At 61.0% G+C, this 55,705-nt stretch carries 59 protein-coding genes, 2 tRNA genes and 1 other RNA gene (2 of these 62 only partly in view); 32 read left to right on the top strand and 30 right to left on the bottom strand.

Going from position 1 to position 55,705, the window contains the following annotated elements; all coding sequences use genetic code 11:
* The 6 genes from ileS to pgaD all read left to right on the top strand — a co-directional run.
* On the top strand, positions 1 to 1,608 hold the 3' portion of the coding sequence (gene ileS, locus L0U79_RS15300; protein ID WP_233843110.1) for an isoleucine--tRNA ligase. It extends 1,251 nt beyond the left edge of the window; the window shows 1,608 of its 2,859 coding nt (coding positions 1,252–2,859); its start codon lies off the left edge, out of view; its stop codon occupies positions 1,606 to 1,608.
* A 176-nt stretch (positions 1,609 to 1,784) separates the two neighbouring features.
* Entirely contained in the window at positions 1,785 to 2,273 is a 489-nt protein-coding gene (gene lspA, locus L0U79_RS15295; protein WP_233843109.1) for a signal peptidase II, read from the top strand.
* Between the two features lie 433 nt (positions 2,274 to 2,706).
* Positions 2,707 to 4,794 (top strand): poly-beta-1,6 N-acetyl-D-glucosamine export porin PgaA, encoded by a 2,088-nt coding sequence (gene pgaA / locus L0U79_RS15290; protein WP_233843108.1) that lies wholly within the window; start codon positions 2,707 to 2,709, stop codon positions 4,792 to 4,794.
* 2 nt (positions 4,795 to 4,796) lie between these two features.
* The gene (gene pgaB / locus L0U79_RS15285) at positions 4,797 to 6,668 is read left to right on the top strand and encodes a poly-beta-1,6-N-acetyl-D-glucosamine N-deacetylase PgaB (protein ID WP_233843107.1); all 1,872 of its coding nucleotides are present in this window, start codon (positions 4,797 to 4,799) and stop codon (positions 6,666 to 6,668) included.
* Positions 6,669 to 6,670: 2 nt separating this feature from the next.
* Complete coding sequence (gene pgaC / locus L0U79_RS15280; RefSeq protein WP_233843106.1) at positions 6,671 to 7,921, top strand: poly-beta-1,6-N-acetyl-D-glucosamine synthase; 1,251 nt, start codon at positions 6,671 to 6,673, stop codon at positions 7,919 to 7,921.
* The gene (gene pgaD / locus L0U79_RS15275; protein ID WP_233843105.1) at positions 7,918 to 8,367 is read left to right on the top strand and encodes a poly-beta-1,6-N-acetyl-D-glucosamine biosynthesis protein PgaD; all 450 of its coding nucleotides are present in this window, start codon (positions 7,918 to 7,920) and stop codon (positions 8,365 to 8,367) included. Before pgaC ends, pgaD begins: the two co-directional genes overlap by 4 nt.
* Positions 8,368 to 8,435: 68 nt before the next feature.
* Here the strand turns inward: pgaD and L0U79_RS15270 are convergent.
* From L0U79_RS15270 to L0U79_RS15170, 21 genes are all read right to left on the bottom strand, one after another.
* A tRNA-Leu gene (locus L0U79_RS15270) sits at positions 8,436 to 8,521 on the bottom strand.
* Positions 8,522 to 8,548: 27 nt separating this feature from the next.
* Positions 8,549 to 9,133: a cysteine dioxygenase family protein gene (locus L0U79_RS15265; protein ID WP_233843104.1), complete on the bottom strand. Its 585-nt coding sequence runs from the start codon at positions 9,131 to 9,133 to the stop codon at positions 8,549 to 8,551.
* Between the two features lie 167 nt (positions 9,134 to 9,300).
* A complete protein-coding gene (locus L0U79_RS15260; RefSeq protein ID WP_233843103.1) occupies positions 9,301 to 10,401 on the bottom strand; it encodes a homoserine O-acetyltransferase in 1,101 nt (366 codons plus the stop codon).
* Between the two features lie 74 nt (positions 10,402 to 10,475).
* Positions 10,476 to 11,525 (bottom strand): tetratricopeptide repeat protein, encoded by a 1,050-nt coding sequence (locus tag L0U79_RS15255; protein ID WP_233843102.1) that lies wholly within the window; start codon positions 11,523 to 11,525, stop codon positions 10,476 to 10,478.
* The gene (locus tag L0U79_RS15250) at positions 11,522 to 11,968 is read right to left on the bottom strand and encodes a cytochrome c-type biogenesis protein (RefSeq protein WP_233843101.1); all 447 of its coding nucleotides are present in this window, start codon (positions 11,966 to 11,968) and stop codon (positions 11,522 to 11,524) included. Before L0U79_RS15250 ends, L0U79_RS15255 begins: the two co-directional genes overlap by 4 nt.
* On the bottom strand, positions 11,965 to 12,507 hold the full coding sequence (locus tag L0U79_RS15245; RefSeq protein WP_233843100.1) for a DsbE family thiol:disulfide interchange protein: 543 nt from the start codon (positions 12,505 to 12,507) through the stop codon (positions 11,965 to 11,967). Before L0U79_RS15245 ends, L0U79_RS15250 begins: the two co-directional genes overlap by 4 nt.
* On the bottom strand, positions 12,504 to 14,477 hold the full coding sequence (locus tag L0U79_RS15240; protein WP_233843099.1) for a heme lyase CcmF/NrfE family subunit: 1,974 nt from the start codon (positions 14,475 to 14,477) through the stop codon (positions 12,504 to 12,506). The genes L0U79_RS15245 and L0U79_RS15240 overlap by 4 nt, the downstream gene beginning before the upstream one ends.
* Entirely contained in the window at positions 14,474 to 14,944 is a 471-nt protein-coding gene (ccmE, locus tag L0U79_RS15235) for a cytochrome c maturation protein CcmE (RefSeq protein ID WP_233843921.1), read from the bottom strand. Before ccmE ends, L0U79_RS15240 begins: the two co-directional genes overlap by 4 nt.
* Before the next feature lie 124 nt (positions 14,945 to 15,068).
* Complete coding sequence (ccmD, locus tag L0U79_RS15230) at positions 15,069 to 15,311, bottom strand: heme exporter protein CcmD (RefSeq protein WP_233843098.1); 243 nt, start codon at positions 15,309 to 15,311, stop codon at positions 15,069 to 15,071.
* On the bottom strand, positions 15,308 to 16,066 hold the full coding sequence (locus L0U79_RS15225) for a heme ABC transporter permease (RefSeq protein ID WP_233843097.1): 759 nt from the start codon (positions 16,064 to 16,066) through the stop codon (positions 15,308 to 15,310). The genes ccmD and L0U79_RS15225 overlap by 4 nt, the downstream gene beginning before the upstream one ends.
* A 1-nt stretch (position 16,067) precedes the next feature.
* Positions 16,068 to 16,763 (bottom strand): heme exporter protein CcmB, encoded by a 696-nt coding sequence (ccmB, locus tag L0U79_RS15220; RefSeq protein ID WP_233843096.1) that lies wholly within the window; start codon positions 16,761 to 16,763, stop codon positions 16,068 to 16,070.
* On the bottom strand, positions 16,756 to 17,391 hold the full coding sequence (gene ccmA / locus L0U79_RS15215) for a cytochrome c biogenesis heme-transporting ATPase CcmA (protein WP_233843095.1): 636 nt from the start codon (positions 17,389 to 17,391) through the stop codon (positions 16,756 to 16,758). The genes ccmB and ccmA overlap by 8 nt, the downstream gene beginning before the upstream one ends.
* Positions 17,392 to 17,412: 21 nt before the next feature.
* Positions 17,413 to 17,850 carry a DUF3293 domain-containing protein gene (locus L0U79_RS15210; protein WP_233843094.1) on the bottom strand — a complete coding sequence of 146 codons (438 nt, stop codon included), beginning with the start codon at positions 17,848 to 17,850 and terminating at the stop codon, positions 17,413 to 17,415.
* Complete coding sequence (locus L0U79_RS15205) at positions 17,843 to 19,213, bottom strand: NAD(P)/FAD-dependent oxidoreductase (RefSeq protein WP_233843093.1); 1,371 nt, start codon at positions 19,211 to 19,213, stop codon at positions 17,843 to 17,845. Before L0U79_RS15205 ends, L0U79_RS15210 begins: the two co-directional genes overlap by 8 nt.
* A gap of 77 nt (positions 19,214 to 19,290) precedes the next feature.
* Complete coding sequence (gene phbB, locus L0U79_RS15200) at positions 19,291 to 20,052, bottom strand: acetoacetyl-CoA reductase (RefSeq protein WP_233843092.1); 762 nt, start codon at positions 20,050 to 20,052, stop codon at positions 19,291 to 19,293.
* Between the two features lie 70 nt (positions 20,053 to 20,122).
* On the bottom strand, positions 20,123 to 20,626 hold the full coding sequence (gene phaR / locus L0U79_RS15195) for a polyhydroxyalkanoate synthesis repressor PhaR (protein ID WP_233843091.1): 504 nt from the start codon (positions 20,624 to 20,626) through the stop codon (positions 20,123 to 20,125).
* A gap of 98 nt (positions 20,627 to 20,724) precedes the next feature.
* Entirely contained in the window at positions 20,725 to 22,281 is a 1,557-nt protein-coding gene (locus L0U79_RS15190; protein ID WP_233843090.1) for a DHA2 family efflux MFS transporter permease subunit, read from the bottom strand.
* 21 nt (positions 22,282 to 22,302) lie between these two features.
* Positions 22,303 to 23,508, bottom strand: a complete 1,206-nt coding sequence (locus L0U79_RS15185; RefSeq protein WP_233843089.1) for an efflux RND transporter periplasmic adaptor subunit — start codon at positions 23,506 to 23,508, stop codon at positions 22,303 to 22,305.
* Between the two features lie 2 nt (positions 23,509 to 23,510).
* Positions 23,511 to 25,046, bottom strand: a complete 1,536-nt coding sequence (locus L0U79_RS15180; RefSeq protein WP_233843088.1) for an efflux transporter outer membrane subunit — start codon at positions 25,044 to 25,046, stop codon at positions 23,511 to 23,513.
* Positions 25,043 to 25,567 carry a MarR family transcriptional regulator gene (locus L0U79_RS15175; RefSeq protein WP_233843087.1) on the bottom strand — a complete coding sequence of 175 codons (525 nt, stop codon included), beginning with the start codon at positions 25,565 to 25,567 and terminating at the stop codon, positions 25,043 to 25,045. The genes L0U79_RS15180 and L0U79_RS15175 overlap by 4 nt, the downstream gene beginning before the upstream one ends.
* 95 nt (positions 25,568 to 25,662) lie before the next feature.
* Positions 25,663 to 26,427, bottom strand: coding sequence for a TatD family hydrolase (locus tag L0U79_RS15170; protein WP_233843920.1), 765 nt, complete (start codon positions 26,425 to 26,427; stop codon positions 25,663 to 25,665).
* A 241-nt stretch (positions 26,428 to 26,668) separates the two neighbouring features.
* On the opposite strand from L0U79_RS15170, the gene L0U79_RS15165 reads away from it, so the two are divergent.
* Complete coding sequence (locus L0U79_RS15165; protein ID WP_233843086.1) at positions 26,669 to 27,142, top strand: glycine zipper 2TM domain-containing protein; 474 nt, start codon at positions 26,669 to 26,671, stop codon at positions 27,140 to 27,142.
* Positions 27,143 to 27,221: 79 nt separating this feature from the next.
* On the opposite strand, the gene L0U79_RS15160 is transcribed toward L0U79_RS15165, so the two are convergent.
* On the bottom strand, positions 27,222 to 27,656 hold the full coding sequence (locus tag L0U79_RS15160) for a cell wall hydrolase (protein WP_233843085.1): 435 nt from the start codon (positions 27,654 to 27,656) through the stop codon (positions 27,222 to 27,224).
* 441 nt (positions 27,657 to 28,097) lie between these two features.
* Positions 28,098 to 28,898, bottom strand: a complete 801-nt coding sequence (locus L0U79_RS15155) for a folate-binding protein (protein WP_233843084.1) — start codon at positions 28,896 to 28,898, stop codon at positions 28,098 to 28,100.
* On the opposite strand from L0U79_RS15155, the gene L0U79_RS19325 reads away from it, so the two are divergent.
* From L0U79_RS19325 to L0U79_RS15080, 16 genes are all read left to right on the top strand, one after another.
* Positions 28,889 to 29,182, top strand: a complete 294-nt coding sequence (locus tag L0U79_RS19325) for a succinate dehydrogenase assembly factor 4 (protein ID WP_345778442.1) — start codon at positions 28,889 to 28,891, stop codon at positions 29,180 to 29,182. The genes L0U79_RS15155 and L0U79_RS19325 overlap by 10 nt on opposite strands.
* Positions 29,183 to 29,266: 84 nt before the next feature.
* Positions 29,267 to 29,659, top strand: a complete 393-nt coding sequence (gene sdhC, locus L0U79_RS15145; protein WP_233843082.1) for a succinate dehydrogenase, cytochrome b556 subunit — start codon at positions 29,267 to 29,269, stop codon at positions 29,657 to 29,659.
* A complete protein-coding gene (gene sdhD / locus L0U79_RS15140; protein WP_233843081.1) occupies positions 29,656 to 30,051 on the top strand; it encodes a succinate dehydrogenase, hydrophobic membrane anchor protein in 396 nt (131 codons plus the stop codon). The genes sdhC and sdhD overlap by 4 nt, the downstream gene beginning before the upstream one ends.
* A 5-nt stretch (positions 30,052 to 30,056) precedes the next feature.
* Complete coding sequence (sdhA, locus tag L0U79_RS15135) at positions 30,057 to 31,844, top strand: succinate dehydrogenase flavoprotein subunit (RefSeq protein WP_233843080.1); 1,788 nt, start codon at positions 30,057 to 30,059, stop codon at positions 31,842 to 31,844.
* A 21-nt stretch (positions 31,845 to 31,865) separates the two neighbouring features.
* Complete coding sequence (locus L0U79_RS15130; RefSeq protein WP_233843079.1) at positions 31,866 to 32,648, top strand: succinate dehydrogenase iron-sulfur subunit; 783 nt, start codon at positions 31,866 to 31,868, stop codon at positions 32,646 to 32,648.
* Positions 32,649 to 32,853: 205 nt separating this feature from the next.
* Positions 32,854 to 33,102, top strand: coding sequence for a succinate dehydrogenase assembly factor 2 (locus L0U79_RS15125; protein ID WP_233843078.1), 249 nt, complete (start codon positions 32,854 to 32,856; stop codon positions 33,100 to 33,102).
* A complete protein-coding gene (locus L0U79_RS15120; RefSeq protein ID WP_233843077.1) occupies positions 33,074 to 33,505 on the top strand; it encodes a protein YgfX in 432 nt (143 codons plus the stop codon). Before L0U79_RS15125 ends, L0U79_RS15120 begins: the two co-directional genes overlap by 29 nt.
* Positions 33,506 to 33,632: 127 nt before the next feature.
* Positions 33,633 to 34,877 (top strand): lipoprotein-releasing ABC transporter permease subunit, encoded by a 1,245-nt coding sequence (locus L0U79_RS15115; protein ID WP_233843076.1) that lies wholly within the window; start codon positions 33,633 to 33,635, stop codon positions 34,875 to 34,877.
* Entirely contained in the window at positions 34,870 to 35,577 is a 708-nt protein-coding gene (gene lolD / locus L0U79_RS15110) for a lipoprotein-releasing ABC transporter ATP-binding protein LolD (protein ID WP_233843075.1), read from the top strand. The genes L0U79_RS15115 and lolD overlap by 8 nt, the downstream gene beginning before the upstream one ends.
* A gap of 95 nt (positions 35,578 to 35,672) precedes the next feature.
* Positions 35,673 to 37,559, top strand: coding sequence for a DNA internalization-related competence protein ComEC/Rec2 (locus tag L0U79_RS15105; RefSeq protein ID WP_345778441.1), 1,887 nt, complete (start codon positions 35,673 to 35,675; stop codon positions 37,557 to 37,559).
* A gap of 27 nt (positions 37,560 to 37,586) precedes the next feature.
* Positions 37,587 to 38,015, top strand: a complete 429-nt coding sequence (locus tag L0U79_RS19320; RefSeq protein WP_345778440.1) for a hypothetical protein — start codon at positions 37,587 to 37,589, stop codon at positions 38,013 to 38,015.
* A 104-nt stretch (positions 38,016 to 38,119) separates the two neighbouring features.
* Positions 38,120 to 38,773: a MotA/TolQ/ExbB proton channel family protein gene (locus L0U79_RS15100; RefSeq protein WP_233843919.1), complete on the top strand. Its 654-nt coding sequence runs from the start codon at positions 38,120 to 38,122 to the stop codon at positions 38,771 to 38,773.
* 3 nt (positions 38,774 to 38,776) lie between these two features.
* Positions 38,777 to 39,208 (top strand): biopolymer transporter ExbD, encoded by a 432-nt coding sequence (locus L0U79_RS15095; protein ID WP_233843074.1) that lies wholly within the window; start codon positions 38,777 to 38,779, stop codon positions 39,206 to 39,208.
* The gene (msbA, locus tag L0U79_RS15090; RefSeq protein WP_233843073.1) at positions 39,205 to 40,995 is read left to right on the top strand and encodes a lipid A export permease/ATP-binding protein MsbA; all 1,791 of its coding nucleotides are present in this window, start codon (positions 39,205 to 39,207) and stop codon (positions 40,993 to 40,995) included. Before L0U79_RS15095 ends, msbA begins: the two co-directional genes overlap by 4 nt.
* A gap of 4 nt (positions 40,996 to 40,999) precedes the next feature.
* Positions 41,000 to 42,001, top strand: coding sequence for a tetraacyldisaccharide 4'-kinase (lpxK, locus tag L0U79_RS15085; protein WP_233843072.1), 1,002 nt, complete (start codon positions 41,000 to 41,002; stop codon positions 41,999 to 42,001).
* Between the two features lie 45 nt (positions 42,002 to 42,046).
* Positions 42,047 to 42,448 (top strand): DUF6165 family protein, encoded by a 402-nt coding sequence (locus L0U79_RS15080; protein ID WP_233843071.1) that lies wholly within the window; start codon positions 42,047 to 42,049, stop codon positions 42,446 to 42,448.
* A gap of 55 nt (positions 42,449 to 42,503) precedes the next feature.
* Here L0U79_RS15080 and L0U79_RS15075 read toward each other — a convergent pair whose 3' ends face one another.
* Positions 42,504 to 43,541: a glycosyltransferase family 9 protein gene (locus L0U79_RS15075; protein ID WP_233843070.1), complete on the bottom strand. Its 1,038-nt coding sequence runs from the start codon at positions 43,539 to 43,541 to the stop codon at positions 42,504 to 42,506.
* Between the two features lie 16 nt (positions 43,542 to 43,557).
* Between L0U79_RS15075 and L0U79_RS15070 the strand changes: the two genes are divergently transcribed.
* The 8 genes from L0U79_RS15070 (at position 43,558) to L0U79_RS15035 (ending at position 48,523) form a co-directional block, all read left to right on the top strand.
* The gene (locus L0U79_RS15070) at positions 43,558 to 44,313 is read left to right on the top strand and encodes a 3-deoxy-D-manno-octulosonic acid kinase (RefSeq protein ID WP_233843069.1); all 756 of its coding nucleotides are present in this window, start codon (positions 43,558 to 43,560) and stop codon (positions 44,311 to 44,313) included.
* Positions 44,310 to 45,068: an MBL fold metallo-hydrolase gene (locus L0U79_RS15065; protein ID WP_233843068.1), complete on the top strand. Its 759-nt coding sequence runs from the start codon at positions 44,310 to 44,312 to the stop codon at positions 45,066 to 45,068. Before L0U79_RS15070 ends, L0U79_RS15065 begins: the two co-directional genes overlap by 4 nt.
* Before the next feature lie 83 nt (positions 45,069 to 45,151).
* Positions 45,152 to 45,244: transfer RNA gene (locus L0U79_RS15060), tRNA-Ser, on the top strand.
* A gap of 71 nt (positions 45,245 to 45,315) precedes the next feature.
* An RNA gene (gene ffs / locus L0U79_RS15055) (signal recognition particle sRNA small type) lies at positions 45,316 to 45,412 on the top strand.
* Between the two features lie 72 nt (positions 45,413 to 45,484).
* On the top strand, positions 45,485 to 47,167 hold the full coding sequence (gene dnaX / locus L0U79_RS15050; protein ID WP_233843067.1) for a DNA polymerase III subunit gamma/tau: 1,683 nt from the start codon (positions 45,485 to 45,487) through the stop codon (positions 47,165 to 47,167).
* A 17-nt stretch (positions 47,168 to 47,184) separates the two neighbouring features.
* Entirely contained in the window at positions 47,185 to 47,508 is a 324-nt protein-coding gene (locus tag L0U79_RS15045) for a YbaB/EbfC family nucleoid-associated protein (protein WP_233843066.1), read from the top strand.
* A 46-nt stretch (positions 47,509 to 47,554) separates the two neighbouring features.
* Complete coding sequence (recR, locus tag L0U79_RS15040) at positions 47,555 to 48,154, top strand: recombination mediator RecR (RefSeq protein WP_233843065.1); 600 nt, start codon at positions 47,555 to 47,557, stop codon at positions 48,152 to 48,154.
* Between the two features lie 24 nt (positions 48,155 to 48,178).
* Positions 48,179 to 48,523 carry a histidine triad nucleotide-binding protein gene (locus L0U79_RS15035; protein WP_233843064.1) on the top strand — a complete coding sequence of 115 codons (345 nt, stop codon included), beginning with the start codon at positions 48,179 to 48,181 and terminating at the stop codon, positions 48,521 to 48,523.
* Positions 48,524 to 48,593: 70 nt separating this feature from the next.
* On the opposite strand, the gene L0U79_RS15030 is transcribed toward L0U79_RS15035, so the two are convergent.
* From L0U79_RS15030 to L0U79_RS15015, 4 genes are read right to left on the bottom strand one after another with little or no spacing between them, the layout of a single operon-like run.
* Positions 48,594 to 49,184 carry a Slp family lipoprotein gene (locus L0U79_RS15030; RefSeq protein ID WP_233843063.1) on the bottom strand — a complete coding sequence of 197 codons (591 nt, stop codon included), beginning with the start codon at positions 49,182 to 49,184 and terminating at the stop codon, positions 48,594 to 48,596.
* Positions 49,185 to 49,234: 50 nt separating this feature from the next.
* The gene (locus L0U79_RS15025) at positions 49,235 to 51,208 is read right to left on the bottom strand and encodes a DUF3488 and transglutaminase-like domain-containing protein (RefSeq protein ID WP_233843062.1); all 1,974 of its coding nucleotides are present in this window, start codon (positions 51,206 to 51,208) and stop codon (positions 49,235 to 49,237) included.
* A complete protein-coding gene (locus L0U79_RS15020) occupies positions 51,205 to 52,152 on the bottom strand; it encodes a DUF58 domain-containing protein (RefSeq protein ID WP_233843918.1) in 948 nt (315 codons plus the stop codon). Before L0U79_RS15020 ends, L0U79_RS15025 begins: the two co-directional genes overlap by 4 nt.
* Before the next feature lie 12 nt (positions 52,153 to 52,164).
* Positions 52,165 to 53,106, bottom strand: a complete 942-nt coding sequence (locus tag L0U79_RS15015; protein ID WP_233843061.1) for a MoxR family ATPase — start codon at positions 53,104 to 53,106, stop codon at positions 52,165 to 52,167.
* A 10-nt stretch (positions 53,107 to 53,116) separates the two neighbouring features.
* On the opposite strand from L0U79_RS15015, the gene L0U79_RS15010 reads away from it, so the two are divergent.
* Positions 53,117 to 54,745, top strand: coding sequence for a glycosyltransferase family 39 protein (locus L0U79_RS15010; protein WP_233843060.1), 1,629 nt, complete (start codon positions 53,117 to 53,119; stop codon positions 54,743 to 54,745).
* Here L0U79_RS15010 and L0U79_RS15005 read toward each other — a convergent pair.
* Together L0U79_RS15005 and L0U79_RS15000 are read right to left on the bottom strand one after the other, a co-directional pair.
* On the bottom strand, positions 54,732 to 55,319 hold the full coding sequence (locus tag L0U79_RS15005) for a Maf family nucleotide pyrophosphatase (RefSeq protein ID WP_233843059.1): 588 nt from the start codon (positions 55,317 to 55,319) through the stop codon (positions 54,732 to 54,734). The genes L0U79_RS15010 and L0U79_RS15005 overlap by 14 nt on opposite strands.
* Positions 55,316 to 55,705, bottom strand: partial view of a hypothetical protein gene (locus L0U79_RS15000; RefSeq protein WP_233843058.1) — the 3' portion only. The gene runs 63 nt beyond the window's last position; the window shows 390 of its 453 coding nt (coding positions 64–453); its start codon lies off the right edge, out of view — the gene reads right to left on this strand; its stop codon occupies positions 55,316 to 55,318. The genes L0U79_RS15005 and L0U79_RS15000 overlap by 4 nt, the downstream gene beginning before the upstream one ends.

Here is a 55,705-nt window from a genome sequence, read left to right as displayed (position 1 = left end):
CCGGTGATTTATCGCGCCACCTCGCAGTGGTTCGCGGGCATGGATGTCGTGCCGAAAGAAGGCGGTAAAACGCTGCGCGAAACCGCGCTGGAAGGCATCGAAGCCACCAAGTTCTATCCGGCGTGGGGCAAGCAGCGTCTGCACGCGATGATCGCCAATCGTCCGGACTGGACTTTGTCGCGCCAGCGTCAGTGGGGCGTGCCGATGGCGTTTTTCGTGCATCGCGAAACCGGTGCGCTGCATCCGCGTACGCCAGAGTTGCTGGAAGAAGTCGCCAAGCGCATCGAGCAAGATGGCATCGAGGCGTGGCAAAGCATCGAACCCAGCGATTTTCTCAGCGCGGAAGAAGCGCCGTTGTATGAGAAAAACCGCGACACCTTGGACGTGTGGTTCGATTCCGGCACCACGCATTGGCATGTCCTGCGCGGTTCGCACGTGGATATCTCCGCGTTCCCTGCCGATTTGTATCTGGAAGGCTCCGATCAGCATCGTGGCTGGTTCCATTCCTCGCTGCTCACCTCGTCGATGTTGGACGGCCAACCGCCGTACAAGGCGCTGCTGACGCACGGCTTCACCGTGGACGGGCAGGGCCGCAAGATGTCCAAATCGCAGGGCAACGTGGTGGCGCCGCAGAAGGTGATGGACACGCTCGGCGCCGACATTCTGCGTTTGTGGGTGGCGTCGGCCGACTATCGCAACGAGATGTCGGTGTCCGACGAAATTCTGAAGCGCGTGGCGGACGCGTATCGCCGCATTCGCAATACTGCGCGCTTCCTGCTCGGCAATCTCGACGGTTTCGATCCGGCCAAGCATCTGGTGCCGACGGAGAACAGTCTGCTGCTCGATCAGTGGGCCGTCGCGCAGGCTTACGATGTGCAGCAAGCGGTGATCGCCGCGTACGACCGCCACGATTTCCCGGAGATCGTGCAACGCGTGCAGAACTTCTGCACCAACGAAATGGGCGCGCTGTATTTGGATATCACCAAGGATCGCCTCTACACCATGCCGACCGAAAGCCTCGGCCGGCGCAGCGCGCAGAGCGCGATGTATCGCATCCTGGAAGCGATGGTGCGTTGGCTGGCGCCGGTGCTGTCGTTCACCGCCGAAGAAATCTGGCAGCACATGCCGAGCGAACGCGGCGAAAGCGTGCTGTTCGAAACTTGGTACGACGGATTGACCAACACGCAAAGCTCGTCGGAACAGCGCCGTTATTGGGCCGATCTTTTGGCGATGCGCGACACGGCGTCGCGCGTGCTGGAAGAAATGCGCAAAGGCGAACGCATCGGCGCGGCGCTGGAAGCGAAGCTCGTGCTGCACGCCGATCCTGCGACGACGGAGCGCTACGCAGCCACCGCAGACGAATTGCGCTTCTTCTTCATCACCTCCGAATTGAGCTTTGCGCCGTTGCAGCCGCGACCCGACGATGCCGCCGCCGTGCAGCTCGAAGGTGGCGAGGTGTACGTAGCGGCCAGCGTCAGTGATGCGGCCAAATGCATTCGTTGCTGGCATCGCCGCGACGACGTCGGCAGCAATCCGAATCATCCGGAAATCTGCAGCCGTTGCGTGAGCAACGTGGAAGGACCGGGCGAAGAGCGCCGCTGGTTCTAACGCTGTTGCAAACCTGCTCCCTCCCCTACGTGTAGTAGGGGAGGGTTGGGGTGGGGTGAAGCATTCTCGCGTTGAACTTCAAAAGTGACGCAAGCTCATGCAACCCCACCCCATCCCTCCCCTGCATGCAGGGGAGGGGAGCCATTCGGCATTGCACTGTCATTAATGAGAAGACCATGCATCCCAAACCCAACGCTCTCCCCTGGCTGTCGTTTTCCTTGTTGGTGATCCTTCTCGATCAGCTCACCAAATGGTGGGCAGTGACCGCATTGCAGCCTCCTGGATCGCCGCACGCGGTGATACCTGGCTTGCTCAATTGGACACTGGCGTTCAACACCGGCGCGGCTTTCAGTTTTCTCGCGCAAAGCAGCGGCTGGCAGCGCTGGTTTTTCGTGTTGCTCGCGGCGGTCATCACTGTGGCGCTGGTGATTTGGCTGGCGCGCACTGCACGGCGCGAATGGCGCACAGCGCTGCCGCTGTCGTTGGTGATCGGCGGCGCGCTTGGCAACGTGATCGATCGTTTGCACGCATCGCAGGTCACCGATTTCATCCAGGTGTATTACCGCGACTGGTATTACCCCACGTTCAATGTGGCTGACTGCGGCATCTGCGTCGGCGCCGTGCTATTGATCCTGTTCGGTTTGCGACCCGCATCAGGGAAGTGAAGCGGCTTTGAAAACCGAAAGAGGCCTGCCTGCGTGCAGGCCTTTTGTTTTTTCGAAATGATGAAGAGCTTCCGGCGTTGCGCCCACGCGTTGGGACGAAAGTGACCTAAAACAGTCGGCTGACCAATTACGACATACCTCGCGCAAATAACGCGCTTTTGCGCACCGTCTTCACAAGGCGTAGCGAAGCTGATCTTGCGTGTCTTTTTGTCAATATAAATCAATGACTTGTGATTGCTTCCGGGTTTTCGCAAAGACGGCCTTCACGTATGTCAAAAACGAAAGACCGCGCGCGCACGTCTGAAATTCACAGCCATCCAAGATGGCCCGATTCTTGCGAACTATCCAACAAGCGATGAGTTCGAGGAAGCAGTGGAAAGCGACTTCACCGGGCTTTCGGTTTTCACCTTAGGCGCATTGGGCGACTCTTGCGATGCAGAAGTGCGGTCAAAAAATAGGGAAATCAACAGCGAACGCGGCGGAGTTTCGGCGCGCGGCGCTGGCGGCTTTTGTCGCGCTCGCGTTGTGCGGAACGTGCGAAGCGGGCGCCGCGAAGAGCGCGTCGGATCACGACGCGCTGCTGTCGCTGGCGCGCTCCGAGCGTAGCGCGGGTCACCGAGTGGAAGCACTTGCCCATTGTGAGGATGTGTTGGCAAGTTGGCCGAACGATCGCAGTGCGCAGTTGTTGTGCGTCCAGCTGCTTTCGGAATTGGGTGCGTCCGCGCGCGCTAACGAGCTGGCTGCGAAGATCTCGCCCGCGCTCAGCGATGCCGAGCGCGTGCAGCTCAGGGCCGATTACGCGTCCCACGAAGTGCGTTGGGCGAAAGGCGTGCCCGCCGATGCGACGCATCCGTACGCCGAAGCGGATAAAGCCATCGACGATATTCAACGTTTGGCCAACGACACATCCGCGCCCGCAGACGTGCGCAGACGCGCGCAACTCGATTTGCTGGTCGCGCTGGATCAAGCGGATCGGGCCGATGAAGTGCTCTCCGTCTATGCGTCGTTGAAACAACAAAACATCGCGCTGCCGCCGTATGCGGAATGGGCGGTGGCCGACGCCTTCTCGCAAAAACATCAGCCGCGCGAAGCGGTGGCCTTGTATGAAGACGGCATGAGGCGAGATCCCGGTCCGTACGATGCTAGCGATTCGGATCCCCGCATCGGTCTCGCTTACGCGTACTTCGATGCCGGCCGCATCCACGACGCGCTTTCCACCATCGACAAGTTGGCGAAAGACGAGCCTCGTTGGCGGCGTGCATCGAGCGGGCGAGGCAACACGCAGAATTCGCGCAAAGTTGACGCCGATAGCGTTTCCGTGCAATTGCATGAAGACGCGGGCCAACTGCAGGAAAGCTACACACGACTCGCCGCCATGTGCGCCGAAGCGCCGGGTAATGTGGATCTGCGCCGTCAGTTGGCGATGGCCGAACTTGCGCGCGGGTGGCCGCGCCGTGCCGCGGAAACCTTGAAGATCGCCGCATCCATCGAAGACGAGCACGACGCCTCCGCCGACTTGGATGAAGCCGAAGCGCAGCGCGCGGTTTACGACTATGCCGGCGCGCAAGCGTCGATCGACCAAGCCCAAACGCAAGCCGGACGCAGCGGCCGCGTGCAGAATGCGTTGGAGGCATGGGATCGCCAGCGCGGTTGGCAGCTGGATATCACGCACGACAACGGCTGGGGCAACAGCCCCGATTACGGCGACCGCGATCAGGAAACGCAGGCGACGCTGGCGAGTCCGCTGATCGGCGATCATTGGCGCGTGCTCGCACTGGCGCGCGCCTCGTCTGCCGCGTTGCCCGAAGGGCAAGCATCGAGAGATCGTGCCGGCCTGGGCATTCAGGGCTTTGTGCCGAACGTTGAGTACTACGTGCAGGCCTTGCCTTCCGCCGATCATTACGTGCGCCGCACGGACTTCGAAGCCGGCTTCAACTGGGCCATCAGCGACCGCTGGTCGTGGACCTCCGATTGGAGCAGCGCGGGCGCTGATATTCCGCTGCGTGCGCAGTACTACGGTATCACCGGCAAAACTTTCAGCACCGCCGTGCAGTGGCGTGCGAGCGAACTGACGTCCGCGCGCTTGGATGTATATCGCGATCGTTTTACCGACGGCAACGTGCGCAAAGGCTGGCTTGGCGATGTGGTGCAGCGTCTGCACACCGGGCCGAACGTGACGTTTGACGGCGGCGTGGAAATCGGCGGATCGACCAACAGCGAAATCGACCGGCCGTACTTCAATCCGTCGTGGGATCGCTCCTACGCGCTGACCGGTGTGTTGCAAAACGTGCTCAATCAATACAGCGATCGCGTCTGGAATCAGCGCTTCGATTTCAGCGCCGGCCGTTACGGCGAACGCAACTTCGCCACCGGCTGGATGGCCAGCGCGCGCTACGGCCAGATTTTCCAACCGCACGCGGGCTTGAAGTTCGGCTGGGGCGTGAGTTGGCATTGGCAACCTTACGACGGTCGGCACGAATCGCGTGTCGTGCTCGATTTGAACGTGCATTGGGGAGAGTGACAATGCGCTTCCTCTTGCTCGCTCTGTTGCTCTTCGTGATCGCAAACGTGGCATACGCCGCCGACTTCGTGCCTGAGCAATCCGGCTTGATCGTACTTGCTTATCACGACGTGCGCGACGATGTCGCGCAAAGCGGCGATCACGATCCGGACGCCACCAGCACAGATCATTTGATCGCTCATTTCGATTGGTTGAAAGCCAACGGCTATCATGTCGTAAGCCTTGATGAGGTGATCAAGGCGAAGCAAGCCGGAACGCGTTTGCCGCCGCATTCGGTATTGCTGGTCTTTGACGACGGTCTGAAAAGCTTCTACACGCGTGTCTATCCCTTGCTGCGCGCCTACGACTATCCGGCCGTCGCTGCGCTGGTCGGTTCGTGGATGGATATGCCAGCCGGCGAAAAGATGCCTTACAACGGCAGCACCTGCACGCGCGAATGTTTTTTGACATGGGACGACGTGCGCGCGATGCAGCGCTCCGATTTGGTGGAGTTCGCCTCGCATACGTGGGATCTGCACGAGGGCATTACCGCCAATCCGCAGGGCAATCAGCTGCCGGCTGTAGTCAGCCTCCAATACGATGCACACTCTGCGCAGTATGAAAGCGAAGCGACCTACAGCGAGCGACTGCGCAAAGATCTGCAGCACAGCTCGGATGAGATCGCGCAGGCGACGGGTCAGCGGCCGCGCGCGATCGTGTGGCCATATGGCGCTTACAACATGGTCGCTACACAGATCGCTGCGAGCGTCGGCATGCCCGTGTCTTTCAGTCTGGACGACGCCATACCGGTATCGCCCGACGACCATACGATTCCGCGTTTGCTGGTCAGCGGCAATATCAGCGCCAATCGCCTTGGCTGGTTGATCCGTCATCACTCGCGCCCGGATCCCGTGCGCGCCGTGCAAGTGGATCTGGATTACGTCTACGACCCGGATCCAGCACAGCAGGAGCGCAACCTTTCGCGTCTTCTGGATCGCATCAAACGCATGCAGCCCAGTCAGGTTTGGCTGCAGGCGTATGCCGATCCGAAGGGTAACGGTGTCGCGGAAGCAGTGTATTTTCCGTCGCGCCATCTGCCGATGCGCGCGGATCTGTTCTCGCGCGTCGCGTGGCAGTTGCGTACGCGCGCTCACGTTCGCGTCTATGCATGGATGCCGGTACTGGCGTTCCGTTTTGCGGACGCGCCGAACTTGCCTTCGCTGGCCGGCGAACCGAAGCCCGGCGGCGATCACTATCGTCTTGCGCCATGGGATCCGCGCGTGCGCCAGTGGGTCGGCGACGTCTACGAAGACTTAGCGATGCATGCTGACGAAGCCGGATTGTTGTTCTCAGACGACGCGTATCTGCGCGACACCGATCAACTTGGCCCTTGGGCGAACAAGACGCCCGAGCAACGCACGGCCGCCTTGATCGATTTCACCAAGATGCTCACGGATCGCGTGCGCCGCTGGCGCCCGGAAGTAAAAACGGCGCGCAATATCTACACGCGGCCGATTTTCGATCCCAAGTCGGAAGCGTGGTTTGCGCAGAGCCTGCCGTTGTTCCTGGCGAACTACAACATCACCGCCATTATGGCGATGCCGCAATTGGATAAGCAGGCCGATACGGCGAGCTGGTATCGGCAGTTGGTTGCGCGCGTTTCGGAGGCAGGACCGCATGCTTTGGACGGCGCGCTGTTCGAAGTGGCGACGCGCGACTGGCGTACCGATCAACCGATTTCGGACCAGGACATCGACGCGCGCATGCGTCTGCTTCAAGTAAGCGGCGCACGCAATCTGGGTTATTACCCGGACGATTTCATCCGCGACCAGCCCCATCTGGAAGCGGTGCGGCCGGCGATTTCCAACGCCGATTATCCCTATCCGGAGCGATGACCATGTTCGCGCATACGCTCCAAACGCTACTCGGGTTCGCCTTCTTCTATCCGTTGGTGATGTCGCTGATTTGGATGAGCGGTGGCCTGATATATTTCTTCCGCTGGGAACGGAAGGAACCCTCGCGCGTCAAGCCGCCGAAGCTGTCGTCGTATCCGCTGGTGTCGCTGGTCGTTCCTTGCCACAACGAAGGCGCGCAGGTTCGCGAAACGATTGCGTATCTGGCGAAGCAAACGTATCCGTGTTTCGAGATCATCGCCGTCAACGACGGTTCGACCGACGACACCGCGGAAAAGCTCGACGAGTTGATGAAGGAGTATCCCGAACTCCGCGTGGTGCACCTTGCGAGCAATCGCGGCAAAGCGATGGGTTTGCGTGCGGCGGCGCTCGCCTCGAAAGGCGAATACCTCGTATGCATCGACGGCGATGCGCTGCTCGATCCGTATGCCACGCATTGGCTGATGATGCATTTGCTCGATAGCCCGCGCGTTGGCGCGGTGACCGGCAATCCGCGTATCCGCAATCGTTCCACCTTGCTGGGCAAGCTGCAGGTGGGCGAGTTCTCGTCGATCATCGGTTTGATCAAGCGCGCGCAACGCGTCTACGGCCGCATTTTTACCGTCTCCGGCGTGATTGCCGCGTTCCGCAAGGTTGCGTTGCACGATGTCGGTTACTGGAACACCGATATGGTGACCGAAGACATCGATGTGAGCTGGCGCTTGCAGATGCGTCATTGGGAAATTCGTTACGAGCCCAATGCGCTGTGCTGGATTTTGATGCCGGAAACCTTGGTCGGCTTGTGGAAGCAACGTTTGCGCTGGGCGCAAGGCGGTTCGGAAGTGTTGCTGCGCTACGGCCTGAAGCTGCTGCGTTGGAAGCAACGCCGCATGTGGATGGTTGCGCTCGAATACCTCGTGAGCGTGACGTGGTCATTCGATCTCGCCACCATCGCCGTGCTGTGGGTGCTCGGTCACGTGATCTCACTACCGCCGTCGTTGCAGGTTCCGGCGCTGTTTCCGGGATGGAACGGCGTCGTGCTCGGCATGATCTGTTTGCTGCAATTCCTTGTGAGTTTGCTGATCGACCGACGTTACGAAGCGGGCGTCGGTCGCAACTACTACTGGATGATTTGGTATCCGTTGGCTTATTGGATGTTGACCACGGTGACGTCGATCGTCGCGCTGCCCAAGGCTCTTCTCAAACGCAAAGGCACGTTGGCGGTTTGGACCAGTCCTGACAGGGGGATACGATGAAAGCCGAACTCGTTATCAATCGACCCGAGCGACAGCCCACGCTGCATCGCACGTTTTTCGCCATCATCACCATCGTGGCGTGGACGATGTGGGTGTCGTTGTGGTTGCCGGTGCTGACCTTGATCGCCTGGCTGCTTGGCCTAGGCGATATGTACAAGCAGCTGGGATTGATCCATCCGCTGCACGCGGCGAACAATCTCAGCATGATCGTGACCGTAGCGGTGATATGCGCGCTGTCGATCGGATCGTGGTCGCAATACAACCGCATCCGTTTCTCGGGCAAGCAGCGTCGTCGCGGCAATCGCACGCTGGATATCGCGGAAATGGCGCCCGCGCTCGCCACGTCGGTAGAGACGGCGCGCCATCTTCGCGCCAAGCGGCGGTCGGTGATCCATTTCGCGCAGGATGGGCAGATGTTCGTCAAAGACGGGCACGAAGAAAGCTGACGCGCATCCGCGAGACACAGCCATAAAAAAAGCCCCTTTGAGGGGCTTTTTTTGTACTGCTCATTCTTTGGTACCGGTGATAGGACTCGAACCTACACGACATCGCTGCCAGTGGATTTTGAGTCCACCGCGTCTACCATTCCGCCACACCGGCAAAGAACGAACGCCTATTATGCCGGGTTCAATTGACCGGGTCGAGACTTAATTTGCGATCCAGGCGTTCGTAGTGGTGCTGATCGCCCTTGGGCTGGAATACGGCGCAATGGGTCATGTTGCCGGAGTAGACATGCAGGCTCACCGCGACGGTGTCGTCGCTGGGGTTGCGGATAGTGTGGTACTCGTGCGGCGGAATCAGGCTGCCGGCGGAACCCGGGCCGGCCTGAATCGAACCCACGGGCTGGAAGCACCACAGGCCGTCGCTGCCGTCGGGCAGGCGCTCGTATTGCACTACTTCCAGCGCACCGCTCCAGACGCCTTCCACACACCACATACCGCAGTGGTCGTGAATAGGCGTGCCTTGACCGGGCCCCCAGGTCATGGCGACCACGCAATAGCCGTATTCGTCGCTGTGGTACAGCTCGCGACGGGCGTAGCGATCCTCGGCGGTTTCGAACACGCAAGACGGCAAGGCGATTTCCTTGCTCTGGATCAATTTGCACAAGCTGTTGCGCAAACTGTCGGTAATCGCGGGCGTAGCGCCCTTGGCGACGGCCATATCAATGGCGTTGATCAACTTGTCGCAACCGGGGAAGTCCATGGTCAGCATGGGTATCTCGAAAATCGGAATTCGTGTGACAGTGTAGCAGTGGCGAAGGGGGCACTCTGATCCCTGCCTGTATCTGTGCGATTTTAGCAGATGATTCAACGGCTTGGGCGGCCCCGTCAGACCGGGCCGAGCCTAGTCCGACCCCGCTGCATCGACTTATGCGCGCCTCAAAGCCGCTGCAAAAATCCGCCGATGGCGCGACTGTAGTTTTCGATGTCGACCAGAAATGCGTCGTGACCCTGCGGTGAATCCAACGCGACGAATTCGACGTTCGCGCCGGCGGCTTCCAGGCCTTCGGCAATTTGTTCCTGCTGCTCCAGCGGAAACAGAATGTCCGTGCTGACGCCGATCACCAACGCGTGCTCGATATGGATGCGCTTCAAGCCTTCCATCACATGGCCGTCGCCGTATTCGGAAATATCGAACCAGTCGCTGGCGCGAGAAAGGTAGAGATAGCTGTTGGGATCGAAGGTGCGGACAAAGCGGCGCGCGTGACCTTCGAGATACGACTCGACCTGAAACTCGAAGCCGAACGGTTGATCTTCGCGTTGCTCCGGATCGAGCCGAATGCGCGCAAAGCGACCGTTCCATTCCATGGCGGAGCGATACGTAATCACACCAAGCTTGCGCGCGATGCTCATGCCGATGTCGGGATATCGCGAGTCGTCATACAGGCCTTCGTTCCACTGCGGATCGAGCCGGATCGCTTCGCGTTGCAGCGAGCGGATGGCGATGGCGAACGGTTGCGCTTGCGGCGCCGTATCCACGCTGATGTGCGTGCGCACGCTGCCGGGGTGCAGCACCATGTAAGCCAGCGCGCTCATGCCGCCCATCGAGCAACCGATCAAACATCCCAGCTTGTCGATGCCCAGATGCGCGACCAACGCATGCGCGGCGTGGGCGACATCTTCGAGCGACAGATCCGGAAAGTTGAGCCGATACGGTTCGCCGGTGGCCGGATCGATCGATGCGGGGCAGGTAGAGCCTTTGTCGCTGCCCAGCGAGTTCATGCAGATCACAAACCAGCGCGTGGTATCGATGGCTTTGTCCGGCCCCAACATGCCTTCCCACCAACCGGGTGAAGGATCTTCTGCATTGGAGGCGGCGTGCGCGCTGGGAGAAAGGCCGGTAAGAATCAGCACCGCGTTATCGCGCGCGGCGTTCAACGTGCCCCAGGTTTCATACGCCACGTGCGCGCCATGCAATGCACCGCCGCGCTTCATTGCGAACGGGGAGGGCAATTGGAAATATCGACGCGCATCGCTCATGGCCGTTCCTTCGTGCTGACGGAGCGCCTCACCGTAACTGGAAAGCCGGCGAAAAGTGAAGCGTTACCGCAAAATTACTTATGGACTTTGTCGATGACGATATGAATCGGCGATGCGCTGTGAACATCGACGGCGCCGACATCGCCTTCCAAATCGCCGGGTTGAGGCATCGCGTTGCCGCTATGGCTGACGCGTGCGCCAACGATCACGCGCGACGCGGAAGACAGTTTCATCGACGGCGTCATGCTCATCGCATCGGTCAACGTAACGGTCGTCGGAAGTTTGCTCGCATCGAGCCGTGTGACTGCGAGCGGCATAGGCGGCCCGTTTTCCGCGCGCGCGTACACGAACAGCGTGTCGCCGGTGGCGAGTTTGGTTTGCAGTGCAGGCGCCAAGCTTATGTCGACTTGCAAGCCAGATTCTTGCGCCGGTTGATCGGGCGCCGTACCGCCTGGACTTGTAGACGCCGCACGTGAATCGGCCAGGGCGATCTGCTGCGCGACAGCCTGCGCAACGCTGGAGCCCGGTTGCAGCTGCGGTTGCAAAATGCGCCACGTGGATGCGGCATCGGCATAACGGCCTTGTTGAAAATCGCTGATGCCGAGCAGCCACAAGCCGCGCTGATTGTTGGGCTCCAGCTTGACCGACTGCTCCAGTAAATCGCGCGCACGGCCGTCGATAAGGTGATCCGGACGCGCCGTCGAGTCGGCTTCGGCCCAACCCACCATCGCGGTAGTATCGTTCGGGCGAATTTTCAGAACGTGTTCGAAGGCATCGCGGGCTTGATCCGGCTGATGCATTTCCATATCGGCTTGCGCGAGCAACAGCCAGCCTTGCGCGTCATTCGGCTGCGCGGCCAAATGCGCGCGCAATTCGTCCAGCGCCTGATTGACGTCGGTAATGGTTTGCGCCTGTTGCGGTACGCCGTTCAACGTGGACGGCGTGCCGATCTTCCCATACAGAAACACCGTGCCGAGCGGAACAACCAAGGCAATGGCGAGCATCAGCGCGAACACGCCGCGCGACCGTCCGTCCTGGCGACCGTGTCGCAACAGCGGAAGCAGCAGCAAAGCCAGCGCCACAGCCACCATCGCTGCGGCGGCAATATAAAAAAGCGGTTTCACCAATCGTCCCCATTGTCGGTCGGTGCGGCGGGCGTGCCGGCGCGGCTGCGTTTGCGTATGGTGTTCACTACGACGAGTCCACCGGCGATAAGAATCAGCAACGGGCCGAACCACAGCAACCAGGTGCGACCGTTGACGGGCGGATCGTAGAGCACGAAGTCGGAATAGCGATCCGCCAGATATTGCTTGATCTGCGCGTCGGTTTTTCCTTGCTGCATCAGCTCGAACACTTTGTGCCGCAGGTCGCGCGCAAAGTCGGCGTTGGAATCGGCAAGGTCTTCGTCCTGGCAAACCAGACAACGCAATTCGCTTGTCAGATGCTGGAAGCGCAGTTCTTCGGCGTGATCGCGAAACGGCAGCGGATCGATGGCCTGCGCGAACGCGGTGCTGCCCAGCACGAGCAGCGCAACGAGCACGGCGATGCGCGCGAACCGGCCCGTCATGGCGCCTCCTTTTGCAGCGCTGCGATCGCGGGCTTGAGTTGTTGTTCGATCACGTCCGGTGTCAACGGACCAATGCGCTTGTAGCGAATCACGCCTTTGCCGTCGATCAGAAACGTTTCGGGCGCGCCATAAACGCCAAAATCGATGGCGGTGTGACCCGATGGGTCGGCGATCACGGTGTCGTAGGGATTACCGTGTTGGCTGAGCCAGTTTTTCGCGTCGTTGGGATCGTCTTTGTAGTCGTAGCCGATCACCGGAACGCCGAGGTTTTTGGATTCGGCCATCAGCACGGGATGTTCGATGCCGCAAGCAAAGCACCAGCTCGCGAACACGTTCACCAGATAAGGTTTACCGAGCATCGATGCCTTGCTCACCATGCGACCGGGATCGTCGAGTTTTGGCAGCACGAATGCCGGCGCCGGCTTGTTGATCAAGGGCGACGGTACGGCGGTCGGATCATGCGCGCTGTTCCACCAGATGCCAAAGCCAAGCAGCGCCGCCAACAGCACGAATGCGAAGAAGGGCACCAGCCTGGTCATGCTTGCGATTCCTGCAACGACGTGGAAATCGTTTGCGTTTGTTCCACCTCGCGCTTGACGCGGAAGCGGCGGTCGGCCGCGCTGACAAATCCGCCAAGCATCATGAAAAGTCCGCCGCCCCAGATCCAACGCACGAAGGGTTTGGTGTAAAGGCGCAACGCCCAGGCGCCTTCCACATGCTGCGGATCCATGGGCTCGCCCAAGGCGACATACAGATCGCGCGTGACGCCCGGATCGATCGACGATTGCGTTTGCACCTGCTCGTGCGAATACGTGCGCTTCTGCGGATGCATCACAGCTACCGGCGCGCCGTGGCGCGTCACCGTCACCACGCCTTGCTCGGCGATCCAGTTGGGGCCTTGCGCCTGTGTCACGCCGTCGAAGCGAAATTCATAGCCGCCCACGGTGGCGACCTGTCCCGGCGACAGGCGCACATCGCGCGTGACGCTCAGCGATTCCGAAAGCAACACGCCGATCAGGAAAGTCGCCACGCCCGCATGCGCGAGCAACATGCCGGCCATCTCGGCGGGATAACGCCGACCGCTCGGCATCTCGCGCCAGCGTTTGACGATATACAAAGCCACGCCGACGCCGACCCACACGGCGCAGGCGACACCTGCGATCGCTTTGAGCTGGCCTTGCACGAAAACCATCGATACAACAGCGCAAGCGAGCGCCGCGATGCCGGCACGCGCCATCACTTGCTTGAGCATCGGCGTGTCGCTTTTGCCCCAGCGCAAATACGGTCCAAACGGAAGCAGCAGCACTACTGGCAACATCAACAGCGGAAAGAGCAAGCCGAAATACGGCGGCCCCACGGAGATCTTGCCCAAGTTCAACGCATCGCCCAGCAACGGAAACAATGTGCCGAGCAGCACCATCGCCGCCGCGACGGTAAACATCAGATTGCCGATAAGAATCGCGCTTTCACGCGAGATCAGCGCAAACGCTTTGCCGCCAGCCACCTTCGGCGCGCGCAACGCATAGAGCAGCAACGATCCGCCGACAACGAAGGCGAGGAAGCACAAGATAAACGTGCCGCGGCGCGGATCGGATGCAAATGCATGCACCGACGTGAGGATGCCCGAGCGCACTAAAAACGTACCGAGCAATGACAGCGAGAACGCGAAGAGCGACAGCAGGATCGTCCAAGCACGCAACGATCCGCGCTTCTCCGTCACGGCTTGCGCGTGGATCAACGCCACGCCGACCAGCCACGGCATAAAGCTCGCGTTCTCCACCGGATCCCAAAACCACCAGCCGCCCCAGCCGAGTTCCGCATACGCCCACCAGCTACCGGCGACGATGCCGCAGGAGAGAAATCCCCACGCCGCATTCGTCCACGGCCGCGCCCAGCGCACCCATGCTTGCTCCATCGAGCCACCGAGCAAGGCGGCGATGGAAAATGCGAACGCCACGGAGAATCCCACGTAGCCCATGTACAACACGGGCGGATGGAAGGTCATGCCCGGATCCTGCAGCACCGGATTGAGGTCCGCGCCGTCCGGCGGCATCGGCAGCAAACGGCCGAACGGGTCGGACGTGAAGAGGATGAAGCAAAGAAATCCCACCGAGATAATGCCGAGCACGGCAATCACGCGCGAGAGAAATACGTCGGGCAATTGACGGCTGAACAATGCGAGCGCCACCGTCCACACGTTGAGGATCAGCACCCACAACAGCATCGAACCTTCGTGCGCGCCCCATACCGCGGCGATGCGGTAGTACCACGGCAACTGCAGATTGGAATTGGCCGCGACGTATTGCACCGAAAAATCGAACTGCAGAAACGCCCAAACAAGAATCGCAAACGCGAGCGCCACGAACACCGCTTGTCCAGTCGCGGCGGGACGCGCAACGGCCATCAATGCGCGATTGCCGCGCCATGCGCCGATCAGCGGCAGCACGCTTTGCGCAACCGCAAGCATCAACGCGAGGATTAGCGCGAGTTGGCCGAGTTCGGGAGTCATAGCTGCTGTTTGTCCTGATTGGCCGTTTCATCGATGCGCTTGCCGGCGTGCGCCTTGGCCATCGCGTCTTTCAGTTCTTTCGGCATATAGGTTTCGTCGTGCTTGGCGAGCACCTCGGTGGCGACGAAGCGCGCGCCATCCATATGGCCCGTCGCGATCACCGATTGGTTCTCGCGGAACAAATCCGGAAGGATGCCGTTGTATTCCACCGGCATGACGCCGCTGGCGTCGACCACGGTGAAGGTGACTTTCAGCGAATCGTTGCTGCGCTGGATCGAACCGGCCTTCACCATGCCGCCGAGGCGAAACGTTTTGTAGTGAGTCGCATCGCCGGCTTGCACTTGGCTCGGCGTAAACAGGTAATTCATATTCTGCTGCAGCGCGTACACCACCAGGGCCGACGCGACGATCACGGCGACGAGTACGGCAATGACGATGGTGAGGCGACGTTGGCGAGTTGGATTCATAGAGACGTGCATTTAGCTCCCTCTCCCCTATGGGGAGAGGGCTGGGGTGAGGGGGCAATCTCGCGACGCAGGTCATTTTGTTGCGTCGAAACACTGCGTCGTTGCTTTGAAATCGACACGGGCATCATGGCAAGCGCGGCCCCTCACCCCAACCCTCTCCCCGGAGGGGAGAGGGAGATGAAGTGCGTTCTTTGCGCGCATCCTGCCGAGCCATACGCGCACGCAATTCGCGCAGCAAACGACGACGACGGAATTGCGGCGCCAGCCAATCGATCAGAAGCACCACAAAGAACACGCCATACGCAGGCCATACGTAGGCGGCGTAACCGCCCATGGCGAGAAAGGTCTGGAGCGACGATGCATTCATGCTTGCGCCTCGCGCTCGGCAATCTGACGCACCCAGTCTTTGCCGCTTTCCAGCATCAAGAGATCGGCGCGTGTACGGCCGCAAAGACTGGCGATGTAATAAAGCTTGGTCGCCGCCATCATCGTAAGCAGCGGCCAGATCATCGATGGCGCCATGGTGGATGGGCCAAGCAGTTTGATGGTGGAACCTTGGTGCAAGGTGTTCCACCACACCACCGAGAAATGCACGATGGGCACATTCACGATGCCGATCAACGCGAGAAATCCGGCGGTGCGCGCGCCTTGGCGGCGATCTTCGAACGAGTGATACAGCGCGATCACGCCCAGGTACAAAAACAGCAGCACGAGTTCGGACGTAAGGCGCGCATCCCACGTCCACCACGTGCCCCACATGCGTTCGCCCCATAGCGAACCGGTGACGAGCGTGATGAATGTAAATGCTGCGCCGATGGGCGCGGACGCCATCGCGATGAGTTCCGCCAACTTGATGCGCCACACCAGCGCGATAAAGGCCGAAACGCCCATCACCGCATAGATGAAAAGCCCCATCCAGGCGCACGGCACGTGGATAAAGATGATGCGGTAGTCATCGCCTTGCTGATAATCCGGCGGCGCCAAAACCAGCCCGCCGTACAGCGCGACGATGCCGAGCACCAAGGCCAGCGCGATCGCCCACGGCCGCACGGCGCCCGCGAACCGGTAGAACACCGGCGGTGAGCTGAGCTTGTGCATCCACAAAGGAATCCAGTTGGCCATGCTACGAATCCAGCGCAATGCGAAGTGCCGCCGCGCAAGCCAGCGGAGCCAGCACCACGGCGAGGACGAGCGCCGCACCTAACCATGCAATGGGGGCGATCCACGGCAGCCCCTCCTGGGCGGCTGCCAAGGCCCCGGCGGCGAAGATCACCACCGGCACGCATAGCGGCAGCAGCATCAGTGCCAGGAGCATACCAGAGCGCCGCGTGCCCGCCGTCAGCGCCACCAGGATGCCGCCCAGCAGGCTTAGAAGCGGCGTGGCGAGCAGCAGCGCCAGCAGCAGAACGGGCATGACCGTGGCAGGCAAATGGAGCATGCCGGCGAGCAACGGCGCTACCACGATCAGAGGCACGGCCGTCGCCAGCCAGTGCGCCAAAACCTTCATGCCCAACATCAGCGCCAGCGGTTGCGGGGCGAGCATCAATTGCTCCAGCGAGCCGTCTTCGATATCGCTCCGGAACATGGCGTCCAACGCCAACAACATCGCCAGCAATACGGTGACCAGCACCACGCCAGCGGCGATTCGCCGCAGCAAGGCGCTCTCCGGTCCGAGCGCGAACGGAAACAGCGACGTGACGATGAGCGCATACAACACCGGTAGGACCATGTCGCCACGCTGGCGCCACGCCAGCGTGAGATCGCGATGCAAGACCGCAGCGCACGCGTGCATCAAACCGGGGCGTTGCAGATCAGTCATGCAAGCGAATCCGCTGCGGCTCGCCGCCATGAAATTGCACGGCGCCGTGGCTGGTGACCAGCGCGGCGCCGCCGTGCGCGATATGGGCTTCCAGCAGGGCATCGACCAGTTCGATGCCGGAGCGATCCAGATTGGCGTAGGGTTCATCCAGCAGCCACAACGTCGCGGGAATCAACAGCAATCGCGCCAGCGCGACGCGTTTCTTTTGGCCTGCGGAAAGTTTGCGTACGGGCTCATCTTCGTATCCGGTCAAACCGACCCGTGTGAGTGCCTCGCCGATATGGCTGTGGTTGCGATGACCGTGCAAGCCGATGGTGAAGCGCAGGTTCTCGCGCGGGCTCAATTCAGCTTTCAAGCCAAGTTGATGACCGAGAAAGACCACCTCGCCGCTGCAGCGGTCCCAGGTCAGCGGCTCGCCGCGCCACAAGAGTTCGCCTTCTTCCGGGCGCAGCAATCCGGTGAGGATGCGCATCAAGGTCGTTTTGCCGCTGCCGTTGTCGCCTTCGATCAGCATCAATTCGCCGGCGCCGAGGCGAAAATCCAGGGGGCCGAATACGGGTTCATCCTGGCGGTGAAAGCCCAGGGCGCGGGCTTCGAGCAAGGTGGCAGTCGGCGGGGTGGCGGTCATCCTTGGCATTGTGGGTAATGGCTATCCGGCTTGTCCATGCGGCGGACTATCGCTGGACAAACGCAGGCGCGCGTAGCCGTCCCCAAGGCCGTGGACATAGGCGTTTTGCCGGAATTGCTGCGCCAACGCGTCCGTGTCGGCGAGCGTCGGCCCGACGACAAAAAGGCTGGGTTCGCGCCAACCTTCCCCGACACCGACGGCTGGCCGAATCGAGATCAGTCCCGATAGCTTGCGCAAGGCGGCAAGCAACGCATGTTGCGCAGCATGGTTCTGCGCGCGTTGCAGGATTTGCGAAAAGGGATTCCAGGCCGTGATGAATGCCCAGCTGTTCATGCCGATCATGGTGAGCAACGATGAGGGAAGCGGCGCATCGACACGAATGCAAGCCCAGCCGCCACGCGCCAGCCGGACGCGGTAATCCGTGGCCCGATAGGCGGCGATGAGCGCGCTGTCATCCATGACGCAGCGGCGGAAGCGGCGGCAGCGTGGCCTGCAGCGCGGCGACCGCCGCATCCATCGGCACGTCACCCGCGTTGGTGGACCCGCGCAGCAATTGTTCGAGCAGCACGTCTTGCGCTCGCCCGCGCTCGAACGCGTAGGCATAGGGCAGATGCGTGAACGTGACCATGCGATAGCGCGCCATAAAATGCTGCGGCGCGCGTTCGGCCAATCGTGCGCCGAGTTCGCGTTTGGCGAGGTAATACGGGTCGGCGACCGAATCACGCATCTCGATGTAATTCTCCAACGCCATCGCCGCAATCGCATCGGCATTCGGTTTGCGGATGCGCTGGAACTCGGCGAATGCGTCGGCCGTGTCGTTCGGCGATTCGGCGAGAAGATTAGCCAGCACGACGGTGTCCTCGAATCCGCAGTTCATGCCCTGACCGTGGAACGGCACGATGGCGTGCGCCGCATCGCCGATCAGCAACGCGCGACCGTCGATATGCCAGCGATCGAGATAAAGCGTGGACAACGTGCCGACCGGGTGACTGTCGTAGTCTTCGGCAAAATCCGGAATCAGCGGCAACAGATCGGGAAAATCGCTGCGGAAAAATGCACTGGCGGCGGCAGCGTCGGGCAACGTATCGAAACTCGGATGTGGCCCATGAGCAGGGAGGAACAGCGTGACCGTAAAGCTGCCTTCGGTATTCGGCAGCGCGATGCACATGTAGCCGCCGCGCGGCCAGATATGCAGGGCATGCGGTTCGATCGCGAAACGATTCGCGCCGTGGCCCGGCGGGATTTCCAATTCCTTGTAGCTGTGACCTAGCGATTCGACGCGGATGCCTAACGGCGAATAGTCGTCCATCGCTGCGCGCAACGCGGAGCCCGCACCGTCGGCGCCAATGAGAACGGGCGCATCCCAATCGCGTTGCACGCCGCTGTCGTCGGCCAACGTGATGCGGCGCGCATCGATATCCGCAGCCGCCAGGCCTTGACCGAAGTGCATGGTCACTCCCGCCGCTTCCGCCGCATCGAGCAATAGCATATTGAGCCCACCGCGCGAAACGGACCAGATCACTTCGCTGTCGTCCACGCCATAACGTTGCAAGCCGGAACTGCCTTCGCGCGGATGCACCATGCGACCGCGCATCATCACGGCGCGTTCCATCACATCGTTTTCCAAGCCTGCGGTACGCAGCGCCTGCAATCCGCGCTCGGCCAGCGCGAGGTTGATCGAGCGGCCGCCGACAAAGCCAGAGCGTCGCGGATCGGGACGCTTTTCGAAAACATCGACCGCAAACCCGCGCTTGGCGAGTAGTTGGGCGAGCAACGCACCAACCAAACCGCCGCCGATCAGGGTGATTGTTTGCCGAGCCATGCTGCGTCCCGTGGAGGTGAGCGCATCACTGTTCCGCAACCGCGCGATTACCGCAAGTACGCGTCGTCGCGTTGCGATCAGAAGCTCATGAAATAGCCGCCGTTCACCGGCAGATTCGCGCCGGTGATGTAGTCGGCTTCGTCGGCCGTGAGAAAGGTCACCGCGCGGGCGATGTCGCCCGGCGTACCCAAACGACCCACCGGTATATCGGCGATGATCTGCTGGCGGATCTCGTGCGGTACAGCCGCCACCATCGGGGTATCGCAATAACCGGGCGAAACAGTGTTTACCGTGACGCCCTTGCGCGCCGTTTCGCGCGCCAGCGCCATACTGAAACCGTGCACGCCGGCTTTCGACGCGGAATAGTTGGTCTGCCCGAATTGCCCCGTTTGGCCGTTGACCGAGCTGAGATTGACGATGCGGCCAAAGCTGCGCGTCATCATGCCGTCGACCACTTGCCGACAGGTGTTGAAGACGCCGTCGAGATTGACGCGCATCAGCTCATGCCATTGCTGCGGGTCCATCTTGCGCAAGCTGGTATCGCGTGTGATGCCGGCGGCGTTCACCAGAATATCGACGTGGCCGATGTTGCGCTCGATGTGCGCGATCAATGCGCCGCATGCTTTGAAATCGCTGACGTCGCAGGGTTCGAAGCGGATGGCGCCGTTATAGCCGGCGACGCGCTCGCGAAACGTTTCGATGCGGTCGCTTTGCGTCGCCAAATCAACAGCGATCACCGTGCGCCCGGCGTGGGCCAGCTGCATGCAGATTTCGGTGCCGATACCGCCGATGCCGCCGGTCACCAACGCCATGCGCGAACCGGACTTTGACAGCGTCATGACAACATTCCCTCAGTGCATGCCGCGCGGCAGCACGTGTTGTGCTGCAGCGGCGACATACCCGAAAAGATCAGGGTTTCTTGGCGGTGCGGCCGGGCTGACCCGGCTGGCCGGGTGTGTTGCCCGCCTGCGAGGCGGTATCCAGAAAGCCGCGCTGCATGGATTTCCAGGCGTCCAGATTGCGCTCCGTCAGCTCGTTCAACAGCGACCATGGGGTTTGCCCCATCAGGCTGTTGAGCTGGCTGCGGAACTGCTGCTGCTGGTCGAGGAACACTTGCAGACTGCGTTCCAGGTACGGCCCCATGAATCCTTGCAGGGAATCGCCGTAGAAACGGATGATCTGACTCAAGAGCTGGGGCGACAACATCGGCTGCCCTTTTTCTTCGTGCTCGGAGATGATTTGCAGGAGCACGGAGCGGGTCAGGTCCTCGCCGGACTTGGCGTCGCGGACCTCGAAGTGTTCGCCATCCAAAACCAGCTGACGGACTTCTTCCAGCGTGATGTAGCTGGAGATTTCCGTGTCGTAGAGCCGACGGTTCGGATACTTCTTGATGATGCGATTAGTTTGTGCCATGCACACAAACTAGCAGAAGGTATTGCGCCGCACCAGTCGGCGTTCAGCTTTTTATGCTGCACTCGGGGGTGCAGCAATCCTGAAGGCCGCCGCCACCCTTAGTGCCCCATGGCGCCCCCGCCGGTGCTGCCAAACGGCGGTCGGGAGAACCAGAGCACCGGGATCAGCATCACGAACAAAATGGCGCACAAATAGAAGACGTCGTTGACCGCCAGGGTGAACCCTTCCCGGGTGATGATCTGGTCGATAAACCCTAGTTGCTGCGCGTTTCCCAGATGCATATGAGACAGCTGCTGGAGGTATTGCGTGGCGCCGGGCTGGGCCGGATTTACGTACTCGGTCAGAGTGGCATGGTGATAAATGCTGCGGTGCTGCCACAGGGTGACCGTTACTGCCGTGGAAACGCTGGAACCCAGCGTACGGAAGAAATTGGAAAGCCCTGACGCGCTGGCGATCTCCGACGCGGGCAGGCCGGATAGGTAGATCTGGTTCAGCGGGATAAAGAAGCAGGGAATCGCCAGGCCCATCACGAAGCGCGGCACCACCAGCGCGCCGAACGACGCCGCACTGTCGAAAGTGGAGAACCAATACGACGTGATCGCGAACACGATGAACGCAAAGCTCACCAGCATGCGCAAATCGAGCTTGTCCATGTTGCGGCCGATGACGGGCGAAAGCAGAAAGGCCAGGATGCCCACCGGCGCGCTCGCCAGCCCCGCCCACGTCGCCGTGTAACCCAGCGTCGTTTGCAGCCACAACGGGAACACCACATTGATGCCGAAGAACGCGAACATGCCCAGCGACAGACTGATCACGCCCACGGTGAAGTTGCGTTGTTTGAACAACGTGAGGTCCACGACGGGATGCTTGGCGTGAATTTCCCACACCACCAAAAAGGTGAGACAGACCACCGCGATTAGTCCCAGCGAGAGGATCAGCGGCGAAGCGAACCAATCGTGATCGTTACCGTTATCGAGCATAAATTGCAGGCAGCCCACGCCGCCCACTAGCAGCACCAGGCCCACCACATCGATAGGAGACTTCGCTGTTTTCGTCTCGCGCTTATGCAAGAGCGTCCACGTGATGATGGCCGCGAGAATGCCGACCGGCAGATTGATGTAGAAAATCCACGGCCACGAGAAATTGTCGGTCAACCAGCCGCCCAGAATGGGCCCGAAAATCGGCGCGACCACGACTGTCATCGCCCACATCGCCAGCGCGATGCCTTGCCGTTCTTTCGGATAGCTGGAAAGCAACAACGTTAGCGAGAGCGCCACCATCGGGCCGGAGCCGGCGCCTTGCAACAAACGGCCTAACACCAGCATCGGCATGCTGGTCGCCATGCCGCAGAACATCGAGAAAATTACAAACAGCAATACGGACACGACGAAGGTGCGCACTTCGCCGAAACGGCGCGCGATCCAACCCGTCAGCGGCTGCATGATCGCGCTGGCCAGCGAGTAGGAACTGATCGTCCACGTGCCTTCGTTGGGACTCACCGCGAGACTGCCGGCGATGTGCGGCACCGCGACGTTGACGATGGTCATGTCCAGCACCTCCATAAAGGTGCTGAACGCGACCGCGATGGTCAGCAGAACCAGCGGCAACCCATGCAGGGGTTTCAGCGGTGCCGCGTTTTCGGAGGTGGCAGCCATGTGGGGCTCGCTTGGCGACTATCAGTTCGACGAATCGGCGGAAACGCCAAGATTGCTGCGGATGATTTTCTCGGCTTCGGCATCGGCCTGCGCGGCAACTTGGTCGTACACCGCGGTTTCGGCGGGCGGTTGTTCCGGCGCCGAGGCAAGTTCAGGGCCCTTGTCGTTGGTGATGTCCACCGTTACATCCGCAGACAGGCCGACGCGCAGCGGATGTTTATCCAGCTCATCGTTGTTGAGCGCGACGCGCACCGGCACGCGTTGCACGACTTTGATCCAGTTGCCGGTAGCGTTTTGCGCGGGCAACAGCGAGAACACGCTGCCCGTGCCAGCGCCGAGGCCGATTACCTTGCCGTGGTATTCCACGCCGCCGCCATATAGATCGGTGGAGATTTTCACCGGCTGACCGATGCGAACGTGACGCAGCTGGTTTTCCTTAAAGTTTGCGTCGATCCACAAATCGTGCAACGGCACGATGGTCATCAGCTGCTGGCCCGGCGAAATGCTGGAGCCTAGTTGCACACTGCGCTGCGCGACATAACCGTCGACCGGCGCGACGATGGTATTGCGCTGCGCAGCCACCCATGCGGCACGGAAATTCGCGCGGGCTTGCAGCACCGACGGATTGTTCGCCACGTCGGTGCCTTCCACGGCGGCGCGCGACGATTTAGCCTGCGCTTTCGCTTCGTTCAACGAAGCTTGCGCCTGCGCCACGCTGTCGCGCATATGCTGCACGATCTCGGGCGATTCGGCCTGCGCGGCGACCAGCGGCAAGTGTCGCTTGAGATCGGCTTCGGCTTTGCGCAGATCCACTTCGCGCGCGGCGACGGTGGCGTCCGCACCGGTGACCGATGCGTTCTGCTGGCGAACTTGCCGCACGGCTTGCGCGAGCGCACTGCTGGCTTGGCGCAGGCGGACGTCCGCGTCGGTGCCGTCCAGTTTCACCAGCACTTGTCCCGCTTTCACGTGTTGCGTGTCGTCGGTAAGGATGGCGACGACCGTGCCGGGCACTTGCGAGGAAAGCGCGACCTGATTGCCGCCGATATAGGCGTTGTCGGTGTTTTCGCGCGTGGAGAGCACAAAGAACCACAGCAAAAACCAAATCAGCCCGGCGAGCAAGAAGATCGCCGCGACGATAAACAGCGCTCGGCTGCGCTTCGCAGGATTCTTCGCGGCAAGACCGCTGTCGTTGCCATCCTTGGAGGTGGCGGACTCGGAAGCACTCATGATTACGGAGCTCCAGCAGGATTCGAAGTGGGGGAGGAGGCGTTGTCGTGTTGCGCCGTGTTACCGACATCCGATCGATAACCGCCGCCCAGCGCCTTGATCAGCGCCAGATCGGTGCTGAGGGCTTGGGCTTGAAGGTTGATGGCCTGATCGCGCTGCTGCAGCAACTGCAGTTCGTTGGTAAGGCTTTCGCGCGCGTCTTTCGTGCCGTGCGTCGCGCGCGCTTGCGCGGCGGTCAGAAGCGTTTCGTTCGCTTTGACTTGTGCGTCTTGCTTGACGCGACGCGCGGCGATTTGTTGTGCGGTAACGGCTTGCGTGGCGACATCGCGCGCCGCGTTGGTGACGGCGACGTTGTATTGCGCGATCGCGGCGTCAAGCTCCGCGCGGCTCGCGCCGTAACCTGCTTTAAGCCGTCCACCTTCGAAGATCGGCAAATGCACGGCGGGCGTAATCCCGAACACGCGACTGCCCCAGGTGAACAAATTGCCGAGATCGCCCTTGCCGACGGTCGAAAATCCGGGGATATGAGGGCCACCTTGATCGGTGCTGGAAAGGCCCGCCATGGCATTGATGCTGATATCAGGGAAATAGTCGGCGCGAGCGACGTCGGTTTCTTTCAACGCCGCTTCGACTTGCCACTGACTTGCCGCGATATCGGGGCGGCGCGCAATCAAGTCCAATCGCGCGCTATCGGGCATGCCGCTTTCGACATCCGGCAAGGCGTGCGGTTGCAATGGCGGCAAGTCGGCAGGCGAAACATTGGCCAGTGCAGCGAGTACGACTTTGCGAAGTTCGATCGATCCTTCCAGCGTGACTTGCATCTGCTGCACGTTCGCAAGCTGCGCACGCGCTTGCTGCACGGTATCGGGGAGATCGACGCCCTGGCGCACGCGCAGTTCGGCAATATGCAGCAGACGCTGTTGCGTTGCGACGGATTGTTTCGCAAGCATCAACCGATTTTCGTCCGCCAGCCAACCGAAATACGTATCCGCCACGGCATTTTGAATCGACAGCGCCGCCGCGCTGCGTTGCGCTTCGGCGGCATGCGCCTGATCCAGCGCGGATTCGATCGATGCGCGCTTCTTGCCCCAGAAATCGAAATCGTATTCGAGCTGGATGCCCAGGTCCGCCTGGTTATACCAGTTGAAGCCGAGCAGGGAAGGCGGCATCAATCCGTGGTCGCTGATGCGCTGTCGCGTGAGCTGCGCGTTGCCGTTGATCGACAAGCCGGCCTGCGCCGCGGCGACGCGCACCGATTGTTCGGCCGTCTGCACGCGCGCATGCGCTTGCGCGAGGTCGGGCGATTGTTTCATCGACAACGCGATGAGCTGGTCCAATTGCGGATCGTTATAAACGCGCCACCAGTCGGCAGCCGGCCAGCTGGCGTTCGCCGTGGTTGGCAAACCCGCCAGCGGCACATCGTCGCGTAACGCCGGGTGCTGCACTTTCGCCGGCACCATGCAGCCGGCAAGACTCAGCGCGGCGACCAGAGCGAGCGGGCGAAGCTTGATAAGGGAGGGGGACGAAACGACGTTCATGGCGGATCACCCGCTTCGTGTTCGAGTTGACTGAGGTTGTTGGCTAGCTTGCGCAAGAGGCGGTTCAAGTTGCGGCGGTCCGCATCGGTGAACCCGTCGAAGATGATCTTCAGGCGCGGAAACATGGTCGGCAGCATCTTCTGCACGAAGCGTCTGCCAGCCGAAGTGATTTGCATGACAACGCGGCGACGGTCCTCGGCGCTGGCGCCGCGCGTAATTAGCCCGCGTTTGACGAGCGCGTCCGCGATGCGCGTCATGTTGGTGACGCCGAGCGAGGTGAAAACGCAGAGCTCGCCGGGCGTGGAAGTGCCGTCCGGTCGCGAAAACAGCGTGATCAGCGTGCGAAATTCGCTGTCGTTGAGCTTGTGCGGTCGCAGTTTATGCTCGAACTCCGATTGCATCGTTTCGCTGATCAACAGCAGCACCCGGCATAAGCCGGCGTCCGCAGGCATGTCGGGAATGATCTTGCGCACGCCCGCGATGCCCTGGTCCAGCATCTTGATTTGGTCGTTCAGGGACATTTCACTAGTGCATATTTCACTGATGAAATAAATAGTGCACGCGAAACCGTGTCGCTTGCAAGTGCCAGGGCGGCGGGTGGTTGTGTGAGGACGGCTTAGACGCCGAAGAGACGTCGCGCGTTGGAGGTCGTTGCAGTCGCGACGGTCACAGGATTTTCACCGCGCAGATTCGCCACGCATTGAAGCACTTCTGCAACATGCGCGGGTTCATTGCGTTCGCCGCGATGACCGGAGCCAGGCTGATCGGGTGCGTCGCTTTCGAGCAGTAGGAATTCGATCGGCATGGTGGCGACGATGCGGCGAAGGCGCTGAGCGCGCTCGTAGGTGACAGGGCCGCCAATGCCCAGATGAAAGCCGAGCTTCCACAGTTGCTCAGCTTGTTGCTGGCTTCCCGAAAAGCTATGCACGACGCCGCGCAATCCGCCAATGCGGCGCAGGGTCGCCGTCACTTCGTCCAGTGCGCCGCGCGCGTGCAGAATCACCGGAAGGTCGAATTCCCGCGCCAACGCAAGTTGTTGCTTGAAGTACTCGCGTTGTTCTTGCGCATCGTAAGGTTCTTCGTAGAAGTCCAGGCCGATTTCGCCCACGGCGACCGGGCGATGTTCTTTTAGCCAATGCGATAGCGTGGCGAGGTCGTCCGGGCGGTGGCTATGCATAAACATGGGGTGCATGCCGTAGGCCGGATAAAGCCCGCTTCCCGGCGCGCAAAGCGCGCGGATGCGCGGCCAACTTGCGGCGTCGACGCCAGGAACGATTTGCAGCCCGATGCCTGCCGCGCGCGCCCGTTCGATCACCGCGTCGCGGTCGGCGTCGAACGAGGCGTCGTCCAGATGTACGTGGCTATCGGCAAGTTGCAGCATGATTGTCATGATGCGTCATCGGGCGTTGTTCGGGTAGCTATGGTTTCCGGGCGCGCGTTGTTAAAAGATGGTGTGAAACGGGTCTAGCAACGTTCAGCGTAAAAGCGTTTCAATGCGCCGCGTAAGGAACGGTTGTGCAAACGGCGAAGTCTAAAATAACGATGGACGTCGCAATCGCGTTCGAGTGGAATCAACGCTATTGCCATGTCTGGCGCGCAATGATCACTTTCAGGAGGTTGTCGTGAAAAGCAAATCAGTCAAATTCGGGACGATGGCGGCGTTGCTGGTGGCTATCGCGGCGCTTTCGGGCTGCCAGACGCAGCCGCCCTATCAGGGGCAGACAACCTACGGTTACCAGGGTTGCCAAAGCTGCGGCGTGGTGCAGCAGGTCCAGCAGATTTATATCCAGCAGCAGGGCACCAATAACAGCGGTATCGGCACGGTGATCGGCGCGGTGGCTGGCGGCCTATTAGGCAGTACGATCGGTCACGGTCGCGGCAATACGGCGGCCATCGTCGGCGGTGCGGTCGTCGGCGGCGTGGTTGGCAATAAGGTCGGTCAGAACAACAGTCAGCCGGGTGGCACCACGCCGGCGTGGCAAATCGTAATTCGCCTCGACAACGGCCAGTACGCGACGGTTACGCAGGTTCCCGATCCGCGCGTGCGCCCGGGCGATTACGTCATCATAAACAACAATCTGGTTTATCCGCGCTGATGATATTTAAATAGACGTCTAGACGTCCAAAATAAAAGGCCCTCTTGCGAGGGCCTTTTTTATGAGCGGTAAGTGCGTATCAATTGATCGAATAGAACTTGTGATCGCCGATCGTGATGGCGCTGCGATTTCGCGACCATGCCGGCGCAACCGCCGCGGTGGCGAAGTGATCTGCGTGCGGAACGAACATATGGCGTTCGTCGACGGGAAGATCCCAATTGACGATGGATTTGCCTGCGATATCCCACGCTTTCTGGAATGCCACGAGGTTGTCGATATCCTGATTCGGCGACGACGTGGATAGCGCAAATTGATGCGGTGATTTGACCACATCGCATACCGTGCCGCCCCACTGGCCGCGTTCGCGTCGACGCATGGCGACTTCCGCCACGGCCATTTGCCCGATCGTCGACTGGCTACGCGCTTCCAAATACACGGTAGTTGCCAGGCAAGTCTGGTCTGCGAGCGGTTGGGGCAGAACGGACATAAGCCACAACAACATAGAAAGTTTCATTTCTGCCTCCAATTTGCTGTACGCCAAGGCATGACATGCATGCATAGACGCCGTTGCGATGGACGGGCGGGCAGGCCGTTCCACCTGGATATATCGCTTGCGCCGAAACTTGTGGCGCAAGTCGGTTAGCCACGACAACGTGGCGGATTCGATCGACACGTCCGATGTCGACCGGGTTTTTTGCTGGCTATGACGCTGCGGGCAAATGGGCCCATCGTGCAGCGTGTCGCGCATACGGCGAGTTGTCCTCCGGCGATGTTTCTGCCGGGTCGCGCCGATCCGGACCCCTCCGGTTCGTCGCGTACTTCGGCGCCCTGTGGGCTGGTGGGCGCCGCAAAAAGTTTGGCGGAATCTAGTGGGGCCCGACTGTGATTGCAAGTGCCTGACCTGTTCGATTCACATTTCGCTCACGATCATGGCACGACACGCGTGATGTAAATGTCAGTCGGACCAAGTGCTTACGATTCGTAGATCACTATGTTCATGATTCGCATTTTTCGAGTGTTGAACGATGTCGTTTGCAACGTCGTCGGTCATAACGGCAAGTGCTTCGATGCGATCTGCGTGCGGCATCACTTGTAGTAATCGAATGAACTCACGATCGTTGTGTTGAAGCAACGAACCTTCTTCAACGCGTTGAGAGAGTTCGACACGATGCAGATGTTTTTTGTTCCCGCCGCGATAGTGCAAACGCGCAACGATTTCTTGTCCCGGATAACAACCTTTATCGAGCGCGATAGCGCCTAACCGATGCAGCGATAGTGCAGGCGGCAGCAACTCGTTCAAGGCTGCGTCGGGAAGCCATGGCCATCCTGCGTGCAGTTGTTCAAGTCTCCATCCATGCGTCTTGTCGACGTTGTTTCCGAATTGCATCGCATGCGATCCGCAACCTAAGACGATAACGTCGTCGTGCGCTTTGACATGATGCAAGGGAAGGACCGATGCATCGGTCAGCGATCCTTCGGCGACGGATAATGTGACGCGCGAACGAAACACAAAGCGGCGCAACGCTTCAACGAATTCGGCCGCATCGCCGCCGCGCAAAATCAGCAACAATCGTTCTTCGCCGATACGCGCAAGATGAAACAGTTGACGCACGCGACCCTGCGCATCGAGCCAGCTGCTGAATTGCCAGCGGCCGACCGCTAATGCGGTAACCGGGCTAGTGAATTGGTTGTGCGCAAACGCGATGGCGTCCGGGCCGTCGAGGGTTATGGCTTGAGCGTTCTGGGATGTCGGCATGCGCGCAGGTGTGGGGGCGCCGGGGGCGTGGTGCAAGGGTACTTGCAACCTTCGGAGCTCCGCGTCAACTGGTTGTGCTGCTATGCCGCAAGTATTACGCTTTTGGAGATACGAATATGCCCGACACTTCCTCCAAACCCGCGAACAGTCCTGAGCCCGCAAAAACGGAGCGTGTCGTAACGCCCGTTTTACCTGCGCAAGGGAAGGAGCAGGACGCGCGGCCGGCACCGGACCCGACGCGTTACGGCGATTGGGAAAAGAACGGTCGCTGCATCGACTTCTGATCCGGCGTGCAGCTTGCGCTGCGGTTGGGGAAGAAACGGATGAGGCGGTGTGGGCATTAGCGATTCCACCCCAGGATAGCCGCCATGGCAGATACGCGACCGCTTTCACCCCATCTACAGATATATAAGTGGCAAGTGCAGATGGTGACGTCCATCCTGCATCGCGCCACCGGCATTGCCCTGGCCGTGGGCACCTTGATCGTCCTGTGGGGACTGGTCGCCCTGGCGTCCGGCGAGGACGCATTCAATCAATTCAAGATCTGCATGGGCAGCCCGCTCGGCATGATCCTGATGATCGGTTGGACCTGGGCGTTCTTCTTTCACCTGTGCAACGGTATCCGTCACCTCGTACAGGACGCGGGCGCCGGTTACGGCATCGCTCAATTCGTACGTTCGAGCTGGGCGTCGATCATCGTCAGCATCCTTCTTACCTTGATCGTCTGGGGCTGCGTGCTTTCTGCCGGAGGTGCCGCATGAGCGCGAAGTCGAAAGATTTGCGCAACCCGCTCAAGCGTGCGCGCGGCTTGGGTTCTGCGCAGTTCGGCGTCAGCCACTGGTGGACGCAGCGCGTCACCGCGGTGGGCTTGGTCGTTTTGGGTTTGTGGTTTGCGATCCTGGTGCTCGGCCTGGCGCATTCCGATTTCGCGACGGCGCGGGCCGCCGTGGCGAAACCGTGGAACGCCGTGCTGCTGATCGCGTTCGTGATCTGCATGTTCTGGCACGCGGTGCTTGGCTTGCAGGTTGTGATCGAAGACTACGTACATACGCGCTGGAAGGAAATTTTCCTTCTCGTAGCAATTAAGTTCCTCGCGGTGCTGAGCGTGTTGTTCTGCGCGCTGGCTGTGCTGCGCATCGCACTGGGAGCCTGAGGTCGATGGAAGCCTATAAAATTCAGCAGCACAAATACGACGCGATCGTCGTCGGCGCCGGCGGCGCCGGTTTGCGCGCGACTTTCGGTCTGGCCGAAAAGGGCCTGAAGGCCGCGTGCATCACTAAAGTGTTTCCCACCCGCTCGCATACGGTGGCGGCGCAGGGCGGTATCGCCGCGGCGCTCGGCAACATGGGCGAAGACGATTGGCGCTTCCACTTTTACGACACCATCAAAGGGTCGGATTGGCTGGGCGACCAGGATGCGATCGAGTACATGTGCCGCGAGGCCATCCCGTCGATCCTGGAACTGGAACATTACGGTGTGCCGTTCTCGCGCACGGACGATGGCCGAATCTATCAGCGCCCGTTCGGCGGCATGACCACGCATTACGGCAAGGGCACCGCGCAGCGTACTTGCGCCGCCGCTGACCGTACCGGCCATGCGATTCTGCACACGTTGTATCAGCAAGCGCTGGCGCACGATGCGGAGTTCTTTATCGAATACTTCGCCATCGATCTGATCTTCGACGACGAAGGCGCGTGCCGCGGCGTGCTGGCCCTCAATATGAACGAGGGTACGTTGCATCTGTTCCGTGGTCAGGCCGTGGTGCTTGCCACCGGCGGTTACGGTCGCGCGTATTTCAGCGCCACCTCCGCGCATACCTGCACGGGCGACGGCGGCGGCATGGTGCTGCGCGCCGGGCTGGCGTTGCAGGATATGGAATTCGTGCAGTTCCATCCCACCGGCATTTACGGCGCGGGTTGTCTGATTACCGAAGGTGTTCGCGGCGAAGGCGGTTACCTCACCAACTCGAAGGGCGAGCGCTTTATGGAGCGCTATGCGCCCAGCGCGAAGGACCTTGCATCGCGCGACGTAGTGAGCCGTGCGATGACCGTCGAAATCCGTGAAGGTCGCGGCGTCGGCGAGCACAAAGATCACGTGCATTTGAATTTGATGCATCTGGGTCCCGAAGTGATTCACGAGCGACTGCCGGGCATCGCCGAATCCGCGCGCATTTTCGCTGGCGTCGACGTGACCAAGGAACCGATCCCCGTCTTGCCCACCGTGCACTACAACATGGGCGGCATTCCCACCAACTACCACGGCGAAGTCGTGCAGAAGAAAGGCGACGACGTGGATTCGGTCGTGCCGGGTCTGTTCGCCATCGGCGAAGCGGCTTGCGTGTCGGTGCATGGCGCCAATCGCCTGGGTTCCAACTCGTTGCTCGATCTGGTGGTGTTCGGTCGCGCGGTGTCGCATCGCTGCGCCGAGATCGTCAAGCCGGGTTCTGCGCACAAAGATCTTCCGGCCAGCGCGCTGGACAAAGCGCTCTCGCGCTTCGACGGTTTGCGCAACGCCAATGGCGGCACGTCCACGGCGAAGATTCGCCTGAACATGCAGCGCACGATGCAGGAAGACGCCGCCGTGTTCCGCACCGGCGAAACGCTGAAGGCCGGTTCGAAGAAGATCTCCGAGGTCTTCGATTCGTTCAAGGACGTGCGCGTCTCCGATCGTTCGATGGTGTGGAATTCCGACCTTATCGAAACGCTGGAACTCTCCAACCTGCTGGGCCAGGCCGTCGCCACCATGCATTCGGCCGAGCAGCGTCCCGAAAGTCGCGGCGCCCATGCCCGCGAAGATTTCCCTGAGCGCGACGACCATGACTGGATGAAGCACACGCTGGTCAAGGTCGACGAAAGCGGCAAGACCAGCTTCGACTTCCGTCCGGTGCATATGTACACCTTGACCGGCGACGTCGAGGTTGTGCCCCCGAAGAAGCGCGTTTACTAAGTACCGACTGGAGAGGCAATCGTGGCCGAGTTCACGCTACCCAAAAATTCCAAGATCCAGCCGGGCAAGCACTTTCCGGCGAAAGACGCGAAGAAACCGCGTACGTTCCGCGTCTATCGCTGGTCGCCGGACGACGGCCAGAATCCGCGCATCGACACGTATGAAGTCGATCTGGCCGCCTGCGGCCCGATGGTTCTGGACGCCCTGCTGAAGATCAAGAACGAAATCGATCCCACGCTCACGCTGCGCCGTTCGTGCCGCGAAGGCATCTGCGGTTCGTGCGCGATGAATATCGACGGCACCAACACGCTGGCGTGCACGCGCTCCATCGAAGAGTGCGCGTCGGGCGACGTGAAGATCTACCCGCTGCCGCATATGCCGGTGGTGAAGGATCTCGTGCCGGATCTCACGCATTTCTACGCGCAGTTCGCCTCGATCCGTCCGTGGCTGCGCACGCAAAGTGCGACGCCCGATCGCGAGCGTCTGCAGTCGCCGGAAGATCGCAAAAAGCTCGACGGTTTGTACGAGTGCATTCTGTGTGCGTGCTGCTCGACCAGCTGCCCGAGCTACTGGTGGAACGGCGACCGTTACCTCGGTCCGGCGATTCTGCTGCAGGCGTATCGTTGGATTGTCGATTCGCGCGACGAAGACACCGGAGCGCGCCTGGACGATCTGGAAGACCCGTTCAAGCTGTATCGCTGCCACACCATCATGAACTGCGCGCGCACCTGCCCGAAGGGTTTGAATCCGGCCAAGGCGATTGCGGAGATCAAGAAACTGATGGTGGAGCGTCGTTCGGCGTAACCCGTTTTCCCTCTCCCTTCCGGGGAGAACATTCCCACGTTTCCCTCTCCCCTCCGGGGAGAGGGCAGGGTGAGGGGCCAACCTAGCGTCGTTGATGATTCGAAGCGCGCTTCGATTCAATCTCAAGGCAAGCTCCAACCCCTCACCTCAATCCTCTCCCCGGAGGGGAGAGGAAGCAAAGGAGGCGCTTCGCGCGTTTTATTCAATGGACGCTTCTCGCATCAAACGCCTTCAATGGCGCACGCGCCGCGGTACCCGCGAGCTGGATGCGTTGTTCGGCGGCTGGCTGGAAACCTCTTTTCCCTCGGCGAACGAAGCCCAACAACAGGCCTTCGACGAACTGCTCGATGTGCAGGACCCGGACCTGTGGGATTGGGTGATGGGCCACGCCAAGCCACCGCGCGCCGATTGGCAGGCGATCATCGATGACATCCGCGCCCGCCATCGGCTTTGAATATCGGCCTTCGCGCTGGGCCGCCTGCCTGTTCGTGTTCGTCGCTTGCATCGCGGCATTGGCGGTAGCCGTATCAGGCATTCCGATTTTGCTGCGCGCAATCGCTATCGCAGCAACTTTTCTTGCGTGCGCGCATGCCATTCGCCGCCTGCGGATTCCCATTTACGCCGTCGGCTGGGCGAGTCAATCCGGCTGGTCGGTACGCGGACTGGATGGCGCCGATGATGCGGCCGTATTGAAATCGTTTCGGATCTTCCGTCAGGTGGCGCTGCTTCGCTTGATCAGCAGCCGTTACGGCAAGCTCACACTTTGGCTGATGCCCGATAACGCCGATCCGGATACCCGCCGGCGCCTGCGCATGCGTCTGGCCGTTCTAAGGGCTGCCGAGGGCGGCGACAGTTAGGCGCGGGTTGCCCCCATGCCCGGCTTCGGGCACTCTGCGCGCGCAGCGTGGTCCAATCAGGCCGTGATGATCGGCGATCATCGGGCATCCGGGCGGCCTGTCACCCGAATCCATTAGCGAATCCTCCATGTTCCGACCGCTTGAGCTTTACGTAGGCCTGCGCTATACGCGCGCCAAACGGCGCAACCAGTTCATCTCCTTTATTTCGACCGTGTCCATTGTGTGCATCACCATCAGCGTGATGGCATTGATCACGGTGATGTCGGTGATGAACGGTTTCGACTATCAGCTCCGTTCACGCATTCTGGGCGCGATTTCCGACTCCACTGTTTCAGCCATTTCGGGCGAGTCGGTGCAGAACTGGCAGTTCGCCATGCAGCAGGTCAAGGCGAATCCGCACGTGAAAGGCGCTGCGCCGTACGTGGAGATTCAGTCCTTTATGCAAGGGCAGCGATCAAGCGGCGCGATGGTGCGTGGCATCGACACGGCGCAGGAACCGAACGTTTCGGACATCAACAAGCACATGATTGCAGGGTCGTTCGATTCGCTGACGCCCGACAGTTGGAACATCGTTCTCGGTAAAGATCTCGCGCTGCAGCTTGGCGTAAATGTCGGCGACAAAGTGACGGTGATCGTGCCCGAACTGCGTGCCACGCCGATGGGATCGGTGCCGCGCCTTCGCGGTTTTCGCGTCAGCGGCATCTTCGAAATGGGCATGGAGGAATTCGACTCCGGCCTTGGTCTGATCAACATCGCCGATGCCGAAAAGCTGAAAAGCATCGACGGTCCGACAGGCATACGATTAAAGTTGGACGATTTGTACAACGCCAGACCGGTCGCGAAAGACCTGGCCAATACGTTGGGTCAGATTTACGAAGTGACGACCTGGATGGACAGTCATGCCAACTTCTTCTCCGCGATTTCGATGGAGAAGCATGTGATGTTCATCATTCTCTCGTTGATCATCCTGGTGGCGGTAATCAATCTGGTGTCGATGCTGATGATGCTGGTCACCGACAAACAAGCCGATATCGCGATTTTGCGCACTTTGGGTTCGACGCCACGCAGCATCATGGGCATGTTTATGGTGCAAGGCGTATTGGTGGGTTTTGTCGGCATCGGTTTTGGCGTGGGCCTGGGTTCGCTGCTGTCGTGGCAGCTGCCGGTCATCGTCAAATGGATCGAGCACATCACCGGCATTACGTTCCTGTCGCCGGACGTTTATTACATCAGCGAAGTGCCCAGCAGGCTCGATTGGCACGACGTGATGTGGGTGTCGTTGACCACCTTCCTGTTCTCCTTGCTTGCGACGCTCTATCCCGCATGGCGCGCCTCGCGTACTCAACCCGCACAGGCGCTGCGCTATGAATAAGCCGATGACGAAACCGCAATCCGATGTCGTGCTGCGCGCAAGCCATATCGCCAAGACTTACGAGGAAGGCGATCTGCGCACCAAGGTGCTGTCGGATGTGAGCTTTACCCTCAAGCGCGGCGAAACGATGTCCATCGTCGGCGCGTCCGGTTCCGGCAAAAGCACGTTGCTGCATATCATCGGCGGTCTCGACACGCTCACCAGTGGCGAGGTAGAAGTGGAAGGTCAAATGCTTTCCAAGCTGCCCGATGCCCAACGTGGCCGGGTGCGCAACCGTTCGTTGGGTTTCATCTATCAATTCCACCATTTGCTGCCGGAATTCACGGCGCTCGAAAACGTGTGCATGCCCTTGCTGATTCGCGGCACGGCCATTCCCGAGGCGCAGAAGCAGGCAAAGGCGTTGTTGGAGCGCGTGGGCCTTGGCCAGCGCCTTGAGCACAAGCCCGCCGAGCTTTCCGGTGGCGAACGGCAGCGCTGCGCCGTAGCGCGTGCGTTGGTGACGCGGCCTTCCTGTGTGTTGGGCGACGAACCGACCGGCAATCTGGATGAAGACAATGCGGCGCAGGTCTACGCGTTGATGCTAGAGCTGAATCGCGAGATCGGCACGAGCTTCATCCTGGTCACGCACGACACTCGTCTTGCGGCGCGTATGGATCGCACGCTGGAACTGCACAACGGCGAGTTGCGCGAAAAAACCTGATTCGCCGAACCCGTTCGTTTTCCCGGCGCGTTTCCCGCAAAGCGCCAAGCTTGGTCCCTACAAGCTTGGCGAGCCGCCTGCGTTAGTTTCGCTTGATGACGAACGGAATCGAGCGGAATGCACGACGCGTATCGAAATGGCCGAGCCTCACGGCTATGGCGTTGGCGTTGCTGGCTGGCGTATCGGCGGTGCAATGGCTTCCTGTGCTGCCTACACCCATCGCGATGGCGACGTTGGCCGCGTTTGCGTTGTTACTTGCGTGGTATGTGCCGTGTGCGCGTTGGGTAGCGCTGCTGTTGATCGGCGTCGCCTGGGCGGCGATTCGAGGTGACGTGGCGATGGAGTCGCGTTTACCGAAAGCCTGGGAGGGCGAGGATTTTCAAGTCGTCGGTCGAATCGTGGGTCTTGCACAGACCAAGGCCGATGCGACCAGCGTGTTGTTTCGCATCGAGCGATTGGCGCGCGATGGTCAGGCGACACCCTGGCAAGGAACGGCGCGCATCAGTTGGTACGGCAAGCCTATTGCGGAGCCTGAACCTTGTTCGCGTTGGCAACTGGTGTTGCGTTTGCGCAGGCCTCGCGGAGCCGTAAATCCTGGCGGCGCGGACGGCGAACGCAGTGCGCTCGCGCGCGGCATCGACGCAGTGGGTTACGTGCGCGACGATCCGTCCAATCAGCGCCAAAGTACGGCAGCGTGGTGCCTGGATCGATTTCGCGCGTCGCTCGCCGAAGGTATTCAGACGCGCGTTCACGATCCGCACGATGCTGCGTTGTTGCGTGCTTTTACCGTTGGCGATACGCGCGAGTTGGATGCGCATGACTGGGACGTCGCGCGCGCAAATGGTATTTCGCATCTGATCGCCATTTCCGGTTTTCATGTCGGTGTAGCAGCAATCTTCGGCGTGTGGTTTTGTTACGCCGCGTTTTGGTTTTGGCCGACGTTGGCGATGCGTTGTCCGCGCGCGCAAGCGCAAGCGGTGTCCGCGCTGGTCGCGGCATTCCTCTACGCCGCGCTCGCCGGTTTCGCCATGCCGACGGTGCGCTCGGTATTGATGATCGCCGTTGTTGCGTGGGGACGTGGCGGTCGGCGTGCGATTAGTTCCGGTCATATGCTCGCCGTCGCGCTCTTGACGATCCTAGCAGTGGATCCCGTAGCGGTACTGGAAGCCGGGTTTTGGCTGTCGTTTGTCGGTGTTTCTTTTTTAATTCTATGCATAGATGCGAAAGGACACGGTTTTCGAGCGTTTATGCGCGAGCTAACGTTAGGGCAATTGGTGATGACGGTTTCATTGCTGCCGCTAACGCTTTGGTTTTTTGGCGAGGCGTCGTTAGTAGGCGCGTTGTCCAATCTGGTTGCCGTTCCCGTGATCAGTTTCATCATCGTGCCTTGTGCACTGTTCGGCATGCTTTTGCTGATGGTGTGCCCTCCGTTCGCGACGCCGCCTTTGTGGCTTGCAGCGCGTCTGACGCACGCGCAGTGGTGGTTGCTTGAACAGACGGCCACGTGGCCGGGCGCACATTGGTTTTTGCCCGCGATAAAACCATGGGCGCTGCTGCTGGCCTTGCTTGGCGCGCTGTGGTTGTTTATGCCGCGCGGCGTGCCATTGCGAGCGCTCGGCGCGTTGTTGTTTTTTCCGCTGTTATATCCAGTGCGCCAGCAACCTGCGCAGGGCGCTTTTCAGGCGTGGGTGCTCGATGTGGGGCAGGGACTTTCGATCGTCGTGCGCACGCGCGACCATGCGTTGGTTTACGACGCAGGTGCGCGCTATCCCTCCGACTTCGATTTGGGATCGGCGGTTGTCGTGCCTTCGCTGCATGCGCTGGGGATCGAACGGCTGGATACGTTGATGATCAGTCATGCCGACAACGATCACGCCGGCGGCGCGCCCGCTGTTGCTACGGCATTTCCAGCAGCGCTTCGCTACGCGGGCGAGCCCGATCGCATGCCGATTGCGATGAAGCCGTGCGTCGCGGGGCAGTAGTGGGAATGGGATGGCGTACGTTTTCGCGTGTTGAATCCTGCCGCGACGGTCTCGCATGCATCGGCGAACGATCATTCCTGCGTTCTGCTGATCGAAGGGCTTGCAGGCCGACTGTTGCTGACGGGTGACATCGCCATGGATACCGAACCGGTTGTCTCCGCGGCGTTGGGATCGGGGCCACGGCCGGTGCTGCAAGTGCCTCATCACGGCAGCGCGAGTTCGTCGAGTGCGGATTTTATTGCAGCCGTGAAACCGGCTTTCGCCGTAGTGTCGGCGGGCTGGCGAAATCGTTTCGGCCACCCTCGGCCGGAGGTTATGGCGCGTTATGCCGCTGCGGGCGTCATGGTATTCAACACCGCCGTCGATGGCGCCGTTCAGATTGAATTCCCGGCCGACGCTCCCACCTATGTGGCGGCGCGTTGGCGCCTGCTGGAGCGGCGTTACTGGCGGGAGTGAATTGCCACTGCCAGCACGGTACGCCCTGGCGACGCTGCTATGATGGCTGCTTCCGCAGTCGGTAAGGCCGGGAGTTTTTCGTGGGTGATTTGGGTCAGATTCTGATGGCTGGTGGTTGGGCGATGGCGCCCATCCTAATCTGCTCGGCGGTAGCTCTGGCGATCGTGTTGGAACGCTGGTGGACCTTGCGACGCCGTTCCGTATTGCCGCCCGGATTGGCGCAGGAAGTGCGCGAATGGGCGCGTTCCGATCAACTCGATCCGGAGCATCTGGAAAAACTTTCCAACGGTTCGCCCTTGGGCGAATTGCTGGCGGCCGCGCTGGCGGTGCGTAAGCACTCGCGCGAACTCATCAAGGAGCGCATCGAAGATACCGGGCGTCACGTCGTGCATCGCATGGAGCGTTATCTCAATACGCTCGGCACCATTGCATTGATCGGTCCGTTGCTCGGCTTGTTCGGTACCGTGATCGGTTTGATCCGCATGTTTATGCAGGTAATGGTGGGCGGCATGGCCGATCCCACCAAAATGGCGGGCGGTATCGGCGAAGCGCTGATCTGCACCGCGGCCGGTTTGACCGTGGCTATCCCTGCGTACGTGCTGCATCGCTATTTCCGTTCGAAGGTGGAAGGTTATTGCGTGGAGATGGAAAAGCAGGCGACGCTGCTGCTCGACGATCTCACGCTGTCCGCCCCGGCGGCGACGCCGCGTCCGCGTCGCGCGGCGGCCAGCGCCACCAGCGACAAGGCATCGATTTAAATCATGCGTATCGGTAACGACCGCCGTAGCGACGATTTCGAAATCAACGTGGTGTCGTTGATCGACGTGCTGCTGACCTTGCTGATGTTCTTCGTGCTCACCACCACGTTCGTGCAGCACTCGCGTTTGAAGGTGAATCTTCCGCAAGCCAGCGCGGAAGATCGGGATATGCAGCAACCCGCCATCACCGTGATGGTGGACCGCGACGGTCATTTCTATGTCGGCAGCGATGAAGTGCTCGGCACGGGCGTGGCGTCGTTGAAAGACGCGATTGCGCGCGTTGCCGGCGACGATCGCAATCAAACCGTCACCATTCGCGCCGACGCCATGACCGCTCACCAAAATGTGGTGATGGCCATGGACGCGCTGGGCCAGCTCGGCTTTACCCATTTGTCCATCGCTACGACGCCGACGCAGGCGGAAGCCGGCAAATGAGCGGCGGCAAAAAGAAGGTGTCGCTGTGGGACGCGGAAAGCCGCAAGCTTTATAAGCGGCTGCTGGGTTACTCGGCGCGTTACTGGCCGGTATTGCTGGTCGCCATCATCGGTTTCGCGGTCGATGCCGGCGGTATCGCGCTGTTTACGCGCGAGCTGCAGCCGATCATGGACAACCTTCTGACGAAGAAGGATCCCTATCTCATTCACTGGATGCCGATTTGGATCATCGGCATTTTTCTGTTGCGCGGCGTGGCGATCTTCGTCAGCAACTACGGTATGGGTTATGTCGCGCGCAATGTCGTGCAAACCATGCAGCGTGATGTGTTCGCCGCGTACCTTCGTCTTCCGGCGTCGTTTTTCGGCCGAGAGCATTCGGGCCATCAGATTTCGCGCATTACCTACACCAGCGAGCAGATCGCGGGCGCTTCGACCGATGCCTTGAAGGTGGCGGTGACGGAGGGCATGACCGTTGTCTTTATGTTTCTGGTGATGCTGTATCAAAGCCTTTATCTCACGACGGCGCTGCTGGTGCTGGTGCCAGCGATTGTGTTGATCGCCACAGCGGTGAGTCGCCGCTATCGCGTCATCAGTCAGCGCATCCAGGGCATGATGGGATCGATCACCGGCACGGTAGAGGAAATGTTGTCGGGGCACCGCGAGGTGCGCATCTACGCGGGCCAGAAGCAAGCCAGCGAGCGTTTCCGGGAAGTATCGGGGCGTGCCCGTTCGCTCAATCTCAAGATTGTCGTGACGAGCGCCATCTCCGGCTCGACGGTGCAGAGCGTCGCGTCGTTCGCACTCGCCGGCGTGGTGTTTCTGGCGTCGCGTCCGTCGGTGATCGACAGCATTTCGCCGGGCGTGTTCATTGCGGTGATCGGCGCCATGGGCGGCATGTTGTCGTCGCTCAAGCGGCTGACGAATGTGCAGTCCATTATCCAGACGGGTATTTCGGCGGCGGAAAACCTGTTTGAAGTGATCGATATGCCGCCCGAAGTGGATCACGGCACCAAAGAGCTCACGCGCACCCGCGGCGATTTGCGTTTCGAAGACGTCCACCTGGTGTATCCACGGAACGATTTTCAGGCGTTGGCCGGCGTGAATCTGCATTGCGCAGCCGGCACCGTCACCGCGCTGGTGGGGCGCTCCGGCAGCGGCAAAAGCAGCCTGGTCAGTTTGCTGCCGCGATTCAATGAACCGAGCAGCGGTCGCATCTTGCTCGACGGCGCCGACTACGAAACCTATACGTTGTCGTCGCTGCGCCGGCAGATCGCGTGGGTGGGGCAGAGCGTGGTGTTGTTCGATGGCACGGTGGCGGAAAACATCGCCTATGGCGAATTGGCCGGGTCAAGCGAACAGCAAATCGTCGCTGCCGCCGAGGCTGCCAATGCGATGGAATTTATTGAGCGTCTGCCCAATGGTATTCACAGCCCGATCGGTGAGGGCGGCAACATGTTGTCCGGCGGTCAGCGCCAGCGTATTGCCATCGCGCGCGCCATTCTCAAGAACGCGCCGATTCTCGTGTTGGATGAAGCGACGAGCGCGCTCGACACCGAATCCGAGCGCCTGATCCAACAAGCGCTGTTGCGTCTGATGCGCGATCGCACGACGTTGGTGATCGCGCATCGTCTGTCCACCATTGAACACGCCGACCAGATTGCGGTGATGGATCAAGGCAAGATCGTCGAGCACGGTACGCATGCCGAACTGATCGCCCTCGGCGGTCACTACGCTGTTTTGCATCGAATGCAGTTCAACGAACGTCCCGCCGCCATTGTCGTCGATTGACGCGATGCGCTTGGCCGACACGCTCCAAGCTGGTTGGTATGGCGATAAACGGCTACCGTGGTGGTGCTATCCGGTCTCCGCGCTTTATGGATACGCCATCGCGTTTCGTCGCGAGCTGTATCGAGGCGGATATTTGCGCGCAGTGCGATTGCCTTCTCCCGTCGTCGTGGTCGGCAACATCACGGCGGGCGGTACGGGAAAAACACCTCTGACATTGGCGTTAGTGGATGCGCTGCGCAAACAGGGTTATCGGCCCGGCGTCGTGAGTCGCGGCTATGGCGGCAGCCAGCGCGAACCGATGTTGCTTGGCGAGTCGCCGAGTCCGACGCAAGTCGGCGACGAACCGTGTCTGATTCGCGCGAGTGGCGTTCCGGTAGCGGTCGGGCGCGACCGTCCCGCTGCTGCGCAGTTGTTGCTGGACGCGGGATGCAATGTCGTGATCGCGGATGACGGCCTGCAGCATTACCGCCTCGCGCGAACGGTGGAGATTTGCGTGATCGACGGCGAACGTCGATTCGGCAATGCACGCTTGTTGCCGGCAGGGCCTTTGCGCGAACCGTTGGATCGTTTGGAAAAAGTGCATTTTCTCGTTTGCAATGGTGGCGTTCCGCGCGATGCCGAGATACCGATGCGCTTGCAAGGTGGCACGGTGCAAGCGCTGTCCGACGGACACGAACAATCGATTGCGTCGTTCGCCGGCACGCGCGTGCATGCGGTCGCGGCTATCGGCAATCCACAGCGCTTTTTTTCGAGCCTGGTGGATCAAGGTCTCGACGTGATTCCACACCCCTTTCCCGATCATCACGCTTTTGCGCCCGACGACCTTGTTTTCGGCGACGATCTGCCCGTGCTGATGACGGACAAGGACGCGGTCAAGTGCCGCGCCTTTGCTCAGCCGCATTGGTGGAGTGCGCCGATAAGGGCTGAATTACCGAGCGATTTTTACGACGCGCTGTTTGCGCGACTGGAAGACAAAGCGCAATCGCCGTCATTGGCGTTATCATAGGCGTCGTTTACCGGCCCGTCCGGCATCCCCGATTGCGAGGTTTTCATGAGCCTGATCCAAGTACCGGTATCCTTTGGCGAGCTGATCGACAAAATCACGATACTCGAGATCAAAGCGCGCCAGATTTCCGATCCGGCCAAATTGGCCAATGTGCACAACGAGCTCAATCTGCTCAATGCCACCTGGGCCAATCATCACGCGTCGCAAACGGATATCAGCAAGGAGCGCGCGCGCCTGCTTGCCGTGAACGAAGCCTTATGGGATATCGAAGATCACATTCGCGTTAAAGAAAAGGTGCAGGCATTCGACGCGGAATTTATCGAGCTGGCGCGTTCGGTGTATTTCAAGAACGATGAGCGCGCAGCCGTCAAACGCGAAATCAATCTGAAGCTGGGTTCGCAGTTGGTGGAAGAGAAGTCGTATCAGGATTACAGCGCAGCGCGCTGATCGCAGGTTCGAAAGCGATTGCCGTTCGGCCATCGCGCGGGCGATAAACGATCGATCAGAGGTTAAGCGCCGATGCTGCTTCGAAGCGCTCGATCACATCGTCGACGGCAATCAAATCCATCACGCCCGGTTTTTCGATTTTCGTGCCCCATGGAATCTCGCTTGCTGGTTTGCCCAGATAGAGGCGAGACGCGGCATCGTATTTGTCGACGCACCAGCGACGGTCGGAATACGGACCGGAGCGTGCGGGGTTGCTGGCGGCGTGCAATCCCAGCACTTTCAGCCCGACGGCGTTGGCCATATGCATCGGGCCAGAATCGGGCGTTAGCAGAAGCTGGGCGCGGCGGCACATCGCCATCATTTTTTTGAGCGTGTCTTTACCCGTCAGATCGAGCGGCGCGCGGCGGCAGTGGGCGAGAATCGCATCCGCCATCTCGCGTTCCGCGGATGACGGGCCGCCGATCAGCACGACGCGCCAATCGCGCGTGGCCGCGTGATCCATAACGGCCGCGTATCGGTCGGGGCGCCAATTGCGCAGCGCGTGGCTGGAAGTAGGGCTCACCAGCAACACCGGTTTGTCATCGGGCCATTGTTCGGCAGCCCACGCGTGTGCTTCACCAGGGATCGGAATGTCCCAGCGGATGCCGGTTTGCTTTAAGCCGAGCGGTTCGCAAAAACTCCCGATGGCTTGCAGCACGTGCTCGCCGGTGCGCACGGGGATGCGCTCGTTGATAACCAATCCGTGCAAGTCTTTGGAACGCGCGCTGTCGTAACCGATCCGGCGTTGCGCTTTGATGCCCAAGCTCAGCAGGTTGGAGCGCAGCGCCACCTGCATGTGCAGCAACGCATCGAAGCGCCGTCCGCGCAATGCCGCGTGCACCTCGCGCATGCCTGCCCAGCCGGCGCCTTTATCGAAGGTGACAAACTCCACCCCCGGCAGATCGCCCACCAACTTGCGCTCCAGCTTGCCCACGACCCAAGTCAGGGACGTCTGCGGCCAGGCTTGCTGCAGCGTACGCACCAGCGGCACGACGTGGGTGACGTCGCCAATGGCGGAGGTACGTAACAAGCATATGGAAGCAGGATCGGACATGTAGAATCGCCGGGCAATGAACCGAGACCAGGCCGCCGCCGCATCGATGCACGAGCAACTGCGCCAAGACGCTGAGGGTGCGATTCTGTTCGACCCAGCCGGGTCCCCACAAGTCGACCGTCAATGGTTCGATGCCGACTACTGGCGGGAGCAAGGGGGCTTGAACAGCCAATCAGGCGGTCGCGGCGGCGTATTCATCATTCGCTCGCCGGCCGGGGAGTGCGTGTTGCGCCACTATCGGCGGGGCGGCATGGTGGCGGCCTTGATGGGCGATCGTTACCTGTGGACGGGAGCCGACCGCACGCGCAGCTTTTGCGAATTCCGCTTGCTGCAAACGATGGCGCGGTTGCAATTGCCGGTGCCGAAAGCGGTGGCCGCCCGGTACGTTCGCGCGGGGCTCTATTACCATGCCGACTTGATGATGCTGCGTCTTGCCGACACGCAAACGCTGACGGATTGTTTGGCACAAGGTCGATTGGACGCCGAACTCGCGCAGGAAGTCGGCGCCTTGGTGGCGCGATTCCATCGGGCCGGCGTGTGGCACGCCGATCTCAACGCACACAACATCTTGGTCGCATCGTCGGGTCTTTATCTGGTGGACTTCGACCGTGGCCGCATGCGCACGCCGGAAGAGAGCTGGCGCATCGCCAACCTGCAACGATTGCGGCGATCGTTGCTGAAGCTCGGCGCAGCGGCTCAGGGCGAGGCCGCGTTCGACGAAGCGATCTGGACGCCGCTTACCTATGGCTACGAGCGTACCCTAAGCGCATGAGCTGGCATTTGCACTTTCTTGGAACCGGCGCCGCGAACGCGGTCGAGTTGGGTTCGTCGTCCGCCGTGATCGAACGGGACGGCAAACCGTTGCTGCTGATCGATTGCGGGCCCGACACGCTGGATCGCTACCTCGCGGCCTATGGCGAGTTACCGCAAAACATCTACATCACGCACACGCACATGGATCATGTGGGTGGCTTGGAGCGTTTGTTTACGCGCTTGTGGTTCGACGATAGGTTGCGCGGAAAAACACGTGTGTTCACGCATGCGGCGCTGGTGCCATGGCTGCAGACGCGCGTGGCCGATTATCCCGGCGTGCTCGCCGAAGGTGGCGTGAACTATTGGGAAGCGTTCCGGCTGGTGCCGTGTTCGCGTGGATTCTGGCTCGACGGTTTCTGGTTCGACGTGTTTGCGACGCGACACCATCGACCCAACACATCGTTCGGTTTGGCGTTGCAGGGCAGCGTCGTTTTCACTGGCGATACACGCCCGATTCCCGAAGTGTTAGCGCAGTATGCGAACGGGCCGACATTGATCGCTCACGATTGCGGTTTGGTCGGCAATCCATCGCATACCGGTATCGACGATATCGAACGCGAATACGACGAAGCGCTTCGCGCGCGCCTCGCGTTGTATCACTACGGGAGCGCCCGTGATGGCGCGGCATTGAAGGAGCGTGGCTATCGCGTTGCAGGCACGGGCGAGCGCGTGGATTTAGCCCCGCCGGCGCCCCTTGACGCGCACGCTGGGTGAATGGCTCTCTTGTCTGACTGAGGCCCAGCCGCTATGCTTCCGCTTCTTTGCCGGTGCAGTTGCGGCAAAACGGTTTTGCGTGCGGAGAGGTGTCCGAGTGGTTGAAGGAGCACGCCTGGAAAGTGTGTATACGGCTTATCCCCGTATCGCGGGTTCGAATCCCGCCCTCTCCGCCAGTTACAGCGAGTTTGGCGCCAACGTTTGATCAGGCTCCAAACCGGGCTTCGATGCCCACCTATGGTGGCCCCGTCGGTCCCCCCGCGACGATAGTTCGCAAACCCCGCCAGGTCCGGAAGGAAGCAACGGTAGCGGATGATTCGGGTGCCGGGGTGTGGCTGGCGGGGCCGCCGCCTTTTTGCGGCATGACTTGCCACGAGTGACTTGGCACAATCGGGGTTGGCCCCAAGGTAGCCGGTATGTCTTATCAAGTACTCGCGCGCAAATGGCGTCCCCGCAAGTTCGCCGAACTCGTCGGACAGGAACACGTCGTTCGCGCGCTCACCAACGCGCTGGACAGCGGGCGCATGCATCATGCGTATCTGTTCACCGGCACGCGCGGTGTCGGTAAAACCACGATTGCGCGCATCTTCGCCAAATCGCTGAACTGCGAACGCGGCGAATCGGCCGATCCCTGCGGCGAATGCGCCGTGTGCACGGCGGTCGATGCCGGCCGCTTCGTGGATCTGCTTGAAATCGACGCCGCCAGCAACACTGGCGTGGACGATGTGCGCGAGGTGATCGAGAACGCGCAATACGCGCCGGCGCGCGGTCGCTTCAAAGTCTACCTGGTGGACGAAGTGCACATGCTCTCCAAGCCCGCCTTCAACGCCTTGTTGAAGACACTGGAAGAGCCGCCGCCGCACGTGAAATTCCTGCTCGCCACGACCGATCCGCAAAAACTGCCGGTGACGGTGTTGTCGCGTTGCTTGCGCTTCAACCTCAAGCGCTTGTTGCCCGATCAAATCGCCGGCCAGATGCGCCATATCCTCGGCGCCGAACATATCGAATACGACGATCCGGCCATCGCGGAACTCTCGCGCGCCGCGGACGGTTCGCTGCGCGACGGTTTGTCGTTGCTCGATCAAGCCATTGCCTACGGCGGCGGGTCGCTGAAGGCCGACGACGTACGCGCCATGCTCGGTAGCGTCGAGCGTGGACAAGTGCTCGGTTTGCTTGATGCGCTCGCGGCGGGCGACGGGCAGGCGCTGATGGCTGAATGCGCGCGCATCGCGTCGTTCTCGCCGGACTTCGCCAGCGTGCTGGATGATCTCGCCGCCGCGCTGCATCGCATCCAGCTGATCCAGCTTGTACCCGGCTATCGACCGGACAACAACGACGGCGACGACCCGGCGTTGTTGCAACTTGCCGAGCGCATCGGCGCCGAAGACGTGCAGCTCTACTATCAAATCGCCACCACCGGCCGCCGCGATCTGGCGATGGCGCCGGACATGCGCACGGGTTTCGAGATGGCCCTGTTGCGCATGCTGGCGTTTCGTCCGTCCGACGATGCCGCGCCGGTAGCGCCGTCGGGCGGGCAGCGTTCGGTCGCGCCGCCTGCACCGCCTCGCGCGCCAGTCGCTTCGCCGGTGCCTGCTTCGGCGCCCGTGCAAAACGCGAGGCCCGCGCCTGCGCCGTCAGCCGTATCGCCTGCGCCAGCGCGCGAAACTGCGGCGCCTGCGGCCGTGCCGGTTCAACGAGTCGCCACCGTGGGCGGTCTCCCTGATTGGGAGGCTCTGATCCAACGCGCCGATCTGCGTGGTCCGCTCGGCCAGCTTGCGCAGAATTCCGCGTTGCGTTCGCGGGAGGGTCACACGCTGGTGCTCGCATTGCAGCCGACGCATATGCATCTGGCAGTGGAGCCGATGGTCAGTCAGATGGCCGATCGCTTGAGCGAGGTGATGGGCGAAGCGATTCGGCTGCGATTTATCGGCGACAGCCAGGGCGCCGTGCATACACCGGCGGCACGCGCCGCAGAGGCGCGCAGCGTGGCGCAATCGGCGGCCGAAGAATCCATCGAAGGCGATCCGCTGGTGCAGGCCCTGAAGCGCGAGTTCGGCGCGCGCGTGGTGCCGCAATCCATCAAACCTATTGAATCCTGATTTCGGAGTTAAGTGTTATGCGAGGACAACTCGGTCAACTCATGCAGCAAGCGCAGCGCATGCAAGAAGACATGAAGCGCGCGCAGGAAGAAATCGCCAAACTCGAAGTCACCGGCAGCTCCGGCGGCGGCTTGGTCACCGTGGTGATGAGTGGCGCGCACGAAGTGCGTCGTGTGCAGATCGATCGCAAACTGTTTGCGGACGATCCGGAAATGGCCGAAGACTTGGTCGCCGCGGCGATCAACGACGCCGTGAACAAAGTGGCGCAGGCGAGCAAGGACAAAATGGGCGGACTCACTGCAGGCATGAATCTGCCCGCCGGCTTCAAGATGCCGTTTTGACAATGATGTTCCGCTGCCTCTTGGGCAGCGGGACTAAATAGACATCATGAGCGGCTCCCCACTTCTCAACGAACTCATCGAAGCCCTGCGTTGCCTGCCCGGCGTGGGCGGCAAAAGCGCGCAACGCATGGCGTTCCATTTGCTTGAGCGCGAACGCGAGCGCGGATTGAAACTCGCGACCGTGTTGCAGCAAGCGATGCAGAAGATCGGCCATTGCACGCGCTGCCGCAATTTCAGCGAGACATCCGAGTGCGCCATCTGCGCCAGCACCAGTCGCGACCGCCATGTGCTGTGTATCGTGGAATCGCCCACGGATCTCGCCGCCATCGAGCAAGCAACGGGCTATCGCGGTCAGTACTTTGTGTTGATGGGACGGTTGTCGCCGCTGGATGGTTTGGGCCCTGAAGAACTCGGATTCGGCATCCTGAGCGAGCGTTTGGCCGAAGGTGAGGTCGAAGAACTGATTCTTGCAACCAACCCGACGGTGGAAGGCGAAGCCACCGCGCACTATCTGGCGCAGCTTGCGCGCGCCGCAGGCATTCGCCCGACGCGACTCGCGCATGGCGTGCCGTTGGGCGGCGAGTTGGAATATGTGGATCGTGGCACGCTGGCGCATGCGTTCGGCAGCCGGCAATCCGTTGACTAAATAGCCTGAAACGGAGAAACGAATATGGGCGACACCATCTTTGGCAAAATCGTACGTCGCGAGATTCCTGCCGATATCGTCTACGAAACCGACGACGTGCTCGCGTTTCGCGATCTCAATCCGCAGGCTCCCACGCATGTGTTGTTCGTGCCCAAGCGCGCCATCGCGACGTTGAACGACGCGACGCCTGCGGATGCGGAGTTGCTCGGCAAGCTGGTGCTCGCCGCCGCCGATTACGCCAAACGCGAAGGTCTCAGCCAAGACGGTTATCGCGTGGTGATCAACTGCAACGAGCACGGAGGACAGACTGTGTTTCATCTGCACGTGCACTTGTTGGCCGGACGACGCATGCACTGGCCGCCGGGTTAATTTTCGACGCTATCGCTACATAAAAAAAACGCCGGCAGATGCCGGCGTTTTTTGTCGAAGCTTTAGGTAATCAGCGGTGACGACGCACCACGATCACCGCAGGCGGCGCATACCAACCGCCCCAGGCGCCCCAATACGGGCCGCCCCAACCCCAATAAGGCCCCCAATACGGGCCCCAGAACGGGTCGTACCAGCCCGGGCCATACGGATAGCCGACGACCATCGGACGCTTCGGCCACAGATAAACGACATTGGCTTCGACGCGCGGATAGGCGTAGTCGTAATCGCCAACTTTGCGCGACACCACGCCCTGCAGCGTGCCGGTGACCGTGATCTCGCGACCGGGCTTGAACACTTCCGGATCGTAGAAGCCCGCGCGACAGGCGACAAAACGTCCCTGCGTGTTGGTGTTGTCGCGAATCGGGCGCGCTTGATCGTCGAGCTGACGGCCCAGTACGTAGAAGCAGGTCGATTGCTGACCAGGTTCGGTGCTGATGATGTCGCCGCCCCAGCGCACTTGCGTGCCATTGGCGCCACCTTGCTGCGCGCCTGTGGACGTGACGGGGGCGAAGTTGCCCTGCAGCGGCTGCGGCACCGTGGCGCACGCGGCCAACAGCGCGGTGGCTGCTGCGAGGCTTAGAAATCGAAAGAGGGGAGACATGGTGTTTTTCTCCATCGTGGGCGGATGCATGCTACATCGTTGCGCCCTGCTTAGACCACGCGGCGCGGTTGGAAATTCCGTACCGCCTGTCGAAAGGTGCGCAGTGATTCAGTGGTGGGTTCAAGGGTCGCGTAGCGCAGTTCGATATAGCACCTCATCAAAAAATCCAATTCCGCACGTTGGCCAGGCAGTGCGCGCATCGCGCGACGAAGGAAATGCTGCGGTCCCTCGCCGCGCCCGCGGAAGATGCCCGCGCGCGTAAGCTTTCGCTCCAACGCGCGCAGGGCCGCGAGGGCGGGGTCGCCTTCCGGCCGACGCCATAACGCCCACGACAACCCGGCTGCACCAAACACCGCCGTGCAGATAACCAGCAGCTTTAACAGCATGTCGGTGTCTGTCTCGCGAATGCCGAACGGAGTCAGCAGTCCACGCTGGCGCAGTGCGTCGAAACCGATAACGCTTTGGCTCCACCATCGGTTGACGATGTCCCACTGATTTCGCGCCGATTGCAGCATGCCCGATTCGTACCAAGGCAGCTGGCTGCCGGCGGCGCTTGAGGCGCCTTGCGAGATGCGCGTCGGTCGCACTGCCGCCGTGGGATCGACGCGCACCCAGCCGCGTCCTTCCAGCCACACTTCGCTCCAAGCATGCGCATCCGCGTTACGTACAAGCAGATATTGCGCGATGTTGTTCCAGTAGCCGCCCTGATAGCCGGTCACCACGCGCGCAGGAATGCCGGCAGCGCGCATCAGGACGGTGAATGCAGAGGCGTAGTGTTCGCAAAAACCTTCGTGCGTGTTGAACAGAAAATCGTCGACGGAATCGTGCCCCAACGGCGCGGGCAGCAGCGTGTAACTGAAGCCGTCGTTGTGGAACATCGTCAGGGCCGCTCGGATGATCGCTCCGTTGTCGCGACCGAAGCGTTGGCGCCATTGCCCGGCGAGTGCACGGGCGCGCGGATCGAAGCCGGCGGGAAGCTGCAGCGCGCGCATGCGGCTGGCGACATCCAAGTTCGGTTGCAGCTGATAACGCAGCGCGGAGCGGGCCGTGTAATCTCGCGCATCGTCGACCGGCTTGTCCGAAAAGACCTCGCCATCCGCATGGGTGTGCGCATCGGCAGGCGTTTGCACCGGCACATCGAGCATCGGCAGCACGCGTTGATGCGACGGTTCCAAGCTAATTCGATAACGGATGGAAGCGCCAGCGTCGACGGGAATCGGAACATCGCTGGGATGTTCGAGCCGTGTCCAATCCCTGCCGTCGTAATCCCACAGCACAAAGGTACGGAAATAGCGCAGGCTCGATGGCGGAGGCGGACCGTCGAAACTGACGCGCATCGCAGCGGTGTCGTCGGTCAGCAATTCGGAGAAGTCGCCGGGCGACATGTGATCGCTTAAGCCCGTGCGCGCGGCTTGTTGATTGGATGTGCCCCAGATCGGCGAACTCAGTCGCGGCAGCAGCATGAAAGCGAAAAGCGCTAGCGGCAGCGAGGCGACCAATAAGGCAAGCGAGGGTAGCAATTGACGCGCAAGTGGCGTCGTCGTTTGCGTCGGTTCGAGCGAGCGCCACGTCGTCAACGCCGGCAATAAGCCGATCGCCACCACAAACGTCGCCACCATGCTTTGATCGAAGAGCAACGCGGCCATCAACAAGAAGCATGCGAAGGCGGCCCCGACACGCGCATCGCGAGGCGCTTCGCTTTCCGTAAGTTTCAACACCAGCAAGCCGGATGCGAGCGCCGATCCCGGTTCGCGACCGAACACGTTGCCGTAATTGAGAATCACCGCGCCCACCAGAATCACCAGCATCGGTACTTTCAGCCATGCCGGCACACGACCAGGCCGATATCGTCGCTGCCACCATCGCAAGCCGAGGGCGCCGACCAATGCGCCCGTCAGCCAAACCGGAAGATGCGGCGCGTGAACGGCAAGAACAAACGCTGTGGTAAGGCAGAGCAGATCAAACGTGCGATCGGCGATTCGCACCGGAGGATGCGCAGGTTTGGATTTCCAAAGACCGATCACGGCAGCAGCGCCAAGGCGCTCATGCAGCGCGCATAGTGAGAAGGTCCGCTGCCGATGTCGATGACGTCGCTGGGCAGCCACAAGCTCCATTGACGGCCTTGGGCTTGCGCTTCGTCCAACCAGCGAGCGAGACGCGAAATGCGGGCTTCGTTGTCCAGGCCGCGCAGATGTCGCCAATCGAGCCGCCATTCCTCTTTGGCTTCGGGTTGTTCGTAATCTTTGACCAGCAGGTTCTCGTGACGCGCGCTCGCTTTCCAGGCGATATGCCGGATGGAATCGCCGCTACGGTAATCGCGTAACGATGCGAGGTCTTCGCCACGATGCAGTCGTTGCTTGCGATGGTCGTCGAGTGGAACGGTAGGACTCGGTCCGAACAATTCTGGGCGCGGCCACACCAAGACGGCGTAGTGTGGATTCACCCAACTCCACGCACGAAACAAACCGAGCGGCCACGTGGTCCAGATGCGAAAACGCGGCACGGATAACCAGCCGCGAAACTCCGTGGGGATGCTTACCGTGACATCGGAGCGACGATTGACGTCAAACGCCTGCGTAGCGTCGGCGACATCGAGTCGAACGGCTTGTCGCAGACTGGATGCTTCGACATCGAACGTGATATCGATCGGTTGTCCCGCGATGGCGTGCCCCGCGCGCACACCTCGGATGCGCAAACCATTCAATGTGCGGAACGCGATCAACATGCTGATCGAGGTTGCAGCGCCGAGCAAGCATGTCAGCAGCAGGGCGGCGTTGTTGGAATAGTTGAGACTGCCAACGAACATCACCAGCAACAATAAGGTGAAGGCCATGCCGAATCCGGTCGGCACGATGTAGATGCGGCGACGATGCAGTTCGATCGGCAGCTCTTCTTGCCTGCGGTGACGCGTCAACGCGGGCAGCCGGCGTTCGGCCCATTGCTGCAGGCGCTGAAGCTGCGCGGGTATCACGGTCTTTCCTTAGTCAACCGCGACTTCGTTCAAGAGCGTACGCGCCAGTGTTTCGCCGCTGGCGCCACGTGTGGCGACCAATCGATGTGCGGCGAGCGGGACGAACAACGCTTGCAGATCTTCGGGTAACACATGCCCACGATCGCTGAGCATCGCCCATCCACGCGCCGCCGCCAGCAAGGAAAGTCCGGCGCGTGGCGAGAGACCCACGCGCACATCAGGATGCCGGCGACTGGCTGCCAAGAGCGCCTGCAGATAATCGAGCAACGCCGGGCTCGCCGTGATGGTTTGCGCTTGCCGATGCAAGGTGGCGAGACTGGGCGCATCGAGTTGCGGTATGAGATTCGTAAGCAGGTCACGCCGATCGCTGCCGGTCAGCAATTCGCGCTCGGCGCTGGCGTCGGGGTAATCGAGCGATACGCGCAGCATGAAACGATCGAGCTGCGAATCGGGTAACGGGAAGGTGCCGGCGAGATCCAGCGGATTCTGCGTGGCGACCACGAAGAACGGATCGGGCAGGGCATGCGTTTGTCCGTCCACCGTCACCTGGCGTTCGGCCATCGCTTCCAGCAAAGCGCTCTGCGTTTTCGGCGTGGCGCGATTGATTTCGTCGGCCAGCAACAAGCCGGCGAAGACGGGGCCTGGATGAAAACGGAACTGACCGGTCTCGCGCTCGTACATGCTGACCCCGATAATGTCGGACGGCAGCAAGTCGCTGGTGAATTGCACGCGTTGAAAATCCAGCGCAAAGCTTGCCGCCAGCGCATGGGCCAGCGTGGTTTTGCCGACGCCGGGCACGTCTTCCAGCAGCAGATGCCCGCCGGCGACCAGGCAGGTAAACGCCAGCTTGACCTGACGCGCCTTGCCGAGCAGAACTTTGTTCACCTGCGCGATAGCGGCATGCAGACGCTTTTGCAGATTTTCATCACGAAGCGGAGTGATGGCTGACATGGATTTACGGATGCCGAGGACAGATAGGGGAGGCGATCCCAGTGTAGTCGCGAGCATTGCGCGCTGGCGAGCGGCTTTCGTCACAGTGTTCCTGTGTCTGTTTCTGGTGAAGCTGGTACTTGCGGCGACCGTGCAGCCTTTCGGCGATGAAGCGTTCTACTGGCAGGAAAGCCGCCATCTGGCATGGGGCTATAGCGACCTGCCGCCGATGACGGCCTGGCTGATCCGGCTGGGCGAAGACGTGGCTGGACATGGATTGCTGGGCATGCGTTGGCCGTTTCTAGTGCTCGGCAGTAGCTTGCCCTGGCTGCTGGTGTGGTTCGGTCGATACGCTTTCGACGAGCGATCCGGATGGCAGGCCGGGCTGCTTTGTCTTTGCCTGCCACTGGCCGGAAGTCTGGGTGTGATGGCGATGCCTGACGTGCCGTTGACCGTCGCCGGCATGATCGCGGCGTTCGCGTTGCTCCGCGCCATGGATATAAACCGCAGGCGCGATTGGTTGCTGCTCGGCATCGCGCTCGCTGTGTGTTGGATGAGTCACTACCGCGCCGCGATGTTCATGCTCGCCGGTGTGTTTTTGCTGGCCTTGGCGCCGCGTGGTCGTGCGCAGTGGAGGCGCTCGGGATTTTGGCTGGCGATGTTCGTCGCCGCCTTGGGACTTCTGCCGCTGATTATTTCGAACTGGCAGCTGCACGGTGCGGGCGTCGCGTTTCAATTGATCGAACGCAATCCGTGGCGCTTTCACGCCGACACGTTGATACAGCCGTTGGAGCAAGCCGTTACTTGCACGCCGATTCTGTACGCATGTCTTTTATGGGCGGCGTGGCATTGCTGGCGGCGACGTGATGAAAGCGGCCCGTGGGATGTGATTGCCGCCGTGTCGATCACGTTTTTGGTCGTGTATTTCGTCGCGGGCTTGTTTGCCGACGATCAACGCTTTCGCGTGCACTGGCCGCTGCCGGGTTATTTGCCGTTGTTGGCGGCGTTACCGGCGTTGCTGCAAGACAAGTTGCGTACGCGCGTTTGGCGACCGATGGTCGTTGTCGGAGCAGGGCTGGGCATGCTCGTGCTGGTTGCAGGGCTCGCGTACCTCGGCTTGGTTGCCTCTCCCGCTACGGCGCGTTGGCTTGGCGCTGCGCGCGCCATCCCCACGGCGTTTGTCGGCTGGCGGGAGAGCGCCGATATCGCCAAGACGCAACTCGCCGCGCAGCCAGCACTGTTGGTGGCGGACAACTTCATGATGGCCGCCGAACTCGATTTTCAATTCGACGGCCAGCGCCAGATTTACACGCTCAATAACCCGCTCAACGCGAAATACGGACGCGCACCGCAAGTGGCTTTGTGGGGCACGGATGAAAGGGCGTTGCGTCGTTCGCATCCAGGCGAATCGGTGCTGCTTGTCGTGGATGAATACATGGTGCGCGAACGTGAGCGTGAAGCGTGGTTGAAATCGCTATGTATGCGCGTGGAAGACTTGCAGCCGGTGCAGCGGCTGAGCTTGTTGGAGGGGCGCAAGAGCGAGGCGTTTTATCGGGGGAAAATCGGAAATACGCCGCCTGCAGATAATGCGGCCAACGCGAACGACTGCGTGGCGTGGAAAAATTACCTGGCGTATGTGGAATCGCTCAAGGCACGCTAAGTCCTGCTTCACGCAGTAGTTGCGCCAGTGCGATAAGCGGCAAACCAATCAACGCCGTTGGATCGCTGTTTTCAATGCGCTGAAACAAACTGATGCCCAACCCTTCGCATTTGAAACTGCCGGCGCAATCCAATGGTTGCTCGCGTTCGATATAGCGTTCGATTTCGTCCGGCTGAAGCTGGCGAAAGTGGACGCGCGTGAGATCCAGATGCGTGTAACGCGCGCCGCTGCGCGTATCGAGCACGCATAGCGCCGTATGAAAATTCACCACGTGTCCGGAGCAGGCGCTCAACTGCGCAAAGGCACGCTCGGTCGTGCCCGGTTTTTCCAGCAAGGCGCCGTGGAGTTCGGCCACCTGATCGGAACCGATCACCAAGGCATCGGCCAAATCTGCCCCCGCATCGGTCGCCTTGGTGGTGGCCAGACGCATGGCGCGGATGGCGGGGTCTTCGCCTGGCAGTTCAGTTTCGATCGTGCCCGGCGCTTTCAGCTCGAAATGCAGGCCCAGCCGACTGAGCAGCTCGGCGCGGTAGCGGGACGTGGAGCCGAGCACCACCCGCGGCGGAGCCGTCACGGGCGCGAGTCCTGCCGGATATGTTCGCGCATGGCGGTATCCAGCTCGTTCTGGGCTTGGCCTAGGGCCTGGAGCAAGGGGAGCAGGCGTTCGCGAGTCTGATCCATGTCCTCAGCTGCGGCGTCCAGCTCGCCCTGGGTTGCGGTGGGCGCCTTATCCCGGATCCAGATGCGCTTCTGCAGCAAGGCGCGCAGGCCGGCGTCGACGGCGTCGGCGGCCTCTTGCTCGCTGGCGGCGGGTAGGTCCGGGTTCATGGACATTACGGCGTGCGCCTGCATCAGGCGGGAGCGGCAGGCCTTCAGATCGGCTTCCACCCGGTCGGCCAGCTCAAGCAGGCGCCGGAGGCTGGCGTTGCGCCGGTTCAAGCGTCGCAACAAGAAGGTGCC

The sequence above is a fragment of the Dyella sp. 2HG41-7 genome, assembly GCF_021390675.1.
Classification (GTDB): Bacteria; Pseudomonadota; Gammaproteobacteria; order Xanthomonadales; family Rhodanobacteraceae; genus Dyella_B.
Note: the sequence above shows the minus strand (reverse complement) of the source record. Positions and strands in the feature narration are given on the sequence as shown.

Bases quoted from the DNA above. Each gene is read 5' to 3' on its own strand.
- lspA (WP_233843109.1), top strand. From the start codon at position 1,785: ATGCATCCCAAACCCAACGCTCTCCCCTGGCTGTCGTTTTCCTTGTTG.
- pgaA (WP_233843108.1), top strand. From the start codon at position 2,707: ATGCAGAAGTGCGGTCAAAAAATAGGGAAATCAACAGCGAACGCGGCG.
- pgaB (WP_233843107.1), top strand. From the start codon at position 4,797: ATGCGCTTCCTCTTGCTCGCTCTGTTGCTCTTCGTGATCGCAAACGTG.
- pgaC (WP_233843106.1), top strand. From the start codon at position 6,671: ATGTTCGCGCATACGCTCCAAACGCTACTCGGGTTCGCCTTCTTCTAT.
- pgaD (WP_233843105.1), top strand. From the start codon at position 7,918: ATGAAAGCCGAACTCGTTATCAATCGACCCGAGCGACAGCCCACGCTG.
- L0U79_RS15265 (WP_233843104.1), bottom strand. From the start codon at position 9,133: ATGCTGACCATGGACTTCCCCGGTTGCGACAAGTTGATCAACGCCATT.
- L0U79_RS15260 (WP_233843103.1), bottom strand. From the start codon at position 10,401: ATGAGCGATGCGCGTCGATATTTCCAATTGCCCTCCCCGTTCGCAATG.
- L0U79_RS15250 (WP_233843101.1), bottom strand. From the start codon at position 11,968: ATGACGGGCCGGTTCGCGCGCATCGCCGTGCTCGTTGCGCTGCTCGTG.
- L0U79_RS15245 (WP_233843100.1), bottom strand. From the start codon at position 12,507: ATGACCAGGCTGGTGCCCTTCTTCGCATTCGTGCTGTTGGCGGCGCTG.
- L0U79_RS15240 (WP_233843099.1), bottom strand. From the start codon at position 14,477: ATGACTCCCGAACTCGGCCAACTCGCGCTAATCCTCGCGTTGATGCTT.
- ccmE (WP_233843921.1), bottom strand. From the start codon at position 14,944: ATGAATCCAACTCGCCAACGTCGCCTCACCATCGTCATTGCCGTACTC.
- ccmD (WP_233843098.1), bottom strand. From the start codon at position 15,311: ATGAATGCATCGTCGCTCCAGACCTTTCTCGCCATGGGCGGTTACGCC.
- L0U79_RS15225 (WP_233843097.1), bottom strand. From the start codon at position 16,066: ATGGCCAACTGGATTCCTTTGTGGATGCACAAGCTCAGCTCACCGCCG.
- ccmB (WP_233843096.1), bottom strand. From the start codon at position 16,763: ATGACTGATCTGCAACGCCCCGGTTTGATGCACGCGTGCGCTGCGGTC.
- ccmA (WP_233843095.1), bottom strand. From the start codon at position 17,391: ATGACCGCCACCCCGCCGACTGCCACCTTGCTCGAAGCCCGCGCCCTG.
- L0U79_RS15210 (WP_233843094.1), bottom strand. From the start codon at position 17,850: ATGGATGACAGCGCGCTCATCGCCGCCTATCGGGCCACGGATTACCGC.
- L0U79_RS15205 (WP_233843093.1), bottom strand. From the start codon at position 19,213: ATGGCTCGGCAAACAATCACCCTGATCGGCGGCGGTTTGGTTGGTGCG.
- phbB (WP_233843092.1), bottom strand. From the start codon at position 20,052: ATGACGCTGTCAAAGTCCGGTTCGCGCATGGCGTTGGTGACCGGCGGC.
- phaR (WP_233843091.1), bottom strand. From the start codon at position 20,626: ATGGCACAAACTAATCGCATCATCAAGAAGTATCCGAACCGTCGGCTC.
- L0U79_RS15190 (WP_233843090.1), bottom strand. From the start codon at position 22,281: ATGGCTGCCACCTCCGAAAACGCGGCACCGCTGAAACCCCTGCATGGG.
- L0U79_RS15185 (WP_233843089.1), bottom strand. From the start codon at position 23,508: ATGAGTGCTTCCGAGTCCGCCACCTCCAAGGATGGCAACGACAGCGGT.
- L0U79_RS15180 (WP_233843088.1), bottom strand. From the start codon at position 25,046: ATGAACGTCGTTTCGTCCCCCTCCCTTATCAAGCTTCGCCCGCTCGCT.
- L0U79_RS15175 (WP_233843087.1), bottom strand. From the start codon at position 25,567: ATGTCCCTGAACGACCAAATCAAGATGCTGGACCAGGGCATCGCGGGC.
- L0U79_RS15170 (WP_233843920.1), bottom strand. From the start codon at position 26,427: ATGCTGCAACTTGCCGATAGCCACGTACATCTGGACGACGCCTCGTTC.
- L0U79_RS15160 (WP_233843085.1), bottom strand. From the start codon at position 27,656: ATGAAACTTTCTATGTTGTTGTGGCTTATGTCCGTTCTGCCCCAACCG.
- L0U79_RS19325 (WP_345778442.1), top strand. From the start codon at position 28,889: ATGTCGGCATGCGCGCAGGTGTGGGGGCGCCGGGGGCGTGGTGCAAGG.
- L0U79_RS15155 (WP_233843084.1), bottom strand. From the start codon at position 28,898: ATGCCGACATCCCAGAACGCTCAAGCCATAACCCTCGACGGCCCGGAC.
- sdhC (WP_233843082.1), top strand. From the start codon at position 29,267: ATGGCAGATACGCGACCGCTTTCACCCCATCTACAGATATATAAGTGG.
- sdhD (WP_233843081.1), top strand. From the start codon at position 29,656: ATGAGCGCGAAGTCGAAAGATTTGCGCAACCCGCTCAAGCGTGCGCGC.
- sdhA (WP_233843080.1), top strand. From the start codon at position 30,057: ATGGAAGCCTATAAAATTCAGCAGCACAAATACGACGCGATCGTCGTC.
- L0U79_RS15125 (WP_233843078.1), top strand. From the start codon at position 32,854: ATGGACGCTTCTCGCATCAAACGCCTTCAATGGCGCACGCGCCGCGGT.
- L0U79_RS15120 (WP_233843077.1), top strand. From the start codon at position 33,074: ATGACATCCGCGCCCGCCATCGGCTTTGAATATCGGCCTTCGCGCTGG.
- L0U79_RS15115 (WP_233843076.1), top strand. From the start codon at position 33,633: ATGTTCCGACCGCTTGAGCTTTACGTAGGCCTGCGCTATACGCGCGCC.
- lolD (WP_233843075.1), top strand. From the start codon at position 34,870: ATGAATAAGCCGATGACGAAACCGCAATCCGATGTCGTGCTGCGCGCA.
- L0U79_RS15105 (WP_345778441.1), top strand. From the start codon at position 35,673: ATGACGAACGGAATCGAGCGGAATGCACGACGCGTATCGAAATGGCCG.
- L0U79_RS15100 (WP_233843919.1), top strand. From the start codon at position 38,120: ATGGCTGGTGGTTGGGCGATGGCGCCCATCCTAATCTGCTCGGCGGTA.
- L0U79_RS15095 (WP_233843074.1), top strand. From the start codon at position 38,777: ATGCGTATCGGTAACGACCGCCGTAGCGACGATTTCGAAATCAACGTG.
- msbA (WP_233843073.1), top strand. From the start codon at position 39,205: ATGAGCGGCGGCAAAAAGAAGGTGTCGCTGTGGGACGCGGAAAGCCGC.
- lpxK (WP_233843072.1), top strand. From the start codon at position 41,000: ATGCGCTTGGCCGACACGCTCCAAGCTGGTTGGTATGGCGATAAACGG.
- L0U79_RS15080 (WP_233843071.1), top strand. From the start codon at position 42,047: ATGAGCCTGATCCAAGTACCGGTATCCTTTGGCGAGCTGATCGACAAA.
- L0U79_RS15075 (WP_233843070.1), bottom strand. From the start codon at position 43,541: ATGTCCGATCCTGCTTCCATATGCTTGTTACGTACCTCCGCCATTGGC.
- L0U79_RS15070 (WP_233843069.1), top strand. From the start codon at position 43,558: ATGAACCGAGACCAGGCCGCCGCCGCATCGATGCACGAGCAACTGCGC.
- L0U79_RS15065 (WP_233843068.1), top strand. From the start codon at position 44,310: ATGAGCTGGCATTTGCACTTTCTTGGAACCGGCGCCGCGAACGCGGTC.
- dnaX (WP_233843067.1), top strand. From the start codon at position 45,485: ATGTCTTATCAAGTACTCGCGCGCAAATGGCGTCCCCGCAAGTTCGCC.
- L0U79_RS15045 (WP_233843066.1), top strand. From the start codon at position 47,185: ATGCGAGGACAACTCGGTCAACTCATGCAGCAAGCGCAGCGCATGCAA.
- recR (WP_233843065.1), top strand. From the start codon at position 47,555: ATGAGCGGCTCCCCACTTCTCAACGAACTCATCGAAGCCCTGCGTTGC.
- L0U79_RS15035 (WP_233843064.1), top strand. From the start codon at position 48,179: ATGGGCGACACCATCTTTGGCAAAATCGTACGTCGCGAGATTCCTGCC.
- L0U79_RS15030 (WP_233843063.1), bottom strand. From the start codon at position 49,184: ATGTCTCCCCTCTTTCGATTTCTAAGCCTCGCAGCAGCCACCGCGCTG.
- L0U79_RS15015 (WP_233843061.1), bottom strand. From the start codon at position 53,106: ATGTCAGCCATCACTCCGCTTCGTGATGAAAATCTGCAAAAGCGTCTG.
- L0U79_RS15010 (WP_233843060.1), top strand. From the start codon at position 53,117: ATGCCGAGGACAGATAGGGGAGGCGATCCCAGTGTAGTCGCGAGCATT.